Here is a 57671-nt window from a genome sequence, read left to right on the forward strand (position 1 = left end):
CCCTACCAACAGCACGGGGGTAGGCACGCCTTTCTTCGATATCAACCGAAATACCCAGCTTTCCACGCTAGATAACCTTATTCAGGACAATCGGCTGGAGAACTGCACACAGGCGTTGGTGGCCGTTAACCTGACCACGCCCGTAGCCGCGCCGCTGAACTGGCTTGGTAGCATCGAAGTCAGCCAGCTCTACGGCCCAGACAGTCAGAATGGCCTGGTAGCCACCATCAGCAAAAACGGGAGCACGTTTACGCGCGAAGCGCCAACCAGCGCGGCCGGACGCATTGCCTACTCGCCCTTTTTGCATAGCAACCAAGATGCTGCCGCCGACGCTGGCTTTCAGGGCGACCGAAACTACCTGCACGTAGATGGCGCTAGTCCGGCCATCGTTCCCGGCGCCAGCTTGCAGCAGGGCCTGGAGTTGCTGACGGCAAACGGAACGCTGAGCGCCGTTGCTGGCACCTACGACGAGGCCCTGACCGTGGGCAAAGCGTTTACCCTAACTGCCACAGGTGCCACTACACTGCGCGACCTTACACTGGCCGGCAGCACTCTAACGCTGGGGGCTCCCTTCGGCCTGTCGGGAAACCTAACGCTCACAAATGGCCGCGTTGAGACTACCAGTACCAATCTGCTGTCGTTGTTGGCTACGGCCACAGCTACGGCCGGCAATGCCGCTTCGTACATAGATGGCCCACTACGGAAGATTGGGAATCAAGCTTTTGTATTTCCGGTGGGTAAGAATGGTCAGTGGGCACGTGTGGGTATTTCGGCTCCTGGCGCTGTTGATGCAGGTTTCACGGCCGAGTACCAGTCGACTCAAGCAGCTAGCACCACCACTGATGTGACGCTTGCAGCCCCTCTCCACAACATCAGCGCCGTAGATACTTGGCAGCTGACGCACGATGGCGGCGCGTCGGAAAACGTGCGTGTGCAGTTGTTCTGGGAAAACGCATTCCGTAGCGGCATTGACGCCTTTACCAACGATTTGCAGGTAGCTCGCTATAATGGCAACACCTGGGTAAGCGCTGGCCACGGTGAGTTGAATGGTGAACTAATGACTGGCGCCGTGACTTCTGCCGATGCTGTAAGTCAGTTTGGCACCTTTACGCTGGGCTCACTTTCCGCCGATACAAACCCATTGATAACGGAGGTGGCTGCTCTGAAAGCCACCGAAGTGCAGCCCAACGTAGTGCAACTGGATTGGACTACCTCGGATGCAGTAGCCGTACGCGGCTTCGACATTGAACGCTCTTACGATCAGCAGAGCTGGCAGAAGATTGGGGCTGTGGCGAGCCGGCCTGCCACTCCGCAACGCGCCTACTCCTACCAAGACCGCCCCGACCGCACCAACGTTACGGCTTACTACCGACTGCAGCAAGTGTTGGCCAGCGGTAGTCGCGTGTCGACGCCGGCTGCCGTCAACCTTACCAGCGTGACGTTGCCTACCAAAGCAGCTGTTGCCTCCACGAACTTCAGCTTGTACCCCAATCCTGCTACGCGCCAAGTGCAAGTAGCCCTACCTACTACGGCCACGGGTGCCATCACAATCACACTCTTCGATCTGACTGGCCGTACGGTTCTCACCCAAACGCTGCCAGCTAAATCCGGCGTTGCCCTACCCCTACCCGCATCCCTACCGGCAGGCACCTATATGGTCCGTGTGCAAGGCCAGGGTTTTGCTGATAGCGTAGTACGACTGGTGAAACAGTAAGCCGCTTGTGCTTTATACAAAAAGGGCCTCAGTGAAATAACTGAGGCCCTTTTTGTATAAAGCATAAAGCTACTACCGTCTACCGCACCAGTTCTACACGTTCTATTGTGTCCCCAATTTCCAAACGCTGCACAACGTCCATGCCGGCCACCACCTGCGCGAAAATGGTGTAACGGCCATCGAGGTGGGGCGTAGGAGCGTGGGTGATAAACCATTGGCAGCTCTCGGTGTCTTTGCCAGCCGAGGCTAGGCCCACAGCACCCGCACCGTAGCGTAGGTTGGCCAACTCAGAGCGTATGTTGTAGTCGGTGCTGCCCCAACCGTCGCCGCGCGGACAACCGCCCTGGGCCACAAAGTTGGGCACTACCCGATGAAAGTTCTTGCCATCGTAAAACCCCTGCCGAATCAGTTCCACAAAGCTTGCCACGGAGCCGGGAGCCTCTTCTACCAGCAGCTGTAAGGTGATGACGCCCTTTCCCGTGCGTACTACCACGCGCTGAGTGGCTGGAATACTCGATACCACCGCCCAATCGATAGGGTGCGAAGCCGCCCGCGCCACGGGCGTAGGCGTAGCGGGTTGTTTCAAGAGGAAATCAAGCGTTTGTTGCACCGATTGCCACGCTTCCAGGTCACGGGGTAGGACGAGCTTGGCTTGAGCTTTTTGCAGAAAGCCCAGGTCGGGCAGCAGCGGGCGCAGGTTCAGCTTGGGGTTGCGTAGGGCTTCGGCCGCAATACCGAGTAGGGCTACATCGCCGGTTTCGGCGGCTTGTCGTAATGCCAACGCAAACGAAGCCCGCTGCGCTTCCGGAAAATCGGCCTGCTGGCGCATGGCTACTAGCGCCTCCAGCCCATAGGTGCGCACTACCAACTGCTGCGTTGGCGCAAAGGTAGCTTGGCGTACAAACTCATACGCTGCCGGATCTTCGCCCAGCGCTTTCAGCAAATACCCTTTCTCGTACGGACTTCCCGCAGCAGTGTAGCGTGCCTGCACTGCCTGCCGTATGGCAGCCTGCGCCTGCTCGACAGAGCGTTGCTTTAGGGCCGCAGCCAGCAGGGTAGCCCGCACGCGCCACTGTACCAGCTTATTGGCTTTTTCCAGAAACAGCGTACCCGACTCCTGACTGGCGTTAGCCAGAAAAAACTCAGCCGCCGTCACGGCCACTTGGTCGTTTGCGTCTGTTAAAGCAGCCCAGGCAGCCTCCTTCACCTGCACGTACATGGCGGCATTCATGGCACGCAAAGCACTTATTCGCACCCGGTAGTCCGCGTCGCGGCGGGCCAGGGTAGCTAACAGGGCGGGCACCGTGGCGGCGTGGCTGGCTTTGCCCAGCGCCAGCGCAGCAGCCCCTCGCACGGCATAGCTGGGGTCGGTTTGGGCAGACGTGACCAGCGAGGCCGCATACGGCGTTAGGTCGAGGCCGCGGGTGCGAGCCAAGGCGTTGGCCGCCGCCACACGAGCACTGCGGGGGTTCTCCTGCCCCAGCAATTGCACTAGCCGAGCCACAGCGGGCTCCGAGGTGATGCCACGCAGAGCAGCACGGTACAGTCCCCAGCTTTGCCCAACCAAGGTAGCAGTATCAGCGACTAGTGAGGTGGGTAGGCGCACCAACGCTGGCAAACCAGCGCGGGAAGTACATTTACCTAAGGCTTCCAACACCTCGGCTCGTACTGCCGCGTTGGGCTCAGCAGCTATTTGCTGACGCAACGTTGCTTCGGCGGTGCTATCGGCCATTTGTCCCAGGGCGTAGGCTACCGCACGCCGCACCGCAGCTTCCGAATCGTTGAGGTGAGTGTTGACCGCATCCGTGGCAGCTTTGTCCTGCACCGAGGCAAAGGCCAGCGCGGCTTGCTCGCGGTAGCGCGAATTTGGGCTTTCCAAGTACTTCAGCAGCGCGGGCGTCCGGCGCTCATCCTGGAGGGTAGCAATGCGGCGCAGCGTAGTGTCAGCAGCAAACTTGTTGGGAACCACCGCACCGGCCGGCGTAGTAACGGCGGGCTGTGTGGTGGTAGCGCAGGCGCTGCCGAGGACTAGCAAGGTGAATGCAGCGCCTACCTGCCAGCGCGTAAAGAAGGGAGTGTACAATGACATAGTTGCCCCTAAAATAGACAAAAGCCTATAGGTAGCAGCGGCCTGAAATAGGTTTATGCCCAGCTATTATTCCGCGGGTTCATCAGCGGCTACGGCCTCTAGCTGCTGCGTGAGCGTGGCAAACAGCACCTCGTTGCCTCGCTGTTGGTAGTGTCTCAACTTCTCCGCAAATGCATCTACGTCGTAGAGAAAAGCCCGCACATTATCGGCAGTGAGGGCGGTGAAGTGCCGACCATAGCCTAGCTTTTCTACCTCTGCCGCATTCAAAAACTGCTCGAACTGGGCCGGAATGGGCACCGCGCAGATGGGTTTGTGTAGGTATACTGCCTCGCTGATCAGCGAAAAACCACCGTTGGTAAGCACGGCACGGGCACTGGCAAGGTCCTCTATAAATTCTTGCTCGCTGAAAGCCCGCAGGTGCACGTTGCCGTGGCTTTCTTCCTTATTGAAGCCGTACACTCGAAACTCCTGACCCGGCAGTGCCTGCAGCAGCGGCACCAGGTTGGTTTGGGTGGTGGCTGACTGGTATACCAACACGTGCTGGCCACGGGTAGGCTGCGCGGTCAGAATCTCGGGGCGAATGATAGGCGGCACCAACGTAGTATTGGGCTTGCAGAGTGGCAGCGTGAAGAAAGTGGTAATGAGGTAGTGCCGGCTTCGGGGCAGCTTAGCACGCACAATCTGCCTTGCTAACTGCAGATGCTCCCGCTCGGTGGGCGGCACAGTGATATCCAACTCCGTCCTACTGATTATCTGCATGTTATCGATACTGATAACGGGTAGGCCCTTCCAGCGGGCAAAGAAATAGCTGAAGGACTCGAAATCCGAAATGACGATATTGGGCGCAAACGTACCCAGCAATTCACGGTACCGGGCAAAGTTGACGCGCAGACTTTCCGGGGCCGTGCGCAGTGTGAGCGCCACCGTCCGCACGCGCGACACCGTAACGTCTTTGTACGCCAGGTGAAAGCCTTTTATTTCGTGTACGCGTCCCGGAAAATTGCGGGCCAGCATCTGGTAGGCACGGCTGCTGCTCACTACCTGCACCTCGTGCCCCTGCTTCAACAGCCACGCAATTACCACTTTGCTACGAGTAGCATGCCCTAGTCCCTCGCCGGGCACGCCGTACAGAATCTTCATGCTAATAGGTGAGATGGTGAAATGGTGAGTCTGATGTTCTGCCGATGCTAATTGTGCAAGCTGCGTATGAGAACGACAAACTCACCACTTTACCATCTCACTATTTCGTCTACCGGGTAGGCACGCGGAACTGCAGGCCTATGCTTGGCACAATGGTGAGGCCTTTGAGCGAGGTAGAAGCGTTGTTGAGCAGCGCAAACGTGCCGTAGTTCTGATAGAAAATCGACAGCGACGGGATGACATACGCGTAGCGGTAACCGATTTTGACGTTGGCAAAGGCCCCGAATGACGAGAAATTTTGCTTGCTAAGCGGCAGGTCCGGAATACGTTGGTCGGTGCCGCGGTAGAAGATGTTGTTGGGCTGAAAGCGGTAGCTTAGGAATGTATGCGCATACACTACACCATAGGAGAAAGCGCCTTTCTCCTCTTCTGGCCCAAACGACTGACTGAACACCAGCGGCACCAGCAAATCGTGGCGGGAAGCCCGGAAGCCCACTGCATCGGTGATGTTGTCCAGAAACGCTAGGCCGGGCAGTTTGGCCCGTTGCGTGGCGTATTGCAGGCCAATGCTGGCGTAGGTGTCGCCGCCCCTACCCTGCGGGTGCTCTACGGAGCCCACAGGCCCCAAAAACTGGTACATGGCATCGAATACGTGCGAGCCAAACGCATACTTATAGCCCACATCGAGGCGGTCGAGCACGCCGTAACGCAGGTAGAGGTCGGCGGTGGGCTGCACGGGGTCCAGCACGTAGGCCAGCGCCGCAGCTTGCAGGTTGGTCACCGTCTGATTGTACTGTACCGTATCCTTACCGGCGGTTCTTTCAGCAGCCGACCGAAGGGCCGAGCCAGCCTTGCCAAGCGTGGCCGTTGGCACGTTGAACGCCGCATTGCCCCCTACTCGGAACTCACCTCGCGGAGTCACCTTTCCTGTGCTGACGATGGTGCGTGGCGCCACGCAGGAGGTAGCAGCTAGCAGCGACGCAGCGGCTGCCCAAGAAAAAACGCGATGAAGTGAAAGGCGCATACAGGAAAAAAGAAAACTATAGACCGACAAAGAAACGGGTTATCGGCCCTTCGCCAAAACCAAGCCGAATGCGGCGTTTCTTTTTTCTACCTGCAGACGCTCCTAAACGCAACCGGCCCAGCGCAAAACTGCACCGGGCCGGTTTGAGGCAATACTTCCAAGATCGTTATTAGTTGCCGCCGCCCACGTAGCCCTCGGTGAAAACTCGGTACTGATCGAAAATGGAACGCACGGAGCGACGCAGCACGATTTCGCCGCGGGGGCCGTTGGGTACAGTCACGCCGGAGGCGTAGCCGTTCCACACAGCGCGGTTGGTGTGGTTGTCGATTAGGGTTACGAGCAAGGTACCTTCGGAGAGGAGCATGCGCACGGGCTTGTAGCCGCGCTTGTATTCGTCAGGGGTTTCGTCGTCTTCCACCACACCCATCTTCACCCAGCGCTCCAGATCTTCCTGCATGTAGCCGCGGAAGCGCATGTCGCCCTCAAATACTTGAAAGTTGATGAGCAGATCAGGACGAGTGGTGGCGGGACGGTAACCCTGGGCGCGCAGGCGGTTGCGCACGGCATCGCGCAGGGCCTCGCCTAGCCGACTGGAATCGGAAGCCAGGCCCTGGCCCCGCATAAACTCATACGTACGGTATCTTTTGAACGTGCCGCTGTAGCTGTAATCTGATTCAATGCGGGCCTCACGAGTGGCAAAACAGCCGGTCAAACTCAACAGTAACAGCCCTACAAGCAGGGTAAAGGTAGGTTTCATACGGATGGATTGGGGTAGAAAGGTTATGCCTAAGATACGCAATAATCTTCCTTACAGCTCTCACACTCAACTACAAAACCGCAAAAAATTTTGCACCCCTACCCCCGCTTAACGGTAGCCGGCGGCTTGCAGCTGAAACAGTTCAGCATAGCGCCCACCTCGTGCCAGCAACTCCTGGTGCGAACCAATTTCAATGAATTTGCCCTGCTCAATCACCAGAATGCGGTCGGCCATGCGCACGGTGCTGAAGCGGTGCGAGATGAGCACGGCGGTTTTGCCCTGCGTGAGCTCGTTGAAACGCTGAAACACTTCGTACTCGGCGCGGGCATCGAGGGCGGCGGTGGGCTCGTCCAGAATCAGTAGCTGGGCATCGCGCATATAGGCGCGGCCCAAGGCAATCTTCTGCCACTCGCCCCCGCTCAGGTCTACCCCGCCGGCAAAGCGCCGACCAATGATCTGGTCGTAGCCCTGAGGCAGCTTCTTCACCACTGAGTCGGCTAGGCTTTGCGCGGCGGCCGACTGAATGCGGGCCGTATTTTCCTTTTCCTCAATGCGGCCCACAGCCAGGTTTTGACCCGCTGAAAGCTGGAAGCGCACAAAGTCCTGGAAAATCACCCCGATTTCCTGGCGCAACTCCTGGGGGTCGTACTCGCGCAGGTCGTAGCCATCGAGTAGGATGCGGCCTTCGGTGGGGTCGTAGAGGCGAGAAAGAAGCTTCACGAGAGTAGTTTTGCCAGAGCCGTTCTCGCCTACCAGCGCCAATTTCTCGCCGGCGTGCAGCGTGAAGCTGAGGTTGCGCAGGGCCCATTTCTCGGCGTTGCGATATTTGAAGCCGACATTCTCAAACTCAAACCCTACCCGGATAGGCCGCGGGAAGGGCCGCACCGGCCGCGACTCGTCCCGCACGATGCGGGGCTGTAGATGAAAAAAATCAAAGAAGTCCTGCAAGTACAGCGCCCCTTCAGCCACCGAGCTGAACCGGCTCAGAATGCCTTCCAATAAACCCCGCATTCGGGCAAAAGACCCCGCCAGAAACGTAAGCTGACCGATAGACACTGCCCCGCGTACGGCCTGGGTGATGATGTAGACGTAGGCCGCATAATAGCCCGCCGCCCCTACCGCCGCGAAGAACGTGCCCCAGCCGGCGCGGCGCACCACCAGGTTTTTGTTCTTCTCATAGAATTCGTCGGAAAGCTGACGGAAGCGGTCAGTGAGGAAGCCGGCTAGGCCGAAAATCTTGACCTCCTTGGCGGTTTCGTCAGAAGCACCGGTCACGCGCAGGTAGTCCAGCTCGCGGCGCTCGGGCGTCCAGCCGTGTACCAGCGAGTAGCTGCGCTCGTTGAAGTGCGACTCACCCAGAAACGCTGGCACCACAGCCACCAGCAGCAACAGCAGCAGCCACGGGTTGAACGCGGCCAAGCCCACCGCCAAAAAACCCATCGTGATAAAGTCCTGAGCCTGCGACAGCACCTGCGACATGAGCACTGTGCGCGAGAGTGTTTGGCGACGCGCGCGTTCCAGCTTGTCGTAAAAAGCACTGTCCTCAAACTGGTCGAGGTCGAGGCGGGCGGCGTGCTCCATCAGCCGGATAGACGACCGGTTGGCAAACAGGTCGCCCAGCAGCGAGTCGAGCAACGCCACGCCCCTACCCAGCGCATCCGACAAAATGGCCAAACCAAACTCCAGTGCCAGTAGCGTAAGCACCGGTGAGAGCGTACGCTCGGCGGCGGGTAGGCGGCTCAGCGTTACTACTTCATCGAGAATGAGTTGGCCTACATATAGAATAGCGACGGGTAGGGCTGCCCGCAGCAGACGCAACACCATGTTGGCCAGCGTGAGGGATGGACTGGTTTGCCAGACCAGCTTCAGAAACTCTGGTAAGTTGCCCAGCGCCGAGAATCGCTCCCGTACCGAGAGGACAGGTTTGCCGTCGGGCCGCGGGCGCTTGGCGGAAACCGCGTGTAGTGAATCGAAAATAGATGCCATTGGTAGCCATACGACACAATTCGCTCCAACTAGGTTCGCGGTAAGCAGGGTAGCCGTTTTGGCAGATGACCTGTGTGTTAGCTTGACAGCAAACGTGATAAATAGGTCAACCAATAGTAAAGCAAAGATCTACGACACTATAGTGCGCCTTCAGCTACTTACTTCTGACTTTTACTCCCGCTATTTTTAGGCTTCGGTTTATCTCGCATCAACACTATAAATGGAGATTTCTGATGTTCTCTCACCTCTTCCGCGTATCCTTTTTCGGTTGTTAAATCCATTTGATACAAATACCCTTCCGGCTGCCGGGCATTTTTGTGCACATAGCTTCCCGAAAACGCTACGATGTCGGTGCGCTTGTAAGCATTCAGCGCGTTGCCACGTAGGCGCTTGCCATCTACCCAAATTCCAAACTTATGTGGATTATGCCAGTCAGCCCATTGTGCTTCAGTAGGTGTGCGGCGGGATGAAATAGGAGCTACCCATACCCATTTTCTTTCCTCAGGTGTTAGGTCTGCGTACTTTTTCTGCTGGTTATTAGGCAGCATCACCAGCTTGTCGCCGTAGCGTTGCAGGAGTGTATCCGCTTTTGCTAAGGTAGCCGGGCGCTGGATTTTGGCTGGTGCGCTGCTAGTAGTTTCTGGTCGCGCCACTTGCGCCACCGTGGTGCTAAACAGGAACACAGAAGTTCCTACCAACAAACCGCTGAAAGAACCTGCCAGCCACACGGTGCGCCGGGACGTGTGTTTCGTCATCATAAGTAGTCGTTGTTTGGTGGTTTGAAATGTGAGTGTACTCGCTAAAAGAGGCAGTGGTGTGGGTGTGAGCTTGCTCAGCAGTAGCCGCTGGTACTGCGGCACGTTGCGGTGGCCTTCATTCACAGCCTCATCCGCCAGAAATTCGTGGTTGAGCTGCATGGCACGTCGATACCAATAGAGCAGCGGATTAAACCAGGCTAGGCACAGCAGTAGCCCGATCAATAGCACGTCGAGTGAGTGCCGCTGCCGAATGTGCGCTAACTCGTGGGTATATAGCTCTTCCTCTATCTCACCGCGGCTGTAGGCTACTGCTGGCACAAATAGATAGCTCCAAAAAGTATAGGGTAGGGTATCAGTTGCCAGCTGTACTAGGGTAGCACCGCGAAACGCTTGCTTCGGACTTTTGGTAATCTGATGAACTAATCGATACAAGTTGCGCCCGAAGCGCCCCAGCAACACAAGCGTAACGAAGCCGTAGAGCATCAGCCAATAAGGCGGGGTAGTAGCTTCCGGTGTGGGCGGTAGCACGGGCACAGGAGGTAGTCTCTGCACAAAAACCTGTTCTGGCAGAGTCGAAACTAGTTCGGTTACGCTGGGTGCTATTTCCACCGAAAACAGTGGTACTACGGCCGAAAACAGTAAGCTGCCCAACAGATAGAACCGCTTGAACGTATGCATCCGCTCGTTTTCGAGAGCTACTTTGTAGAAAACGAACAGCAGCAGCAAGCTCAGGCTGCTTTTGAGCAGGTAGACCGTCATGGCTTTTTCTTTTTGAGTTGCTCTTCGATAATCTTTTGCAAGGATTCCAGCTCCTCAGTTGATAAGCCGGCCTGCGTGGTGAAGAAGGAGGCAAACTGCGCGGCCGAGTTGTTGAAGAACTTCTTCACTAAGCCGTTGACATGGGTAGCAAAGTAGGCCTGACGCGTTATGAGCGGGTAGTATTCGCGCGAGTTACCGTATTCGCGGTAGGCTATGAGGCCTTTATCGGTCATGCGCTTGAGTAGGGTGGCCACAGTGGTAGCGGCTGGTTTGGGGTCGTCGTAGGCGTCGAGCAGGTCTTTCATGAAAGCCCGTTCCCGGCTCCATAAATGATGCATAAGGGTTTCCTCAGTAGCAGAGAGCTTCATTCTACATCTATAGATTTTGTTCTACAATTGTAGAAATAAAATCTAATAAAGTCAATTCTTTAATTCTATTATTTTCAGCTACTCAATAAGTTAACTGTACTCATACCGTACCGCGCAAGCAAGCCGCCGAAATCTCAACGAATCCGTGAGTTGGATTTCTCGACCTTTGCGCGCTATGTCTGTTGCTCCTCCCACCCGCGTGTACACAGCCGGTTTCTGGCTGATGTGCTTGTCGTCGTTTCTGTTTTTTGCCAGCTTCAACATGCTGCTGCCCGAGCTACCCGACTACCTCACCAGCCTGGGCGGCGCCGAGTATAAGGGCTATATCATTGCCATGTTCACCGTCACGGCGGGGTTGTCGCGGCCGTTTTCGGGCAAGCTAGCCGATACGGTAGGGCGCATTCCGGTGATGGTGTTTGGCTCGCTGGTGTGCTTTCTATGCGGCTTTTTCTACCCCTGGACGGCCACAGTGGGTGGGTTCTTGCTGCTACGCCTGTTGCACGGGTTTAGCACAGGCTTTAAGCCTACGGGTACGGCAGCGTTTATTGGTGACATTATTCCGTTTGAGCGCCGGGGCGAAGCCATGGGTTTGCTGGGCGTGGCCAGCTCGATGGGCATGGCCGCCGGGCCCGCACTAGGCGGCTTGCTGGCCGAGCATTTCTCGCTGAACGTACTGTTTTACTGCTCTTCCGGAACGGCCCTGCTCTCGCTCATCGTGCAGGGCACCATGACCGAAACCCTACCCCCGGCGCAGCGCCAGAAGTTCAGCCTGAAGCTGTTGCGCTTGCGCTGGGACGAGGTACTGGAGCCCCGTGTCTTTCAGCCGGCGCTGGCTACCCTGCTGTGCATGTTTCCCTACGGAGCCGTGCTTACCGTCATCCCTGATCAGAGCACGTATCTGAATATTGGCAACAAAGGCTTGTTTTTCACCTTCTACACCGTGGCCTCGCTGGCCGTACGGCTGGTAGCTGGCCGCACCTCCGACCGCTACGGTCGGGTGCCGGTGCTGCGCTGGTCTACTGCCTTGTTGCTGGTGGCGCTGGTAGCGCTGGCTCTGGCGCGCTCGGCCCCGTTTCTGCTGGCGGCGGCCGTGCTGTATGGTTTCGCTACGGGCCTCAACTCCCCTACCCTCTACGCCTGGACCATTGACCTGAGCCCCGCCGAACGGCGCGGCCGGGGCGTGGCTACCATGTACATTGCCCTGGAAGCTGGTATTGGTCTGGGCGCCTTGCTGGCCGGTTGGATTTTTGCCAACTCACCCGCCCGCCTACCCTACGTGCATGGTCTGAGCGCCGCCGTTACGCTGGCGGCTCTGGTGTACCTGTGGATAGGCGTGCGCAACCAATCTATTGCACAAGCCGAATAGTTTATACCATTGCTGGTTACTTGTGCGTCTTTGCCACTGCTCATGTTGGCTGCACGTCATTTTTTCTTCCAGTAGCGCTCCAGCCGGTCGGCTTCTTTGGCCGTGAGGTGGATAATCGTGCCGTGCTTCGGCGACGTGAAGTTGGTGGCCTTCATCACACCCGTGTTGAAGTGCCCTATGTCGTTGAACGTGGCGAAATCGGTGGTTTGGCAGAAGCCGAAATTGTGCGGCTGAATGCTGAACACGTCGTACATCAGCACCCATTTTTTCTCGCCGATGCGCTTCCATACATTGGGCGCTTCGCAGGCGCCTGGCTCGGCGTCTACCCACGCCGGGTTGTAGCGGTAGCCGCTGTGGATGCTGTCGGACAGCGCCATTTTGATGCCGCCGGGTTTCTCCTGGGCCACGTACATCAGGCAGAAGCGCCCGTCGGGCAATTGCGTGATATCGGCGTCCAATACCTGTATTTCGGGGTTTGGGTATTCAAACAGAATTTTGGGCGACGACGTGAGCCGGGTAAAGGCCGCATCAGTATAGGCGTAGTAGAGCTTGGTGCGGCCGTTGCCCAGGCGCATGGTGAAGTACAGCATCATTTTGCCAGCGGCAGCATCGTACACCGTTTCGGGTGCCCAGGCGCAGCCGACATCCTTCAGTTCCGGAAAAGCCTCGTCGAGGCGCACGACGTGGTGCGTCCAGTGGAGGAGGTCGGTGGAACGGAGCAGCACCAGCCCCCGATTGTTGCCCCATCCATACGCCTTTTCGTCCCGCTCCCAGGTGGTAGCGCGGTATCCCTTTTGCTTGGCAAACAGATGCAAGTCAGTCATGGCCATATAAAAGGCACCATCGGGGCCCCGGTAAATATGCGGGTCGCGGATGCCGCGCTGCTCGGCAATGGTGTCGCCGGCTATAACAGGCTGCCCGTTGTTGACGGCCGTGAACGTGTAGCCGTCGCGGCTGGTGGCCATAAACAGGCTGTGCGTGGGGTCGGTGAAGAACACGAACAGGTAGGCTCCCATCTTCTTCTCGTTGGGAAACGCGCCGTTGAGTTGTGCTGCCACCAGCCCAAGCAAACTCAGCAACGCCACAGTTCCTAGTAATACCCTATTCCAATTCATAGTTCCTGTAGTCTTTTATCAGAATGCCGCGCTAAACCGGCGCTACCAAAGCTACGGTACAGTGGTCCAAACTACTACAAACAGAGCTGCGCTGGCTCCCCCTTCGAAACGCAGCACAGGCATAGCCTTAGAAATAAAGTACAGAAGTTTGGCCAAATATCATCTATTATTCATCTTTGATGAAGAATAGAAAGCTGGCTTTATAAGATTGGCTTAGACTATCAATATCAATTTGTTGCTATTACGCGTCGTTTCTACTTTTCCTGATTATGCGTCATATTATACTCGGCAGTAGCTTACTGCTGGGGCTGCTGTATGGCTACTCGCCAGCAATGGCACAGAAGGCTACTGCCCCAAAGCCCCCAATATCTTTCGGCGACATATCGGCCGTTGATTTTGCTCCCAATCCTACCCCTCTAGCTGCCGATAGCGCCGCCGAAGCCGAGGTACTGTGCGATTATGGGCAGTCGCGTATTGTAGGCGCCACAGAGAAGTTTCAGGTGGTATTCGACCGCACCACGCGCATTCATATTCTGCGCAAGGCCGGCTACGACTGGGCCACAGTGCGTGTGCCCCTCTACGTGGATAACGAACAGCGCGAAAAGCTTTCCAACCTAAAAGGCTTCACCTACAACCTGGTAGGCGGCAAGGTAGAGAAAACCAAGCTGGACCCCAGCTCGGGCGTATTCAGTGAGAAAATCGACAAAAACCATGTCCTCTACTCTTTCACGCTGCCCAACGTGAAGGAAGGCTCGGTGGTGGAGTTTACCTACACCATTACGTCGGATTTCCTCTTCAACCTTCAGGATTGGCAGTTTCAACACCGCATACCTACCCGCTGGAGCGAGTACCGCGTAGCGCTGCCTTCCTTCTTCCGATACAAGGAAATCACGCACGGCTACCTACCCTTTGCCGCCCACGATCAGGCGTGGGTGCCCTACAGCACCGGCTACCACCAGAATCAGCAAACGGGTTATGGTTCCGTTAATACGGGCCCTACCCAAACAACCAGCATCAGCACGCAGGCGCTGGCCGAGCGTTGGGTGCTGCAAAATGCGCCGGCTTTCCGGGAAGAGCCGTTTATGGCCGCCGCCCAGGACTACATGCGTAGCGTGCACTTCGAGCTGGCCGGCTCCGATTTTACAGGCCATGATTTCCGCGACTTGTCGAACACGTGGGAGAAGATTGGGGCGGCGCTGCTGTCTGACGAGCGGTTTGGTGTGGTGCTCAACCAGAACTCGCCGCTGGCAACTGAGGCCAAGGCCCTGCGCGCCCGCTACCCCGATGCCCGCGCCCGCGCCGAAGCCGTGCTGCGGCTGGTGCAGCAACACGTGAAATACAACGGCCAAGAACGACTCTACACGTCGCAGCCTACCCGCAAAACCTACGAGCAGCACCAAGGCAACTCGGCTGATGTGAACTTGCTGCTGCTGCAAACGCTACGTGCGGCCGAGCTGACCGCCAGCCCCGTGCTGCTCAGCACCCGCAGCCACGGCCGCATCGTGACAGATATGCCCTTGCTTAGCCAGTTCAACTACACCATTGCCCACGTGCTGCTGCCCGATGGCGAGTTGCTACTGGACGCTACCGAGCCGCTGCTACCCATTGAGATGCTGCCAGAGCGTTGCCTCAACGAACAGGGTCGCCTGCTAACGGCCACCGGTGCCTGGGTGCCCCTTGCCAGCAAGCGCAACTACTTGGAATACACCAAGGCCGACTTCAAGCTAGACGATACGGGCACTTTGCGCGGCACGATGCGCCAGGGCTACAGCGGTTATGCCGGGTTGGCTGCCCGACAGCAAGTGCTCAGCCAGGGCGAATCGGCCTACAAAATTCAGCTGGGCCGCCGCTGGACCGACTGGCAGCTGACCAACCCGCCTACCCTACTGGAGCTGGAAGACCCCAGCAAGGCCTTTGCCGTGGAGCTGGCTATGACCCTACCCGGCCCCGAAACGCCGGCCAATCTGCTCTACCTGCCCCTAATGCAAACGGTAGGGCTGAGCACCAACCCCTTCCGCCACGCCGACCGGTTCTTCCCCGTTGATTTCAGCACCAGCCGCGAGCTGACGCAAGTAGTGAGCCTGGTTTTGCCGACCCGCTATACGGTGCAGGAGAAGCCCGCCGATTTGCAGCTGGCCCTACCCGGCAATGCCGGCAAATTTCTCTACCATGTGGCCCAGCCTACGCTTGACCGCCTAGAAATTACCTCGCGCCTGCAACTCACCAAGACCAGCTATAGCCCCGCCGAGTACGCAGCCCTACGCGAGTTCTACAGCCGCGCCATTGCCAAGCACGCCGAAATGCTGGTGCTGCAACGGAAATAAATTATTGCATTCATTATCAAACCAATAGCAATTGCCGTTGGTTGCCGCCGCTCTGCTTTCTGCGCTACACCTTATTGTAACTATACCCGTCGCTGCTATGCCCTACCCCGTCGCATAGCAACGGTTTCTGGTGTCTTCATCGATTATTATTTCCCTTTACTGCTTTATGCAAAAACTACTACCCCATGTGTTTCTACTGGCGCTAGCTGGTGGCCTCTCCTTTACTGCTAACGCTCAAACGGAACCTGTTAAGTTTGGCAAACTCGATCCGCAGGACATGGACGCGAAGAACTTTGTGGCCGACAGCGCCGCCGAGGCTGTCGTGCTCTGCGACTACGGGCAGTCGCGTTTCAACGTATCCAATGGCGAATTTAAAATCGTGTTTGAACGCGTGACGCGCATCAAGATTCTCAAGAAATCGGCCTACGATCGGGCCACGGTGGAGGTGCCGCTGTATCATAAAGGCACCAACGAAGAGAAACTGAGTGGTCTGCGCGGCTTTACTTACAACATGGTGAACGGGCAGCTAGTGAAAGAAAAGCTGGCCAGCGAAAACACTTTCCGCGAAGAAAAATCGGCCAACGTGACGGTGCGAAAGTTTACGTTACCTAACGTGCGCGTGGGCTCCGTGATTGAGTACGCCTACACCGTCAATTCTGACTTCCTGTTCAACTTCCAGGACTGGCAATTTCAGGAGAGCATTCCGGTGCGCTGGAGCGAGTACCGGGCCAGCATCCCGGAGTATTTCGACTACAAAATGCTGATGCAGGGCTACGAGCCGCTGGCTATTAGTGAGCACCCCACTGGCCAGACGCAGTATACGATCAACACCAGTGGCTCTTTTGACGACTACGGCAACCGCCAAAGCGCGAGCAGCCAGACGGTATCGGCCAACGTGACCAACCACCGCTGGGTGATGAAAAACGTGCCGGCGTTCCGCAACGAGCCGTACATGACCACCTCGCGCGACTTTGTGGCCCGCATCGACTTTGAACTGGCCGGCACCAAATGGCCCAACCAGGGCTACCACAGCGTGGCTAACTCCTGGAACAAGATCAACGAAGAACTGCTGACTGAGGAAAGTTTTGGTAACCAAGCGAAGCACGCCAGCTTTCTAAAAGAGGAAATTGCGGCTCTCAAAGCCAAGCATGCCGGCAACCCGGCGGCCCTGACAGCTGCTGTGCGCCACCTGGTGCACCACTCGGTGAAATACAACGACCAGGACCGCCTCTATGCTACCACCACTACCCGCCGGGCCTACGACCAGCACAATGGTAGTGCTGCTGACGTGAACCTGCTGCTGATTGGCGCCCTGCGCGACGCCGGCCTAACGGCCCATCCCGTCATTCTGAGCACCCGCGACCATGGCCGCGTAAATACCATGTTTCCGCTGCTGTCGAATTTCAACTACGTTATTGCCCACGTAGCACTACCCGACAACAAGGAGATGCTAGTAGACGCCACCGAGGAAGCCATGCCCTGCGGCAATCTGCCCGGCCGCTGCCTGAATGGGGTAGGGCGCCTACTACTACCCGATGCGACGCAGTCGCGCTGGGTGGACCTCACGCCCTCTACCCGCTTTGTAGACTACCGCAAGGTGCAGCTGCAATTGGATGAGAAAGGCGGCTATACCGGCCAAGTGCACCAGGAATATGGCGGCTACCTAGGCGCCCACCACCGCTCGCGCTTGGTGAAGCTGGGCGAGAAAAAATTTATGGAAGAGCTAGCTAAGGGCCACGAGGGCTGGGACATTCCGAAGTATGCGTTCAAGGAAAAAGAAACCTATACAGCACCGCTTGCCCTCGACTACGAGCTGACCAGCACCGGCAACGAGCAGGCCGCCGACATGCTGTATATCAACCCCATGCGGCATTTTGGCGACAGCAAAAATCCTTTCCTGCATGAAGACCGTCGCTTTCCGGTGGATTTTGGTGCGCTGATGGACGAAACCAACCTGGTAACGCTTACCCTACCTGCCGGCTACGCGGTAGAGGAAATGCCCAAGCCGCTGGTGGTAGACCTACCCGACAACGGCGGCCGGTTTATGTATTCCATCTCGCCCAGCGAAAATTCTTTGCAGATTATGACCCGCATGAACCTGCGCAAGACGGTGTACTCGGCCGAGGAGTACGCGGCGCTGCGCGACTTCTACTCGCGTCTGCTGGCCAAGCAGGCCGAGCAAATTGTGCTCAAGAAAAAATCGTAAGCTGATGCGTCACTTTTCCCTACCCTGCCGGGCTGTTGTACTGAGCGCCAGTCTGTTTGCTACTGACACTGCCTGGGCCGCACCGGCACCTAAGTACCCAGTGAGCGACCTACCCGCCAGCTTGCGCGAGAATGCCCACGGCGTGGTGCGCGCCTACGACGAAACGCTCGTAGTGAAATCGGTGAGCCGTACGGTGAGTACAGTGCACCGCGCAATTACCATCCTAGACGGCGCCGGGTCTGACTGGGCACAATTGATGGTGCCCTACGATCAGCTTAACAGTATCAACTACCTGCGCGGGGCCGTGTACGACGTCGACGGCCGCCTGATTCGCTCTCTACGCGCTAGCGACGTGAAGGACTACGGCCTCTCCGACGGCTTCAGCCTAGCTACCGACAACCGCGGCCGACTGGCCACGCTGCAACAATCGGCCTACCCCTACACGGTGGAGTTTGACTACGAAATCACTTCCGACAACTCCTTATTTTACAGCACCTGGGAGCCGCAAGATGAGCCGCAGCTAGCCGTAGAGCACGCTACCTTCCGGGTGCTCACGCCTGCGGCCCTACCCTTGCGCTACCAGGAGCGGCACTTGCCTAAGGGCGTACAGGCTGCGCACTCGCAGCAGAGCGGGCAGGAAGTATATCAGTGGGAAGTGAAAGCCCTGGCCGCCGTGGAGCGCGAGCCCGACGGGCCGCCGTTACGCGATTTGGTGCCGATGGTGGTGACGGCCCCCGCTGCTTTTGAGGTGCAGGGCCATGCCGGTAGCGCCGCTTCCTGGCAGCAACTGGGCCAGTGGAGCTACGAGCTGAACAAGGGCCGCGACGTGCTGCCCGACGACTTACGGACCCGCGTGGCGGCACTGGTGAAAGACGAAAAAGACGAGCGCGCTCGCATCCGAAAAGTGTACGAGTTTTTGCAGGCCAATACGCGCTACATTTCGGTGCAGCTAGGGTTAGGCGGCTGGCAGACGTTTCCGGCCTCGGCGGTGAGCACCAACGGCTACGGCGACTGCAAAGCCCTGTCGAACTACGGAATGGCATTGTTGCAGGCAGCCGGCATCACGGGCTACTGTGCCCTGGTGCGCGCCGATGCGCCCGACATTCACACGGAGTTTTCCAGTTCACAGTTCAACCACGTGATACTGTGCGTGCCGCTGGCTGCCACCAAAACCGCTAAGGCCGATACCGTGTGGCTGGAGTGCACCAGCCAAACGGCGCCGTTTGGCTACATGGGCAGCTTCACGGGCAACCGCCATGCGTTGTTGCTCACGCCACAGGGGGGCAAGCTGGTGCGCACGCCTACCTACGGCGTGCGCGAAAACCGCCGCGAGCGGCTGGCCGATGTATATCTGGATGCGCAAGGCAAAGCTACAGCCGCCGTGCGCACAGCCTATACCGGCCTGGAGCAGGACCGCCTCAGCGCCATGCTCGATGGCCTGGACCCAGCCCAACAAAAGAAGTATATCACGGAAAGCCTGACACTGAACAACTTCAGCATCACAAAATTCAACCTGACGGCCAACCGCCAGCAAGCCCTACCCATGGTAACAGAGAAGCTGGACCTCGCGCTGCCCACTTTTGCTTCGGTGAGCGGCAAGCGCTTGTTTCTAGCGCCTAACCTGCTCAGCCGCTTACCCGCCTTATCCGCCCCCGTGGGCGGCCGCCAATCCGATGTGTGGCTGAGCCATGCCTACACCTACGCCGACACAGTACGCATTCACGTGCCGGCCGGGCTACAACCCGAAAATCTGCCGGCGCCAGTGCAGCTTACTACGGCTTTCGGTACGTACTCGGCGCAGCTACATACCCTACCCGATGGCACGTTGCAGTACGTACGCCGGCTGCAAATGCCGCGCACGCGCTTCGCTAAAGAAGACTACCCGGCTTACGTGGAGTTCCGCCGCAAAATCAGCGCGGCCGATAAGGCGCAGATCGTGCTGCTGAAGACGGACGTCTAGCGAACCTTCTCACCCTTTAAAGGTCTGGCTATCAGAGATGGCCAGACCTTTTTTATTACCTGTGCATCAGGCGGCTGCGTAGTTCTTCTCATCAAGCAGTTTATTTTGTGAACACAATCTTTCTATCCTGCTAAAACAACCTAAACTCTAGCCGTATAGTCGTTGTCTAGCCCCTGTTTGTCGAATAGATAATAGGTGGCGTCTAAGGGATATTATTTTCGTTGTCTGCCTACTACTCCTACCCTACCTTTCCACTTTCTCACCTCCTACCTGATGCAAACTTCTACCCTGCGGCGAGGGCTGCTGAGCGGCTTGTTTTTATTGGCAGGCTTGCTGCCGGCCGCGGCGCAACGCGTGCTGTGGGCCGATGCCTCCCCGACCGTTGTACCCAAACAGCACACCCTGGCGCTGAACCGCTTTCGGGCCGTTGCCGTGCAGCTGGGCACGGTGCGCAGCACCTTACGCACTGCCCCATCCGAGCGTAGCGCGGCCGCCCGGCAGTCGGGCACTGTGGTGTCGTTGCCCCTACCCGATGGCTCCTCCCAGCGGTTTCGGGTGGTGGCCACGCAGGTGATGGCGCCGGCGCTGGCAGCACGCTACCCCCGCATTCGTACCTACGTGGCCCACGGCCTCGACGACCCCACGGCCACGGCCCGCCTCGACGTGTCGCCGGCGGGGTTTCATGCCCAGATCCTGGCAGCCAACCGCACCGTCTACATCGACCCGGCCGCGCCCGGCGATACAGTGCACCATCTGGTATTTGACCAAAGCAGCATGAGCCGCTCGGCGCTGGGTGCGGTGTGCTACACGCCTGATGGCCTGGATCAGCATACAATTACTAAACTGAACCGTCCGGCTGCTATGCAACGGCCCAACGGTAGCCAGCTGCGCACCTACCGGCTGGCGGTAGCTTGCACGGGTGAGTACGCTGCTACCAAAGGAGGCACCAAAGAAGGTGCCCTGGCTGGTATTGTTACCTCCGTAAACCGTGTGGATGGCATTTACGAGCGGGAACTAGCTATTCGCATGGTACTGATTCCCAACAACGACCGGCTGATTTTTCTTACCGACTCCACCGACCGTTATACCAATGACGACGGTGAAATCATGTTGCGGCAAAACCAAGCTGTTCTGACGGACAGCATCGGCTCGGCCAACTATGATATTGGGCACGTGTTCAGCACTGGCGGCGGAGGCATTGCAGCACTGGGCTCCGTATGCGTGGCGGGCGTAAAGGGGATGGGCGTAACAGGCCTACCTACCCCGGTGGGTGATGCCTTCGACGTGGATTTTGTAGCCCACGAAATGGGACACCAATTTGGGGCCGAGCACACCTTTAACAGCCAACTCGGCAGTTGCGGAGGTGGTACCCGATCTGCTTCCTCAGCCTATGAGCCCGGCAGCGGCGTCACGATTATGGCCTACGCCGGTATTTGCGACGCCGACAACCTGCAAGACAGTAGTATCCCCTACTTTCATTCGAGCAGCTATGACCAGATTCTCGACCACGTAACTGGTGCTGGCAACTGTGCTGTGGTAACTACTACCAGCAACCAGGCGCCTACCGCGAATGCGGGCGCCAACTACCGCATTCCCATCAGCACCCCCTTCACACTCACTGGCTCAGCCACCGACCCCAACGGCGACGCGCTGACGTATAGCTGGGAACAGTATAATCTGGGGCCAGCTGGCAACGCTACGACGCCGCGGGGCGATGCGCCTATCTTTCGGTCGTTTGCACCTACTTCTAGTACCAGCCGCACGTTTCCGCGCGTGTCTGACTTGGTGAATAACACCACAACCATTGGAGAGCTGCTACCCACCTATGCGCGGCGGCTGATTTTCCGGTTTGTGGCCCGCGACAACCGCGACGGCGGGGGGGCGTGGAATATGATTCAATGAACGTAGCCGTAATTGGCACGGCTGGGCCTTTCCTGGTGACTACGCCCAACACGGCTACCACTTGGCAGGCAGGTGTGCCTCAGCAAGTAACCTGGGATGTAGCCAACACTACGCAAGCGCCCATCAGCGCCGCCAACGTGGACATCTTGCTGTCTACCGACGGCGGCCTTACGTTCCCGACGGTTCTGCTGGCTGCTACCCCCAACGACGGCTGCGAATCCGTAACGGTGCCCGCCGCCACCAACACCACATTGGCACGCATCAAGGTGCAAGCCACCGGCAACGTGTTTTTCGATATTTCCAACCAGAACTTCACGATTCGCCCCCTAACAGCACCGACCTTCTACCTCAGCACAGCCTGTATTGCCAACAATCTGCTAACCGTGTGCCCTGGTACCAGCGTACCGGTAAGCGTGGGCATCGGGCAGGTGCAGGGTTTTGCGGGCTCTGTATCGCTAAGCACCACCGGCCTACCCAACGGCGTGAGTGTGAGCTACGCACCAACTACTGCAGTGGCGGGCGGCACGGCCGTTGCTACTATCACGGCCGCTACCACCACCACGCCTGGCACGTATACGCTCACGCTTACGGGCACCAGCAATGGGGTAGCACAGAATCAGCTGGTGCGTATTGTGGTGCCGCTGCTGGCTACGCAAACCGCTGTAGCTACCACACCAGCGGCCAATGCGCTGGTAACCACCCGGCCCGTCTTCACGTGGCAAGCCGTGCCCAATGCGACAGCCTATACGTTGCAAGTAGCCACGGATGCGGCTTTCAGCAACGTGGTGCTCAACCAAACCATTGCGTCAGACACCACTACTACCTTCACACCTACTACCCCGCTGGCTGGGGGCACTACCTACTACTGGCGCGTGCGCGGCACTACTGCGTGCAACGAAGCTCCCTACTCGGCGGCTATCCTCTTCCGAACGGGGGCAGTCACCTGCCAGCCGTACGCGGCTATGCAGGTACCCGTCACAATTCCGACGACGGCCAACGCCAAGGTTTCCTCTACTGTAGAGGTAAGCTCGACGGATATAGTAGCTGCTATTCGGATTAATAACCTAGCCATTACGCACCCCAACGCGGGTGAGCTGACGGTGACCCTGACCAACCCGGCGGGTCGCTCGGCGGTGCTGCTGGCCAATCTGTGCTCGGGTACCGCTAACCTCAACTTGTCGCTGGACGAGCAGGCGGCTACAGCGCTGACTTGCCCGCTGAACACAGGTGCCACCTACCGTCCGGCCAGTTCGTTGGCTGCCTTGCTTAATACACCCGCCAACGGCACTTGGACTCTGAATATCGTGGATAACACGACCGGTAACAGCGGTACGCTCACGGGCTGGACGTTGGAGCTATGCACGATACCGGCCCCGCCCGCTGCTCCTACTAGCCTGCTGGCCTACCTCAGCGGCACCACTGGCAGCACGGCTACCATCGACCTACAATGGCAGGACAACGCCAACAACGAAACCAGCTTTGAGCTGGAACGTTCCCTCACCACGAACACCAACTTTCAGCGAGTTGCCACCATCGCTGCCAACCAAACCACCTATTCCGATCAAGTATCAGCCACGGGTCGGTATGTATACCGCATCCGGGCAGTGAACAGCATCGGCAACTCAGCCTACTCCAACGAGGCCGTAGCCAGCGTAACACTAGCCAGTACCACTGCGCCAGCGCTAAAAGGCCTAGCCGTATACCCAAACCCTAGCAGCGGCCAGTTCCAGTTGGAGCTGAATAACGCGCATACCGGCGCGGTGCAGGTGCAAGTATTTGATGCGTTGGGACGCAGTGTGCTGACGCGCACTTTCACTAAAGCAGGCAATACGTTGCAGCAAACCCTAGATTTGCGTGTCCTCAGCGCAGGCATTTACCAACTTCGCGTCACGCAACCACAAGGCACATCTATTTTGAAGTTGGTGAAGGAGTGAGTGGTGAATTTGTGAACGAAAAAAGCGCGTGTCCTCCTGAGCATTCCGCGCATCAAGCGGCGACGAAGGACCTTATGCCCGCAGAACGACAGACGTAACCACGATTTGTTCTACCGTGATAAGGTCCTTCGCAAGCTCAGGATGACACGCGCTTTTTTCGTTCACAAATTCACCACTCCATCACTTACTTCTCTCAAAACCGATACCGCGCCTGGGCTTTCACCTCCGAGCGACGGTTGCCCTCAATCAGATCAAGGCCGGAGCCGATGGTAGTCTGGTTGCGGTAGTGCGTATCGGCGTAGCGAAGCCAGAGCGTGAGGTGACGGTTGCAACGCACTTCGGCCAGTAGGTAGGTGCGCGTGCCCTGCCCGTAGAGCGCAGGTACCGAGAAGGCATAAAGCACGTCTTGCTCAAATACATACTGGCGCGTGTCGTAGTCGTCGGTGTCGAACAGGGCGTAGCGGCCGCTCAGGCGCAGGTAGCGCCCAAAGGTGTAAGAGACATCTTGAGCCAACACGTAGCCCGTGCGGCGTGGCCCTTCGCCCTCCCGGTAGCGGGTGCCCTGCACGCGTGTGCGCAGGCTGAACATGGAGGTAGGGTTGGTATCGTAGAACAACAGCAGGCTGTGGCGTAGCGTGGGTTCCGGCAGCGGTAAGGGGCGCGGGTTGTTGGCGTTGTAGTCTTTGAGGCGGGTGCGGAGCTGAGCGTAGAGCAGGCTGGTTTTGGTGGGTGTGTAGGCCAACCGCAGTAGCCAGTCGTGGCCATGCGAGGGTGCGCCTACCCGGTAGCGCAGCCACGGAAACCAGAACTGGTCGTAGTACGCCGAAATTTCCCAGCCCGCCGCCGGTCGCACTTTCAAACCCAGGTAGAGGCCCCGCTCGTTGATGTTGCGGCTATTTTCGCCGAGCGCGTTGCCGTAGAAGGTATGGAAGTCGCGGGCGTAGGAGCGGTAGAGCACGGCAGCATCTACGTTCGGCGCCAGGCTAGCCAGCAAGCCATTCACCGTGCCTACCCCGCCGCTGCTGCTACGGGCCGTTTCGCCAAACAGCAACAGGTTGCGCAGCACGTAACTGTAGTGCACGCCCGCTGCCAGGTTGTTTTGTCCCCGAAACTCATAGGCATTATACAGCTCCGCTCGGCGCAGCAACGCCCTATTGTAATGCGTGCCCACGGCCGTAAGACCTACCGCCAAGTGGCCGCTACGACTGGTATACGTCAGGTTGCCGCCTCCAATGGCCTCGCCCAAACTTTTCCGATTAGCCAGTTCCGTAGCCGTACGGTGCAGCCCCGACACTAGCACGCCCGACGAATACTCCGTAAAGCCATCCAGCGAATCCAGACTTTGCTGATGGTTGGCATCTACGTGCTTGTAGGAGGCAAACGCCGTGGCTCGCACTGTGCTGCTCACGGCTACCGTAGCCGCCGCACCCCGGAAAAATGTACTCTCCAACACCGAGGAGTAGGGCCGCACGCCCAGCGAGCTGCGCCGGATAGTGGTAATGGTTTCGCCACCCTTGCCTACCTGTAACCCCGACGACAGCAATAGCCCCTGCCCAAATTGCAGTTGATAGTCGCCCAAAGCCAAGGTTTTCAAACGGCCACGCTCTTGCACTACCACGTGCGCCGACATAAAATCGGCACCGTAGCGGCGCTGACTGGGCTGCCACGCCAGCGGCTCGCCAGCGTCTTTTTCTGCCGTGAAGCCCACACTGAAATCCTTGGTGTGGCTGACGCGGTAACGCAGCAGCAGCTTATCGGGCGAGCCGAGGTAGCGGCTGGTGAGGCGGCCCATGCTGGTCGTGTCGGCGGCGGTATAGCCACGGCGAGGTTGTAGCACCCGCTCGTAGCGCAGAAACAGAGCGTTGTTGTCTTCGTGCAACACGCGTTGCCAAAGCGGGCCGCGGGCCGCGTTAGGGCCGGCATCCGTTACCGTTACGAAGGGCGCCACACGGTAAATCGTGCGCAGATCGAAGCCATCGATACTTTGCAGCTCGTAGAGGCTCAGCAAGGGTCCTACCTGCTGACGGTGCTCCAGCAACTGGCTGATCTGCACTTCCGACAGCAGTAGAAGGCCACGCAACTCCTCACGATTAGCTAGGTTCAGATTGAGTGGCGTCTGGTAGTAGAGTAGCAGCGTTTCGTAGAGGTCCTCGTAAGGCACGTCATCGCTCTGTTGATCCGCAAACAGCTCCTGCACAAGCCGGTCGAGGTCGGGGGTAGGGCGCGGAAACTGCTGCGCCTGAGTAGGCCTGACCCAGCACAGCAACCACACGAACCCCAGCCAGAACGTTACCCTAAAGCAGCCACGGACTCTTTGGCTCATGGCTGGGCTGGCTTGGTAAGCGGCAAGTGCAGGCTCAGATATTGGCTCAAGCCCAGTGCCGTTTGCCAGGCAGCGGCGTAGTCGATGCGCAGCTGACCCGCCCGGAAGCCTACCCCACCAGTGGTCTGTTCGCTGAGCGCCGCAAAACCCGCCCGCACCTGCAACACCTCGAGCACCTGGTACTCCAGCCCCGCCCGGAAATCAGCATCGTGGTCCACGTCCTTTTCAGTTTCCACGGTCAGCAGCACCTTTTCGGTGGGCTGGTAGCCCAAGCCGGCGCGCAGCACGGTGGGCACCCGTTCGTCCTGGTATCGAGCTAAGCGGGCTTGGTTGAGATTGTAGAGGTAGGCGCCGAACACCAGCTTTTTGGGGACAATCTCAGCCTGTCCGCCTAACGAGAGGGCCATTGCCCGACAGCTACCTAGCCCTTCTATGCTCACCTGCAACACATCGAGGCGGGCGCCCACGCTCACTTGGCCACCGCGGTAGCCATAGGCGGCGCCCAGGCGCTGCTCAGCATAAAGCTTGCCGCCGAAGCGCTGGGCCTCAAAACCAACGACGCCGTTTTTCGGGCGGTTCTCTACTACTTCGCCCAAGGGTAGAGCCACGGCCAGCGCGGCTGTATTGAAGCTGGGCAGCAGAAACCGGTTCTCCGCGTAAAAACCCACTTCTGGCCGGGTGAGTTGCCCTAGCCCAGCGGCATTGTTGCCAACGGCCCACACATCATGGAGCGTGGTGCTGGTGTAGCCTAGTGCCGCCGCCCGCGCCCCTCGGATGCCTGGCCCATTGCCCTGTGCTGAAGCACGTGCTCCTAGAAATAATAGGCAAAAAAATAGCGTGTAGCGTTTCTTCATAGAAAGCTAATCAATACCCTACGATAAATACACAAACGATTCATTAACAGACTATATAGAGAAGAGCCTTCCCGGTTTTATTCAAATACCCCGCCAAACGAAACACCTATCAGGCATCGGGCACTAGCTGCCGGCGTTTCGCGTTCTTTGTGCTACCATGAAGTCGTTGTTCCGCCGTCTGTTGCTGGCGCTGCTGTGGATGTATCGCCACTTGCTGTCGCCCCTTAAGCCCCCTACCTGCCGCTACCAGCCTACTTGCTCGGCCTACGCTGTGCAAGCGATAGAGCGGCACGGGCCGTGGCGGGGCGGCTGGCTGGCGTTGCGCCGCATCGGGCGCTGCCACCCCTGGGGGGCCACGGCTACGACCCTGTACCTTAATCAGCGCAGTGCGCGTATACACTGCTTCTGCTTGCTGCCTTGGTTGTTGTCGGGGCAGCTTTTTTGCACCCATTGTATATGAAGTACATGTCTTTTCTGCTCTCTGCCTTTCTAACCGGCGCCTTGCTGACAAGTAGCTGCTCGTCAAACCCTTCCGAAACCAGTACTACCCCTTCTACCGCTACCACTACTGCTGATACATCATCCGATGATCAGGGTAAAAAAGGTAAAAAGAGCAAAAAGCAAAAGCGCAAAGAGGCTGTGAAAGCCATTGATCAGCTTACCTCGATAGGGCACCTAGAAGAGGTGCGCGAAAGCTCGGGCCTGGCCATTGCCGATGAGCCCGACACCTTTTACACGTTCGGCGACGATGGCAACCCACCCATTGTATACAAGGTAAGCGATACCGGCAAGCTTCTGAAAACGATTCGCTTGAGCGCCACCAATCACGACTGGGAAAGCATTGCCCGCGACGACAAGGGCAACTACTTTATGGGCGACATGGGCAACAACAACAGCGACCGGCGCAATTTGGCGGTGCTGCGGTTTCGCCCCGAAAGTCCCGATGAGGTAGGCATGATCAAGTTTACCTACCCCGATCAGAAGGAATTCCCCCCCAGCAAGAAGGAGCGCAATTTCGATGTCGAGGCCTCGCTTTGGCACCAGGGGCAACTCTACCTGTTCACAAAGGACCGAGGCGCCAGCACTACCAGCAAAGTATACACCCTACCCGACAAGCCGGGCACCTACGAGGCAAAGCTGCTCACCAAGCTCTCTATTCCTGGGCAGGTAACGGATGCGAACCTTAGCCCCAATGGGCGCCGACTCGTGCTGATGGCCCGCCAGGAAATGTTTGTGTTGGAGGGCAATTCAATGACTGAAATTCTGAAAGCCACGCCAAAGCAGATTTCGCTGAAAAACACCGGTCAGACGGAGGGCGTTGTCTTTGTTGATGATGACACGATTTATATTAGCACTGAACAAGGCAACTTATATAAGTACGAGTTCTGAGTAGCGTTGCGACTTTTGGATAAAAACGGGTGTCATCCTGAGCGGAGCGAAGGGCCTTATCACGATACAACGACTCATTGTATCGTGATAAGGTTCTTCGCTCCGCTCAGGATGACACCCGTTCTTTTGCTTTTATAATTCTACTTTGCCTGCGCCAGCTTCGGGTTTTCGTTCTCCTTGCCCAAGTCGCGTGGGGCGTAGCCGTAGGGATTTTTGGGATCTTTGCCGGCACGCCACAGCACATACGCACCAATGGCTATCAGCGGGATGCTCAGAATCTGGCCCATATCCAAGGGTAGGCTGTTCTCAAATTCCACCTGACTCACTTTCAGGAACTCCACGAAAAAGCGGAACGTGAAGAGTAGCACCACAAACAGCCCGAATAGCTGGCCGCGTGGGGTGCGTTCCTTGGTGCGGTTCCACATAAAGTAGAGCAGCACAAACAGGAACACGCAGAACAGTGCCTCATAAATCTGGGTAGGGTGGCGCGGTACGGCCACGCCATTCACAAAATGCTCCTGGTCGCGCAGGAAGATGAAGGCCCACGGCACGTCGGTTTCGCGACCCACAATCTCGGAGTTCATCAGGTTACCCAAGCGGATGAGCGCCCCACCCGACGCCACCACAATAACGATGCGGTCGAGGGTCCAGAGCACATCGAACTTGTTGTTGCGGCTGAATAGGTATACGGCCAAGATAATCCCGATAGTAGCGCCGTGGCTGGCCAAACCACCGTGCCATATCTTGAATACCTCCAATGGGTCTTTCAGAATTTCGGGCTGGTAGAACAGCACGTGCCCCAGTCGGGCGCCTACAATGGTGCCAATCAGCATGTAGATGGTGATGACATCCACCCACATCGGTGATACTTTCTCCGACTTGTAGATGTGCGCCAGCACAAACGTGCCCACCACAAAGCCCGACATGAACAGCAGCCCGTACCATCGCAACGCCAGCGGCCCCAGCGTAAATAAACCTAAATCCCAGGGGCCAAACTCGGCAATGAGGGGCGACACATCCCAGGTGATGGCAGCAAGAAAAGAAAGCATAGGGTAGGCGAAAGATGATAGAAATTCAAAGGTACTTACTTCCTGTTTGGTAGCCGAACAGCTATGTGACCTTATCAAAGAGGTTATTCTCCACTGAAACTGGTCTCAAGCTGATTATTACTTTCCTGTTGTGCCCCGCTCACTGCGTGCAGTCCCGCATCATCGCCACTAAGCAGAAGCAAAATGCCGAGCATAACGGCGTAGGCAGGCCAATGCCGCCAAGTCCGTAGTGGCGGGTGCTTCGTTCCTGTGGCACCCACCAGCTTAGCATGCACCCGGCCGTAAAAATACGGGCGAGGTGGAACGGCTACTTCAGTTCTCCACTGGTGCAGTAGCTCTTCCCATTCTTCATCGGCCTTCGTGCGATTAGTTGAATCAGGCATGGCGTTGGGTGGGTTGAAGGTGATGACGAAGCGTTTTGCGGGCGCGAAACAATAACGATTCTACAGCCGACACGGTGGTGTTTAAAACCGCGGCTATTTCCTCGTAATTCAGTTCTTGTTCGTGGCGCAAGGTGAATGCTATTTGCTGTTGGTCGGGCAGCCGGGTGAGGCGCGCCCGCAAAAGCTCTACCTGTTGCTGGCCCTCCAGCTTTGCCTGGGGGTGTTCGTTATCGACTGGCTCGTATAGCACGCGGTTGTCGAAGCCCAGTAAACTGGTTAGGTAGGCGAAACGCTTGCGGGTGCGGGCTTGCCGCTGATGCTTTAGAGCCCGCGAGGTAGCCAGCCGATAGAGCCAGGTAGTAAGGGCCGCTTCGCCCCGAAACCGGCCGATCGTTTGGTAGACTTCCACGAATACTTCCTGTGCTACGTCTTCGGCTTCTTCCGGCGAACGAAGCAGTGCCAGCACCGTGCGGTAGATGCGGTCCTGATATTGCTCCACCAGCGTGCGAAACGCCGCTTCGCTACCCTGCTGCAATTGAGCTACCAACTCGGCCTCCGCGCAAGCCGTAACGGGCTGCGCGGCAGAAATTAACGGTTGAAGGCAAGGTAGCGGAAGAGTATACATCCGGAGTCAGAAAAGAGAGCATAGCGCCCTACTTACTCCGGCCGTAGCCGCACGTAGCAGGGTCACATCAACTTAGGTCCACTCATTGCAGAAAACTTGCTCAACTTCTTCAAATAAAATACAACTATCTGTAAAACAGTAGTATATTTTTTAATAAAATGAGTTAGGCCTTATGTACTCGCTCGGCGGGCCGAGTAAGTGCATAAGGCCTAAGTAAACTGAGTATATCGCCCCTATTGAAAATGAGCATTACTCACCAACTAGCTACAACGCGTTCAGTTCCTCGGTATATCCGCCACTCAAGATGGGGAAGCGCAGCCAAGAGCGAGGGTCCACATTGTAGTCGTCGAGGTGGAAGGCGGGGGCGTACCGCTCACGTTTCCACTGGTTGCGGCTCCACAGGGAGTAGAAACGCTTCACGTAGGTTTTCAACTGTTCGCGCTCAGTAGCCGGATTTTCTTCTAGTAGGGTAGCCAGCACCTGGGCCGGGCTGAGGCGGTTGTAAAACGCCAACCGCTCGATGCGGTTGAGCAGCACGTAGGGCATTAGGTCGCGCTCGTCGGTTTGCTTTTCTTCCAAGGGGCGCAGCTCGGCGGTAGGTTGCAGAGCATTCACGTGGCGAAGGGCCGCGTAATGACGCTCTACCTCGGCCCAGCGTAGCCACTGCTTCACAAAGTCCTTGTCGACGCCGGCAATGGGCGAGATACTACCCGCTGTGTCGCCATCCATGGTGCAGTAGCCTACTGATGCCTCAGAGCGGTTGGAGGTGGTGATGAGCAGGGCGTTGAGTACGTTGGCCAGCAGCCAGATACCAGGTGCCCGCACCCGCGCCTGAATGTTTTGCAGGGCTAGGTCGTCGGTTTGCCAGGTAAGGGGGCGCTCCAGGGCGCCGGCTATTTTGCCCACGTACCCCGATACTTCGTCGTCAATGTTCCAGTTATGAAACACTGCACCCAACTCCTCGGCCAGCTCCCGGGCCGAGTTCAGCGTGTCGTCGGAGGAGTTGACGGTGCCCTGGTAGGCACACGTCAGCAGACAGCCGGTGATGCGGCGGTTGGTTTCGCGCTGCTCGTCGGAAGTCACTGCTGTACTGGCTTTGGGTAGGTTGGCGGAGGGAGCTTCCTGCGGCGTGCCATCAGCGGCGGCTAGATGTTGCTGCTCGGTGGGCGATTCCGTCTGTCCGGTTATATTCTCAATGTCTTCGGCCGTGAAGCAACCGGTACGGCGCATAAACTCGGCCGTGCCCAGCTCAGCCGTGCCCAGCCGCACCATCTCTGCCACCGATACAGCACACATGCATGAGTCGGCTCCGCCTGACAAGCTCAGCACGAAGCCACGGGTGCGGGCCTTGCGCATGTAGTCAAACAAGGCTAAGCTCAGGGCCTGGTTCAGTTCTAGGTACTCGTCGGGGGTAGGGAGCTGCTGAATTTCGGCGGCCGGCTCCAGTGGCGTGGCAAAATCTACATCCACGCATTCCACATCCACTTCCTTGAAGCTCAACAGCTGATTACGCGTCAGCAAATGACCTTCGCGGGCCACCAGAATCTCGCCATCGTAGATGGTACGACCGGCCTCGTTGCCCAGCAGGTTGGTGTAGAGGTAGGTGCAGTGAAACGTGCGCGAGGCATTCAGAACCAAGTTATACCGCGTGTCGGTCTTGCTCATCGCAAAATGGCTGGCCGAGGGATTCACAATCAGGTCTACCCTACCCTGCAACCGAGCAGCGGGGCGCACGTCGTCGGGACGCCAGGCATCTTCACAAATCTCGAAGCCAAAACGCACACCCTTATGCTCGAAAGTTAGGTCGCCGAGGAGCCACTCCTGGCCTTGCCAACGTACGGTAGTGGTTTCGCCAGCTGGCCAGGGGTAGAAAAAGCGGGTTTCGTAGTGCACGCCGTCGTTGGCCAGAAACTGCTTGGCTGCAAAGCCCAAAATTTCACCATCACGCAGCACACAACTGGTGTTATAGGTGCGCCCTTCCAGCCGCACGGGTAGGCCTACGCACACCAGAATGCCTTCCGTCCAGGGACGGATTTGCTGCAAATACTCCAGCGCTTCCTCACACAACCAGTCGCTTAGAAATAGGTCTTCGCAGTTATAGCCGCTTAGGCACAACTCGGGCAAGCAAAGCAGCTCTACCCCCGACGTGCGGGCCTGCTCAATGGCCGTGCGAATGGTGCGCAGGTTGTGCTGCCACGCGAAAGGAATCTGATTAAGCGCTGCACCGGCGATACGCATACTAGTGAAGTTGTGAAAGGTGAAATTGAGAATAGAAACAACAGTAGAACGTCATGCTAAGCTTGCCGAAGCATGTCGTGTGCTGATAAAAGATAGTATCCCACATCAGCACGCGATATGCTTCGGCAAGCTTAGCATGACGTTCTACGAAGGAAAAAATTACTTCTGCGTCAGCTTGCTGGCAGCTGCTTCGTCCAGGTACCACGTCACGTTGCCGTTGGTGGGCTGGATCAGCTGGGCGGGGTAACGCTGAATGTCGCGCTCCTCCTCCAAAATCTGCCGCACAGCTTCGGCCTTGCCCTCGCCGTATACCAAAAAGATGGTAGAGCGGGCTTGGTTCAGTAGCGGGGCCGTCATGGTAATACGATTCGCCTGTATTTCGTCGATGTACAAAGCCTGCACGCTCACGCTTTCGTCGGTGAGCACGGAGGTGTGCGGAAACAGCGACGCCGTGTGGGCATTGTCGCCCAGGCCCAGCAGGTCCAGATCGAGGGGTAGGGAATCTTCGCTGCCAAAGTAGCGCTGCATGGTGTGGGTGTAGGCAGCAGCAGCTTCCGAAGGACTCAGACTGGTATCGACAGCAAAGATCTGCGCTGGCTTGATACCCAGCGGGTCGAGCAGCGCCCTTTTGGCCATCAGGTAGTTGCTGTTGGGGTCGGTGTGCGGCACGTACCGCTCATCGCCCCAAAAGAAGTCTACCTTGTCCCAAGCCAACTGGTCGCGGTAGTCGGCAGCCAGCAGTTCAAACAGCTTTTTGGGCGACGACCCACCCGATAGCGCCACCGCAAACCGGCCGCGCGCCGCAATGGCCTCGTTGCCTGTTGCCACAAAATACTCTGCCAGCGCCCGCGAGGCTTCCTCCGATGAGTTGAAAACACGAATAGCCATTAGCACTCTTTTTTATCGGTGAGGGGTAGCGTGAACCAATGGAAACCGTCGCGGGCAATAAGCGCCTCGGCAATTTCCGGCCCCCACGAGTCGGCAGAATAGTTGGGGAAGTTCATGCTCTTTTTGCTTTCCCAGGCATTGAGAATCGGCATGATCAAGTCCCAGGCGGCCTCTACCTGGTCGCCCCGCATAAACAGCGTCTGGTCGCCGAGCATGGTATCGAGCAGCAGGGTCTCGTAGGCCTCTGGTGTATCGTTGGTATAGGTGCCTTGGTAGTCGAATACCATGTCTACCCGGTTCAGCACCATATCCAGGCCAGGGCGCTTGGCTTGCACCTGTAAGCGGATGCTCATCTCGGGCTGAATGCTAATAACCAACCGGTTCTGGTGCCACGCTTCCGCCGACTCAGTCGGGAAGATCAGGTGCGGTACGTCTTTGAACTGAATGGTGATGATGGATGCCGAACGGTGCAACCGCTTGCCTGTACGCAGGTAGAAAGGCACGCCCTGCCAGCGCCAGTTGTCCACGAAGAACTTAATGGCAGCAAAGGTTTCGGTGTTCGAGTCAGGATCTACCTTGTTTTCTTCGCGGTAGCCAGGTACCTCTTTGCCCTCTACCCAGCCCTTGCCGTACTGCCCGCGCACGGCGGCAGAACGCACTTCTTCTGGCCCAAAGCGACGCATAGCGCGCAGCACGTCTACTTTGCGGTTGCGCACTTCATCGGCCTCAAAGCCCACAGGCGGCTCCATAGCTACCAGGCACAGCAACTGCAACAGGTGGTTTTGTATCATGTCGCGCAGAGCGCCTGAGCCGTCGTAGTAGTCGCCCCGCTCGCCCATGCCCAATTGTTCCGTCACCGAAATCTGCACGTGCTCAATGTAATTGCGGTTCCAAAGCGGCTCCAGAATGGCATTGGCAAAGCGGAAAGCCATGATGTTCTGCACCGTTTCCTTGCCCAAGTAGTGGTCGATGCGGTAGATCTGACGCTCCTGGAAAATACCGGCCAGCAGGTCGTTCAGTTCCTTGGCCGTTTCCAGATCATGCCCAAACGGCTTCTCAATGACAATGCGCACCCGGTCGGGGTCCTCAGCTAGCTTGGCCTCAGATAGGTTGCGGGCAATGATGGGGAAGAAGTTGGGCGATACGGCCAGGTAGTAAATCACCTGCGCTGCGGCGTTCCACTCGGCTTCGTGCTGGGCTACGTGCTCACCAAACTGCGTGTAGGTAGCCGCGTCGTTCAGGTCCGACACCTGGTAAGTCATGTGCTGGGAAAACTCCTCCCATTTCTCTGCCTTCACCTTCCCGCGGCGCGAAAACTTGTTGATGTCTTCTCTTACCCGGTCGCGGAAGGCCTCATCTGTCAGCTTGGTGCGGCCCGTGCTCAGGATGGCAAACTGCGCGGGCAACCACCCGTCCAAAAACAGATTGTATAGGGCTGGAGCCAGTTTGCGGGCATTCAGGTCGCCGGTACCCCCAAAGATGACAAAAATGGTGGGCCGGATTTTCTCTTTATTGCTCATGCGTACGTCGTAGCGAGTGATGGTGGAAGACACGAATTATTTGTTGGGGATAACAGGCGTTTCGTTCTCGGTGCCGGTGCCACGGTGTGTGTCCTCCTTATTTTCGGCGTCCTCATGCATGGGGGTCCATTGGGTATGGAACACGCCTTCGTGCCCAATCAGCTCGTAAGTATGCGCCCCGAAGTAGTCGCGCTGGGCCTGAATGAGGTTGGAAGGCATCCGGCCGGTGCGCAGCGTGTCGAAATAGCTGAGCGCCGCCGCCAGTGCGGGCGTGCCAATACCTACGGTAGCCATGCGAGCTACCACCGCACGCGCTCCGGCTACCGACTCCTGCACGTGCTGGCGCACGGTATCATCGAGCAGTAGGTGGGCTAGATCGGGCTTTTGCTGGTAGGCGTTGTAAATAGTATTCAGGAACTCGGAGCGGATGATGCAGCCCCCGCGCCAGATCTTGGCAATATTGGCCAGGTTCAAGTTGTACTCATATTCTTCCGAAGCACGGGCCAGCATGTGCATCCCTTGGGCATAGGCGATGATCATGCTGAAATACATAGCCTGCTCCAGCTCTTGCAGTTGCTGTTCCTGGTCGTCGTTTCCGGGGGTAGGACGTGCCTGATACACCTTTTCCATCTCCTCACGCAGCGACTTATACTTCGATAAATCGCGCATCGCCACGGCCTCATCAATCAGCGACAAGGGTACTTGCAGGTCCATAGCAATTTGCGACGTCCATTTGCCGGTACCTTTTGAGCGAGCTTCGTCCTTAATGTCATCCAACAACAAATGGTCGGTGTCGGGCGCGATGTAGGCGAAGATATCCTTGGTAATATCAACCAGAAACGACTGTAACCGGCCCTGGTTCCACTTAGCATACACCTGTTGCATGGATTCGTTCTCCATACCCAGGCCATTTTTCATCACGTCGTACGTTTCGGCCAGTAGCTGCATAATGCCGTACTCGATGCCGTTGTGCACCATCTTCACAAAGTGCCCAGCGGCGCCCGGCCCGATGTAGGTCACGCACGGCTCGCCGCCCACCTTGGCTGATACAGCTTCCAACACAGGCTTCATTTTCTGATAGGCTTCTTGGTCGCCGCCCGGCATCATGCTGGGCCCGCGGCGGGCACCTTCTTCGCCACCCGAAATGCCCATCCCGAAGAAATGCAGGCCTTTCGCTGCCAGCTCTTGCGCCCGGCGGGTAGTATCCAGAAAATAGGAGTTGCCACCATCAATCAGCATATCGCCCTCGTCCAGTAGGGGCGTAATCTCGGTAATCACGCTGTCTACAATCTTCCCGGCTGGCACCAGCATCATGACAACGCGGGGCTTAGCTAGGCTCTGCACAAAAGCGCTCAGGTCCGTAAAGCCCTCCACATTGTGCACACCGTCTTCATCGGCCTCCTTTTGCAGCAGCGGAATTTTGCTGGTGTCTTTGTCATAGCCAGCCACCGAAAAATCGTGGTCGGCCATGTTTAGCAGCAAGTTGCGGCCCATAGTACCCAGGCCAATCATGCCGAAGGCGTAGTTCTTTGGTTGTGGTGCGCTCATTGGGGAAGAAAGTTTCTAGCAGTGTTAGATGTGTGGTGAAATGCGGAAGCGGATGCCGCGAAGGTAGCAATTGGCAGCAGACGGCCTACCCTTTTCTAACCGGCAGGGTAGGGCATGGTTTCGGATAGCGCTGCCTGCGGTTGGGTAGGGTGTACGTAAACTCTGGCGTAGATGATAACGAAAAAGCCGACGGCCTACCCTATTCTTGGGCAAGCCGCCGGCTTATAACACAGCAATACAGTTGTTTTTTTTATAGTCCTAGTGCGGTGAGGGCACGCTCAGCGGCCAGCTGCTCCGCCTGCTTTTTGGAAAGCCCCATGCCAGTAGCTACTACTTCCTCGTCGATGAGCAGCGTAGCCGAAAACTCCATCACGCCGCCTCCGCGTGGTTCGCCGGCCAGCTCGTAGCGCACTACTTTGCCCTGGCGCTGTGCCCACTCAATCAGCTTGCTTTTAAAATTGGAAGTCGTTTCAGTCAGCGACTTCACATCCACAAAAGGCTTAATCAAGCGACTGAGTACAAACTTACGGGCCACTTTATAGCCCTGGTCGAGGTACACGGCGCCCACTAGCGCCTCCAGGGCGTTGCCGTTCACGGAGCGCGAGCGGGCTGCCCTACCCTGAGTGGCATCCAGCTGCACTAGCTTATCGAGGCCCAGCTTGAGGGCAAGTTGGTTGAGGCTTTCGCGGTTGACGATGCGGCTGCGCATTTCCGTCAGAAAACCCTCCTGCTCGTACGGAAACTTGCGGAACAGATATTCCGCCACGATAGTACCCAACACGGCATCGCCCAAAAACTCCAGGCGCTCGTTGCTTTGGTGTCTACCCTGCGTAGGCTGCTGCCGCACCACCGAGGAGTGCGTGAAAGCCAGCCGATACACACGCACGTTGTCGGGCGAAACGCCCGTCATCGTGGTAATAGCCTGCCGAAAGGCCCGGTCGTGGCCTAGCAACCGCCGAAAAAAACCAAATACGGGCAAGGGCTGACCGGGCCTCGGCATTAGTCGCGGAATTTGCGGAAGACCACCGACGTGTTGTGGCCACCAAACCCGAACGTATTGCTCACAGCAATATTAATTTCCCGCTGCTGCGCCTTATTGAAGGTGAAGTTCAGCCGGGCATCCAGCTCGGGGTCGTCCGTAAAGTGGTTGATGGTAGGCGGCACAATGCCATTCTGGATGGCCAGAATGCTGGCTACTGCCTCTATCCCGCCAGCGCCGCCCAGCAGGTGGCCGGTCATGCTCTTGGTAGACGAGATGTTGAGGTTGTACGCAGCGTCGCCAAATACCTTCTGAATGGCCGTAATCTCAGCACCATCACCCAGCGGAGTGCTGGTGCCGTGCGTGTTGATGTAATCTACATCTTCCGGCTTGATGCCTGCATCGCGCAAAGCGTTTTGCATCACCAGCACCACACCTTCGCCGGTAGGGTCGGGCGCCGTGATGTGGTAGGCATCCGAAGAAAGGCCACCGCCAATGATTTCGGCGTAGATTTTGGCACCGCGCGCCTTGGCGTGCTCATAATCTTCTACCACCAGCGCACCACCGCCTTCACCCAGCACAAATCCGTCGCGCTCCTTATCGTAAGGACGCGAGGCAGTTTGAGGGTCGTCGTTCCGCTCGCTCATGGCCTTCAGGGCATTAAAGCCCCCTACCCCGGCTTCGGTAATAGCGGCTTCGGAACCACCGGTTACCACTACATCGGCCATCCCCAAACGGATGTAGTTGTAGGCCGATACAATAGAGTCGGAAGAAGAAGCGCAGGCCGAAGTCGTGACGAAGTTGGGGCCACGGAATCCATTCTTGATAGAAATGTTGCCCGACGAGGAGTCGGCAATCATCTTCGGAATGAAGAACGGGTTGTAGCGCGGCGTGCCATCGCCGTTGGCGAAATTGAAGCACTCCTGCTGGAAGGTAGTGAGGCCACCAATGCCGGAGCCCCAAATTACACCCACCCGGTTTTTATCAATACCACCATCGTGCAGGCCGGCGTCTTTGATGGCCTCGTCGCTGGCGATAACGCCGAACTGCGTGAATAAGTCCATCTTCCGACCTTCCTTGCGGTCGAAGTAATCGTCGGGATTGTAGTTTTTAACTTCGCAGGCAAAGCGCGTTTTAAACTTACTGGCGTCGAAGCGGGTGATAGGGCCTGCGCCGCTCACGCCCTGCGCTAGGCCTTCCCAGTAAGCGGGGGCCGTACTGCCAAGTGGGGTAATGGCCCCGATGCCGGTCACAACAACTCTCCGAAGAGACATAGGCTAAGGAACAAACGAAAGAATAGGAAAGGGTAGGAAAAGCAAAACGGCCGGCGGCAAGCCGGCCGATGAGCTGTAAGCCGTAAAAACGTAAGAGCCGGAAAGACTACTTAGCGTGCTCCTCGAGGTAGCTGATAGCCTGCCCTACGGTAGCAATGTTTTCTGCTTGGTCGTCGGGGATGGACACGTTAAACTCTTTTTCAAATTCCATGATCAGCTCAACGGTATCGAGCGAGTCAGCGCCCAGGTCGTTGGTGAAGCTAGCCTCTGGGGTTACTTCCGAAGCTTCTACTCCTAGCTTATCGATGATAATGGCTTTTACTTTTTCTGCGATTTCAGACATTTCCGTGGGGGTTTGAGGAAAACTAGGCACAAATAACACCATCTTCGCTAACATTGTCAAACAAACCCGGTCTAATCTTACAGGTACAACATTATGGCCGGGCTGGTTCCGCGGCGTGCGGCGCGTGTTCTGTTTTGCTTGTTAGTTCTTGATAATCAGCCCATGAAAACCCTTACACTCGACTTTGAATACGACTGCGACTTCGAGTTATTTGGCTTGGTTTCCGCTACCCGGGAGCACAAGCTAGCCTGGCTGCTCAACTCGGATTTGCGCCTGCACCTGGTAAAACAGCAGGATATCATCTATGATTTGCTCAGCCGCGGCCGGCTGGTGATCAGCAACTATCTGCACACTACGCATACCTGCACGCTGCGCCTGCTGCGCAACCGCTCGGTGGCGCCCTCTACCCTCAAAAAGCCCTACCTCGCCCCCGACGTGCGCCAGTACGATTACCTGTTGCAGATCAGCAACGGCACGGGCACCTTGGCGCCCGAGCAGGTACTGACTCGCCTCACGGCGCTTGCTGACGTACAGCATGTGTGTCAACTAGATCCAAATCAGCTGGAATTCAAGGAGAATCTGTTCTTCTAATCCGCCCTTCCCCCCGCCCCGTGGGGCAGAAGCGCTGGGTTCCCCTACCTTTGTCATCCTACATCCCGCACTCAACCTCATTTTTTCGTACTACCAGACATACCATTCTTTTCTCTTGCATGGAACCACGTCCTCATTTTAATAAGACCAAGATTGTGGCCACTGTTGGCCCGGCTTCCGACACGTATGAGCGCCTAGGCGCCCTTATCCGCGAGGGGGTCAACGTATTCCGCCTCAATTTCTCGCACGGGGAGCACGAAACCCATCTGAACGTGATTAACACGGTGCGTCGTCTCAATAAAGACCTGCGTACTCATGTTGGGTTGTTGCAGGATTTGCAAGGGCCCAAGATTCGCTTGGGTGAAGTGGAAGGCGGCAGCGTGGAAATCAAGGCTGGCGACAAGATTAAGATGATATGCGGCGAGAAGGAAATCACCACGGCCGAACGCCTGAGCACTATCTATCTGGGCCTGGCCCGCGACGTAAAGCCCGGCGACATGATCCTGATTGACGACGGCAAGATTGAGCTGCGCGTGCTAGCTACCGACCGCGAAAAGGAAGTGGACGTGGAGGTTATCTATGGTGGCACGGTGAAGCCCCGCAAAGGCATCAACCTGCCCGACTCCGACGTGTCGGCCCCGTCGATGACGGAAAAGGACATTGCCGACCTGAAATTCGGCCTGGAAAATGACGTAGATTGGGTGGCCCTGTCCTTCGCGCGCCGTGCCGAAGACATCCGCTTTATCAAGTCATTGATTGCTGAGGCTGGCAAGCAAACCCGCGTAGTAGCGAAGATTGAAACGCCCGAGGGTCTGCGCAACATCGACGAAATCATTGCCCTCACGGATGCCGTGATGGTAGCCCGCGGCGACCTAGGTGTAGAAATTGCTGGCGGCGAAGTGCCCTTGGCGCAGAAAATGATTATTCAGAAGTGCAACAAGGCTGGTAAGCCCGTGATTGTAGCTACCCAAATGATGGAGAGCATGATTACGGCCCCCCGCCCTACCCGCGCTGAAACCAACGACGTGGCCAACGCTGTGCTCGATGGCACCGATGCCGTAATGCTTTCCGCCGAAACCGCTGTAGGCGCCTACCCCATTGAGGTTATCCGGCAAATGGGGGCCATCATTCGGAGCGTGGAAAGCAAGTCGGACACCATCTTCAACCACTGGGTGCCCATCGACTCGTCTTCCCCCGGCTTTATGATTGACAGCATTTTGTCGGCAGCGGGTCACTTGGCCAAGAATACGGGTGCCAAAGCCATTACTGGTATGACGCACCGTGGATATACGGCTTTCCAACTGTCGAAATACCGCCCCAAAGCCGACATTTTTATTTTCACAGACAACCGCGACCTACTCACGGTACTGAGCCTGGTATGGGGTGTGCGTGCGTTCTACTACGACCGCATGAACAGCACCGATAGCACCATTACGGACCTGAAAAACATCCTGACCACCACTGGCCACTTGCAGAAAGGCGACGTGTTCATCAACACTGCTTCTATGCCAATTACCGAAAAGGGTAAGACCAATATGGTGAAGGTGAGCGTGGCCTAGTCATCACCACGGATTCGCTCAGACTTTCGGAGCACACGAATTCTGTGAATGATTACAAACAAGAACAGCTGTCCAATTTGGACAGCTGTTCTTGTTTTAGACAATAGACGAAGGAGGAATAAATTGTCCACAAAATCCGTATAGCCCTCAACATTCGAGCGAATCCGTGGCGATGACAAAAAGGCCCTGCGTTTGCACACAGGGCCTTTTCTATGAAGAAAGAGCAGGAACGCTGAGAAAAGTCGCCTTAGGCGGCCAGCGAGCTTACGAACTTAGCCAGGCTCGACTTGTTGTTGGCGGCTTTGTTCTTGTGAATGATATTCTTTTTAGCCAGCCGGTCCAGCATCGACGATACTTTCTTCAGTTGCTCCTGCGCGTCGGCTTGCACCGTAGTAGCGCGGAGTTTTTTGATAGCGGTACGAGTCGATTTGGCCTGGTAACGGTTCAATACGCGCTTAGCTTCGTTGGAACGGATGCGCTTGAGGGCCGATTTGTGGTTTGCCATGGGGTTGAAATAGGTACGTTCTGCTCTGTTTCAGTTCAGTTGGGGTGGCAAAGGTACGGCTTTCGTTGAAATTAACAAACGGTAGGCAGCAGATTCACGATAGTATCGCGCATTCTGATGCGGATTAAACATTCTTGACGCACACAGGTAGTATGCATGACGAACTGTTTCTCATCATATTACATTGTAAACATCTCGTCGGCCTTTGCGCTTGCTTACCATCTTTTCTGTAGCTGCTGCCATGCCCGTTATTGCTGAATCTCGTTATCAGCCGCCATTCTACCTATTCAATGGCCACTTGCAAACCATTGTACCTAGCTTGCTACGATCGGTGCCGGAGGTACGCTACCAGCGTGAGCGGGTAGAAACGGAAGACAGCGACTTCTTGGACCTCGACTGGTCGCGGCCGACTGGCAATACCCGCGATACGCTAGGTATTGTGTCGCATGGGCTGGAGGGCGACGCCTCACGGCCCTATGTGCGCGGCATGGTGCGGGCGCTCAACAACGCGGGTTTCGACGCGCTGGCCTGGAACTACCGTAGCTGTAGCGGCGAGATGAACCGCCTGCTCCGCTCCTACCACCTCGGCGACACTGACGACCTAGACTTTGTGATTCAGTACGCACTAAGCACTGGCCGCTACCAGCGTATATTCCTGACGGGGTTTTCAGCTGGCGGCAACGTGACGCTGAAATACCTGGGCGAAAACCCTGAGCGTGTGCCGCCGCGAGTGGCACGGGCAGCTGTCTTTTCAGTTCCTACCGATTTAAAAGCTAGCTCCTATCAAATTGCCCGGCCCGAAAACCGCGTGTATATGGCGCGCTTCATGAAATCGTTGCGAGCCAAGATGCGGCAGAAAGCAGAGCTGCTACCCGGTCAGGTTGACCTAGAAGGTATTGATCTGCTGCGCGACTTTCCAGAGTTTGACGCGCGTTTCACAGCGCCCATGCACGGCTTCAACTCAGCTGATGAGTACTACGAAACGGCTAGTTCCGGCCGCTACCTCAGCCGCATCCGCATCCCTACCCTGCTGGTAAACGCCCAAAACGACCCTTTTCTGGCTCCTACCTGCTACCCCCGCGACGTGGCGGCGCGCAGCCCGTACGTGTTTCTCGAAACGCCGCCCGCCGGCGGCCACGTAGGCTTCGCGGAGGGTACTCCTGATGGAACTTACTACTCAGAACGCCGCGCTGTGGAGTTTCTGACAGCGGAGGTGCCGGGGTAGGACAAGTAGTATTTTTGTGAAGTAGTGAGTGAAAAAACGCGTGTCATCCTGAGCAGAGCGAAGGACCTTCTCACGTAGAAACGAGTCGTTGTTATGATGGTCGTTCTGCCGTGAGAAGGTCCTTCGCTCCGTTCAGGATGACACGCGTTTTTTACTTTTCTACTACGCCTTCTGATTCGGCACAAACACCACCTTTTTCGTCTCAAAGAATTCTTCGGCAAAAAAGTTGCTCAAGTCTGTTATATGCGCCTTCAGTCCGGACTCGGCAATTTCTTCGGTTAGGTCGCCGCCTTTGAGGTAGTAGAGGCCACTGTTAGCAGCAGCGTGGGGTTTGTAGCGGTGCGCAATCCAGGTGTGGAAGGTAGCAAGGCGAGCTACGGCGCGGCTCACCACGTAGTCATATTTGGTGTGCAGCTGCTCGGCACGGATTTGTTCGGCTGTCACATTGGTGAGGTGAAGCGCTTCGGCCATGCCTTCCACTGCCCTGATCTTCTTGCCGATGCTGTCCACTAAGTGAAACTTCACCTCCGGAAATAGGATAGCCAGTGGCAAGCCAGGCAGGCCGCCCCCCGTACCAACATCCAGCACCGACGAGCCGGCCGGAAACTCTATCACCTTGGCAATACCTAAAGAGTGCAGGAAATGGCGCTCGGCCAAGTTCTCCACGTCGGTGCGGGCGATGAGGTTCACGCGCTCATTCCAGCTGCGAAACTCGGTTTCGAGCTGGCGGAACTGGTTGCGCTGGTGGTCGGTGAGGGTAGGAAAGTAACGGAAGAGGATGTCCATGATGCGGGCAAAGATAGGGGGCAGCGCTTCTTATTCGGCACGCTTCCGCCCTACCCTTTTGTCATCCTGAGCGGAGCGAAGGACCTTCTCACGCCTGAACAGCCGGCGTCACAACGACTCGTTCTGCGGGCATAAGGTCCTTCGCTGTGCTCAGGATGACAGATAATTTTTCAACGCAAAAGAAAAAGCCCCGACCAAGGCCGAGGCTTTCAACTTCAATGATTAACACACTAGATAATGTGCTTTTTGTTCTTTACCATGTCATAGAGCAGCTCGCGGGCGCGGTGCAATTGAGCTTTTACGGTGCCAAGAGGGGCTTTTAGCTCTTGCGCAATTTCCTCGTAACTCAGCTCGTCGAAGTAGCGCAGCGTGACGAGGCGCTGGTACTTATCGGGCAGCCGTGATACCACGTGCTGCATGATTTCGATTTTCTGGTTTTTAATGGCGTTTTCGGCCGGGTTCAGGTTGCCGTCGCGGAAATCAATGGTGATTTCGTCGCCGTTGTCAATCTTGATGGCCGAGTCAATCGACATCGTTTTGATTTTATTCTTGCGAATAAAGTCAATGCAGTTGTTGGTGGCGATGCGGAACAACCACGTGCTGAACGCATACTCGGGGTTGAACTTGTGCAGGTTGCGGAAGGCCTTAGCAAATGCCTCAATCGTAAGGTCTTCGGCGTCGTCAGCGTTGCGCACCATCTTCAATACCACGTGATACACGGGCTTTTTGTAGATCTGCATCAGCTCGGCGTATGCCTTCTCATCGCCTTGCTCTACGGCAGCACGAATCAGCTTGAAATCGTGCTTGGCTTTGGCGGAGAACTGTTTTTGTATTTCCTGATTGTTTACTTCCATCGGAGCGTGCGGTGAAGGAATAGCGAGATTCCTAGGGCTAGATAGTAGAAAGAATAGATGGCGTCGAGCAGGGGCAGCAGCGCCGGAGGTAGGCGGTCGTCAAGGCGGCGGCCCAACTGGTGGTAAGTCAGCAGCATGGCACCGGTCCGTAACGACCATAAGACAGCCAAAGGTATCCAATCGGGGCGGGAAAATAACAGTCCAAATGCAGTGAAATAAAAAAGCAGATTAGTACCAATAAATTTTCCTACCCGCCATCTATCGGCGAAACGGTAGCGCTTACCAGCCGACAAATGCCGGCGTTTTTGCCGCCACCAGGTACCCCATTGTGCAGCTGGCTCGCTGAGCGTGTGGGCACTGGGCTCGGCCACTACGGCTACCCGGGCACCCTGGGCCACGGCATCCTGCACCAGCAGGTCGTCGTCGCCACTCAGGCTACGGATGTGGGAGGCAAACCCTTTGGTGGAGCGGAAGGTTTGCAGCGTATAGGCCAGATTACGGCCTACTCCCATGTAGGGCTTACCACGCCAGGCAAACGACAAATACTGCGCTCCGGTGACTAAGGTTTCAAAACGGATGAGCTTATTGAGCAGGCCAGGCGCGGGCGCATAGGCTGAGTAGCCTAATACCATATCGGCAGGTTGGGCAAAGCCGCGCTGCATCAGCCTGAGCCACTGATTGGTAGCCGGGATGCAGTCGGCATCGGTGAACAGCAGGCGCGGATAGCGGGCTGTTTTGATGCCTAGCGTCAGCGCATATTTTTTTGGCGACAATCCATCGGGCGTGCGGCGCACCTCTACCAGTCGCACGTGGGGGTAGTACTGCGTGAGCTGCTGCACATAGAGGTAGGTGTCGTCGCTGGAACGGTCGTCGACGAGGACGACTTCGAAGCCGGCGGGGTAGTCCTGCTGGAGCAGCAGCGGCATCAGTTGGCGCAGATGTTCCAACTCGTTGCGTGCGCAGATGAGGATGGAAACGGGCTCCTCGTCGGGGCCGGGCTCCTCGGCCGTGGGCTCGGGTGGCCGGTTGGCAAAGGGTAGGAAATAGTAGGCGAAGTAGAACAGCTGCACCAGCACACACGCCAGCAGCAGCCATACCAGCGGGGAAAACGGAAGTGGCAACACAGCAAACAGGATAAGCAGGCAAAAGTAGGCATTAGTTACCTTTGCAGTTGGATGGGTTGCCGGTTACTTGTAAAGAACTGGCAACGCACAACACACAACGCAGAATGACCTTCGATTTAGTTGCCCAGGACCCACAGTCCAAAGCCCGCGCCGGCGTAGTACACACCGCCCACGGCGCCATTCAAACCCCTATTTTCATGCCCGTGGGCACGGCTGGTACCGTGAAAGCCGTGCAGCAGCGCGACCTAAAGGACGACATCAAAGCCCAGATTATCCTCGGCAATACCTATCACCTGTACCTACGCCCTGGCCTGGATGTGCTGCGTCAGGCGGGGGGCCTGCACAAGTTCAACGGCTGGGACCGGCCCATCCTCACCGACTCGGGTGGATACCAAGTTTACTCGCTGAGCGGTACGCGCAAGATTAAGGAAGAAGGTGTGAAGTTTCGCTCCCACATCGATGGCTCGCAGCACCTGTTTTCGCCCGAGGGCGTGATGGATATTCAGCGTACCATTGGGGCCGATATCATGATGGCCTTCGACGAGTGTACGCCTTGGCCCTGCGAGTACGACTACGCCGCCCGCTCCCTCGATATGACACACCGTTGGCTGAAGCGCTGCATTGCGCGCTTCGACAGTACCGAGGGTCATTATGGCTACGATCAAACGCTATTCCCGATTGTGCAGGGTAGCACGTTCAAGGATTTGCGCATCAAATCGGCCGAGTTTGTGGCCGAGCAGCAGCGCGAAGGCAACGCCATTGGCGGCCTGAGCGTGGGCGAGCCTGCCGACATGATGTATGAAATGACCGAGCTGGTCTGCGACATCCTACCCCAAGATAAGCCGCGCTATCTGATGGGGGTAGGCACCCCAGCCAATATCTTGGAGAATATAGCGTTGGGCGTAGATATGTTTGACTGCGTGATGCCGACCCGTAATGCCCGCAACGGCATGCTGTTCACTACGCAGGGTATCCTCAACATCACCAATAAGAAATGGGCTACCGACTTTGAGCCGATTGACCGTGAACTAGGCGGCTACGTGAGTACGTTTTACTCGCGCAGCTACGTGCGTCACCTATTTCAGAGTCAGGAAATGCTCGGCCCGCAAATTGCCTCTATCCACAACCTCAGCTTCTACCTGTGGCTGGTCGGCCAGGCGAGGGAGCAAATCCTGGCCGGCACCTTCCGCGAGTGGAAGGACAAGATGGTGAAGCAGGTGATGACGCGGCTGTAATACAAGATGAGCATATCTTTTTTGATTAAGCGACTAGTGCATAGTGCTCTGTGGCTACTATTGATGGTCGTTCCTATTCTCTATTGTGTATTATTTATTATATCTGATCTAAGTGCCGCTTTCGATTGGTTTGTACCGGACACACAAGATATAGTAATCGATGGGCAGCCATTAGAAATTGATACTACCCAATCTAGTGAAGAAGCAGTATCGTGGCAGCAATATTTAGCAATTACACTTACAGTACTCGTTCGTCTTTGCCCACTATGGGTTGCTTTTCTATTGTGTGTAATCGTACTGCTCCTATTACGATTTACTATATCACATTCAACAAAGAAGCAATCATTTGTATTTGAATTCCTACTAAGGAAACACATAGCCAGTCAATTACTCATAGTACTTACACTAGCTTATCTACTTGGCAGTATTATTCACTTTATCGGCCAACCTGTATTCCAAGCACTTGATTTTACAAGTGTAAAAATTCCTTTTCCACCTGATTATTGGTGGCCTTACTATGGGTGGCCGGTACAGGACACAATAGCGCAAGGATGGACTATCTACCCTCCATTAGCCATAATTCCAATGTTTCCGTCTGCTCAAGCAGCTTGTGTAAAACTCGGAACATTATTGGCTATCCTAGCTTTCCGACACACTATGTTACGTCGCTACATCACGATGCAACAGCTTCATACGTTGCATCAATAAATAATAAATACTGCTTTGAGACTCCTCGATAAATACATCATCCAGAAATTCCTCACGGCGTTCGTGTTCACGGTGCTTTTGCTGGTGAGCGTGATTTGCGTGGTGGATTTCACGGAGAAAAACGACAAGTTCATTCAGCATAATCTGCCGGCCAAGAAGATTATTCTGGATTACTACGTCAACCTGTTTCCCTACTTCGCCAATCTGTTGTCACCCATCACGGTATTTATTGCCGTGGTGTTTGTGACGGCGCGGCTGGCCGAGCGCACTGAAATTGTGGCGATGCTGGCCAGCGGCATGAGCTTCAACCGGCTGCTGCTACCCTACCTGGTGGGCGGGGCCATTATTGGCGGGGCCACGTTTGGGCTTATTGGCTGGGTGATTCCGATAGCCAACAAAACCCGCGTCAACTTCGAGCGGCTGTACGTGAAGCGTCCGTATCACTTCGATGGGCGCAACGTGCACATGAAGCTGGGCGAGCGGAGCTATGCCTACATGGAGAGCTACGATAACACCGCCAACATTGGCTACCACTTCGCCCTCGAAACCATCGACGGCACCAAGCTGCGCCGCCGTCTTACGGCCGACGCCATCAGTTGGGACTCCACCAAGCACGCCTGGCACCTCTCGCCGCAACTGGTGCGCATCATCGATGGGCAGCAGGAGCGCCTGCTCACCATTCCTGCCCGCGATACCACGCTCAATCTCTACCCCAAGGACTTCGCCAGCAAGTACCGCCTAGCCGAAACCATGACGCTGCCTGAGCTGAACAACTTTATTCAGCAGAAGCTAGAACGCGGCGCCGACGACACCCAGCAGTATCTCAGCGAGAAATACGAGCGGTACTCCTACCCCTTCGCCATCGTCATTCTCACGGCTATCGGCGTGATTCTTAGCTCGCGCAAGTCGCGGGCCGGGGTAGGCGGGCAGATTGCACTAGGCTTCGTGCTGGCCTTCTTGTTCATCATTTTCGTGATTCTGGGCCGCAACTTGGCCAGTGTAGGCGACATGCATCCGCTTCTGGCTGCCTGGATGCCCAGTATTGTTTTCTCCGGCATCGGCATCGGCCTCTACCGTTTCGTACCGCGCTAAGTGGTGAAATTGTGAAAGGTGAAGTTGTGGAATTGCTGTTTGGTCACGCTGCATAGCAGGGCCCAAGCTTTACTCACCTACAAACTTCCTTTCACAACTTCACCTTTCACAACTTCACCTTATGTTAAAAGACTACTTGCGGCTGCATTTTATTGTGTTGCTCTGGGGCTTCACGGCCATTTTGGGCAAACTGATTTCATTGCCGCCGGTGGAGTTGGTATTCTGGCGCACGCTGTTGGCCAGCGTGGGCTTACTTGGACTGTTGCTGATGCGGCGGCAGTCGTGGCAGGTAGGCCTGGCCGATGCGGCGCGGCTGTTGGGGGTAGGCGCGCTGGTGGCAGCGCACTGGATTACGTTTTTCCTGGCGGCGCGGCTGTCGTCGGTGAGCGTGTGCCTAGCCGGTATGGCTACCCTGGCCTTGTGGACTTCGCTGTTGGAGCCGCTGGTACTTTGGCGGCCGGTGCGTTTCTACGAGGTAGGGCTAGGCTTGCTCACGATGGTAGGGCTCTACATTGTATCGCAGGCCGAGCTGAACCAGTTGCTGGGGCTGAGTGTGGCCATTGTGTCGGCGGGGCTGTCGGCACTGTTCAGCGTGCTCAATTCCAAGTTCGTGAAGCGGCATACGCCTACCCGACTCACGTTCTACGAAATGACTGGCGCCTGCCTAAGCATCATGCTGTTCCTACCCTTCTATGGTCGTTACTTCACCAACGGCACGGGGCTGCAACTGGCCCTCCACGGCAACGATTGGTGGCTGCTGCTGGTGCTGGCGGGCGTGTGCACCGTGTACGCCTTCTCGGCCTCAGTGGAGCTGATGAAGCGCATTTCAGCCTTCGTTGTCAACCTTACCATCAACCTGGAGCCGGTGTATGGCATTCTGCTAGCCGTTTATTTCTTTCAGGAAAAGATGTCGCCGGGCTTCTACGTGGGCACGGCCATTATCCTGTTCAGCGTCCTGATTCATCCAGTGTTGGACCAGTGGAACAAGCGCCGCCAGCGCCAACCCGCCGCGGCGGAGGTGCTGGTGTAGAGGTGCGTGTAAGACGCCTCTACAGCCGGCCGCGCCACACGGTATACTCCGCTGGCCACACCAGCGCAGGTCCTTCTTCCCTACCCTCAAACAACCCATATACCGCGGAGCCCGAGCCCGAGAGACTAGCGTAGGTAGCGCCTGCCCCGTACAGCTGCTGCTTGATGTCGGCCAACACTGGGTATACCGGCGTGAGGGCATCTTCAAAATCATTACTGACGGTATGGCGCCAAGTGCTCATGGGTTGCGCGAGTGCTCCGCGCAGGTCGTGACGAGGGGTAGCAGGTACGACGCGGGCGTAGGCTTCGGCCGTACTGATGTGCAGATTGGGGTAGACCACCACGCAAGGCGTGCCAGTCAGGTTTAACTCAATCGGCTGAAATACGTCGCCTTTTTCGTGGGCAAACACAGGCTTGTTTTCGACGAAAAAGGCACAGTCGGAGCCCAGGCGCCGGGCGTAGCCGATGAGAGTTTCGGTGGAGAGCTGAAGGTTGAACAGGTTGTTCAACGCCCGCAGCGCAAACGCCGCGTCGGCTGAGCCGCCACCCAGTCCGGCCCCAATAGGCACCACTTTGTGCAGGTGTAGTTGCGTGGGCGGCAAATTGAAATCGGCGCGCAGCAGCTCGTAGGCCCGTAGGCACAGGTTGGTGGCTGGGTCGCCAGGAATGGGTAGGCCGGTAAGTGTGAGCGTGGTTTCCGAAGCCGGTAGGGCTTCCAGGGCGTCGGTCCAGGGCAGAGGCAAAAATACCGATTCGAGGTTGCGGAAGCCGTCGGGTCGCTGGCTGGTGATGTACAGACCAAGGTTGAGCTTGGCATTGGGGAAAACAAGCATGTAAGGACATCTTGTAGGCGTCCGGTGCCGGGGCGCCCATTAGTAACACATTGGCCACACCAACCGCGCAGCCTGCGGCGAAGCTACGGCTTCTCCGACACAGAAACCGTATTTTTGCTGGGCTTATGCTTTCCCGCCCTACCCCTGTTACCTGGTATGCCCGCCGTGGCAAGCGCCTGCTCGACGTGGCGCTGGCCGCGCCGTTGGTGGTGCTCACGGCCCCACTGCTACTGGGCGCGGCGGTGTTGCTGGCCGTGCAAAACCGGGGGCGGGTACTTTTTCGGCAGCAGCGCCCTGGCCTCGACGGGAAACTGTTTACGCTCTATAAGCTGCAAACCATGACGGAGGCCCGCGACGCCCACGGCCACCTCCTTCCCGATGCCGACCGCCTACCCCGCCTGGGCCGCTGGGTGCGCGCCACCTCCCTCGACGAGCTGCCGCAGCTCTGGAATGTGCTGCGCGGCGACCTGAGCCTAGTAGGGCCGCGCCCCTTGCTGGTGCAGTACCTGGCACTGTACTCGCCTGAGCAGGCCAGGCGCCACCACGTGCGGCCGGGCATCACGGGGTGGGCGCAGGTAAATGGCCGCAATGCTATTAGCTGGGAAGAAAAATTCCGGTATGATGTGTGGTACGTAGACCACCTGAGTCTGCGGCTGGACCTACGGATTCTGCTGCGCACGGTGAGCCGGGTGCTGGGCGCGCAAGGCATCACGGCCGCCGGCCAAGCTACTACCACCGCCTTTACGGGCTCTCCTACCCACCCGCTACCCCATGAGTGATTCTACTACGCCGTTTCCGTCACAATTGCACCCTTTGGTTATTTTCGGTGCGGGCGGACTGGGCCGCGAGGTGCTCGTACTAGTGCGTCAGCTTAATGAAGTGCAACCAACGTGGGATTTGCGCGGCTTCTACGACGACCAGCCACCCACCACCCCTACCTTGCACGACCTGCCCTACCTCGGCACCGCCGCCGACCTCAACGCTACTTCTGAGCCTTTGTCGGTAGCGGTGGCGGTGGGTAGCAGCCGCAGCCGTGCTGCCATTGTAGCCCGCCTTGCCTCGCCGCTACTGTCATTTCCTACTCTCGTTCACCCTAGTGTAGCCTGCCAGCCCTACCAACGCCTGCGCTTCGAAGCGGGCTGCATCATCACGCAAGGCTGCATTCTAACAACGGATATTCAACTGGGCCACCATGTGCTTCTCAATCTGGGCTGCACCATTGGCCACGATGCCGTGCTGGAAGACTTCTGCTCCCTGATGCCACACGCCAACGTGGGTGGCGAAGCGCACCTGGGCAAGGGAGTATACCTGGGCACCAACGCCACAGTACTCAACCAGGTGAGCGTAGGTGCCGGCACTACCCTAGGCGCGGGCGCCGTGGCCGTGCGCGACCTGCCGGCCCACTGTACGGCGGTGGGCGTGCCGGCTGCCGTCATCAAACAACATAAGGCTGTATAGCCAGCAACAACACAGTCTTTTGGCTGTTCCTGTTTACCTTACCCGCCTTGCTATTACTTTCCGCTTTTCATGCGCAGCCAGGATTACGACCGAATTTATCTTTCGCCCCCGCACCTGGGCCGCCACGAGCTGAACTACTTGCATAAGGCTGTTGAAGACAATTGGGTGGCGCCAGCTGGCCCCAATCTGAAAGGATTTGAGCAGGATATTTGCCAGTATACCGGCGCCGCGCACGCAGTGGCGCTTACCTCGGGCACAGCCGCTATTCACCTGGGGCTACGGCTGCTGGGCGTTGGGCCGGGCGATGAGGTGCTGTGCCCGTCGTTCACTTTTGTGGCTACGGCCAACCCCATCCTCTACCTGGGCGCTACACCGGTGTTTGTGGATAGCGAGCCAACTACTTGGAACCTCGGCCCTACCCTACTGCGCACGGCTATTGAAGATCGGCTGCGGCTGGGTCGCAAACCCAAAGCGCTTATCCTGGTGCACCTCTATGGTATGCCGGCCCAGCTCACAGAGCTATTGGCTATAGCCGCTGAGTACGATATTCCGGTGCTGGAAGACGCCGCCGAAGCCCTCGGCTCGCGCTACCAGGGTAGGCTACTGGGCACGTTCGGCGACGTAGGTGTTTTCTCCTTCAATGGCAATAAGATTCTGACGACCAGCGGAGGCGGGGTGCTCATAACCAACAACGCCGACTATGCGCAGCGGGCGCTGCATTTGGCTACCCAAGCCAAAGACCCGGCGGCACATTACCAGCATTCTGAGGTTGGTTACAATTATCGCCTCAGCAATCTGCTAGCCGGTATTGGGCGGGGGCAGATGGAGCTGATTGAGGACCGCGTGAAGAAGCGCCGCGAGATTTTTTCCTGGTATCAGGAGAAATTGCGCGACATACCAGGCTTACGCTTCGCGCCCACCGAGCCAGCGGGCAGCCGCAGCAACCGCTGGCTCAGCACTGTGCTGCTTGATCCGGCGGCTACTCCCATCACGCCCGAGCAGCTGCGCCAGCACCTCGAAACGCGTAACATCGAGAGCCGTCCTCTTTGGAAACCGCTGCATCTGCAACCCCTTTTTGCCGAAGCACCCATGTACGGCGGGGCAGTTTGCGCTAATCTGTTTGCCCGCGGCTTGTGCCTACCCTCTGGCTCGTCTCTTACCGATGAGGATCTGATTCGCGTGGCAGAAGCGGTGTGCGAGGTTTTATCGACTGCGTCATAGCTCTGCCGGTACTAGGTAAAATAGTCGACATTCGCCGAGCGAATTGCCTAATTTTGCAGCTTCTGTCGATTTTACCTTTATTCTGCATGGCTGACGAAGCCCCCATCCCCCAGGCCTCCCCTGTACCGGCGCCACCTATAGCGCCCCCCGTGGCCCCTACCCTTACTCCCCAGGCCAAGCTACGCAACTTAGCCCTGGTAATCTTAGGTATCCTCTCGGCGGGGATGGGCCTCAAAGGCTTCCTGTTATCCAGTCATCTAATTGACGGAGGGGTAACCGGTATTTCTATGCTTCTTTCAGATGAGCGGGTTACAGGCCTCCCATTGGCCGGCTTACTACCGCTAATCAACTTGCCTTTCCTGATTTTAGGGTATCGGCAAATAGGACTGCAATTCGCCATAAAAAGCGCCTTTGCCATTGCTGGTTTGGCGCTGTGTTTAGCGATTGTACCGTTTCCAGACATCACGCACGATGTCATCCTTACCTCCGTATTTGGCGGCGTGTTCATCGGTGCGGGTATTGGGTTGGCCATGCGCGGCGGCGCCGTCCTCGATGGTACCGAAATAGCAGCCCTGCTCATCAGTAAGTATACGCCTATTCTCAAGGTCAGCGACGTTATCCTGATTCTGAACGTGTTTATCTTCGGCGTGGCAGCCTTTGTCCTGAGTGTCGATGTGGCTTTGTACTCTATCCTGACCTACGTGGCAGCCTCCAAATCGCTGGACTTCTTGCTGAACGGTATTGAACAGTATACGGGCGTGACCATCATTTCCACTGAATTCAGCGAGCAGATTCGCCAGGCCATTACGGAGAAGCTAGGCCGGGGCGTTACCATGTACCAAGGCAAGCGAGGCTTTGGCAAGCGCGGTGCCCAAAATGTTGATATGGACATTGTTTTCACTGTTGTTACTCGTTTGGAGCTGCCTCAGCTCCGCGCCGAAGTACGCAGCATTGACCCGAAAGCCTTTGTTATTCAGTACCGCATTGATGATACGGAAGGCGGTATGGTGAAAAAGAGACCTTTGCATTAATACCTAGATCATCAACGAAAAGCCCCCGCAACGACACTGTTGCGGGGGCTTTTCATTGTCAGACGGAGCGACGTACTTATCCATTGTACAGAATACCGCCTGAACACAGTACATAAAGTTCAATAGACAGTTTATAACGTATAAAACTCTAGTTGTGTAGTACAAAACCCTACCCTTCTGCTAGCGCTTGTTGCAAATCGGCCAGCAACTCAGCCACCGGCTCTATTCCCACGGACAAACGTACCAACCCGGTAGTAATGCCTAACTCCGTGCGTTGCGTCGGCGTAAGGGCCCGATGCGAGGTGCCAGCTGGGTAAGAAAGCGACGAATCGACTCCAGCCAACGATGGTGCAAAAGGGAAGCGTTGGCTACGCTGCATCACTCGGTTCACCACGTCGGCCTCATCGGCCAACAAAAACGACAGCATACCACCAAATAATCCGTGACCCTGCACCGCGGCCAGTTGGTGCTGCGGGTGGGTAGGCAAGCCAGGATAATACACAGCGCGCACACCTGGCTGCTGCACCAGCATGTCGGCAATCTGCGCGGCGTTGCGCGAGTGCGCTTCTACACGCAAGCGCAACGTCTTCAATCCGCGCACGGCCAACCAGCTTTCCATAGGGCTCAACGTGAGGCCAAATGTCACTCCAAGTTGCTTGAGGCGGGCCGCATCTTCTGCGGTGCGTGCTACCACAGCGCCGGCCGTCACGTCGGAATGCCCGGCCAAGTACTTCGTGACGCTATGCACGGCCAGATCGGCGCCGAGGGCCAATACCTGCGTAAGCACGGGGGTAGCAAATGTATTATCAACCACCAGCTTCAGGCCGTGCGCGTGACAAGCATTGGCTGCGGCCTGCACGTCTACCACGCGCAGCAATGGGTTGCTGATGGTCTCGCAGAGCAGCAGCTTGGTACGCGGTTGCAGGTAGGGCTGCAAGTCGCCCGTCAAGTCGGCAAACGGCACATACGTGGTACTGATGCCCAGACGGCTTAACTCTTGGTTCAGCAACGACGACGAGCCCCCGTAGATATCTTGCGCGCACAGCACATGGTCGCCGGCCTCACAATAGCACATTATGGCCGCAAAGATGGCAGCCATGCCCGAGCCAGTGGCAATGGCCCCCGCGCCGGCTTCCAGCTTGTTCACGGCCTCGGCCAGCTCATCAGAGTTGGGGTTTCCGTTGCGCGAGTACATATACCGGCTGCCCGGCTCCCCGAAATACAGTTCCAACTCATTCAGATCATCAAACTTAAAAACAGATGTCTGGTAGATCGGGGTGATTTTGGGATGAATTTCCATGAGGTAGGGCAAAGCGTGATTGGCGGTACAAGCTACAGCTTACGACACAAAAAAAGGTCTTTCTCCGCGGAGAAAGACCTTTTCAGAAAAATTAGAAGTGTAAAAGCTACGCCTTAATTGACTCGGCCAGCACAATTACGTTGTTGCGCAGCACTTCCACCACACCGCCGTCGATGTTGAACGACTCGCGGCCACTAGTGCCGTTAACGGTCACAGCGCCAGATTTCAGTGCTGAAATCAGCGGAGCGTGGTTGTTCAGCACCTCAAACAGCCCGTCGATGCCTGGGAATTGCGCCGAGGTTACTTCGCCTTCAAACACCTTCCGGTCCGGCGTGATGATTTCTAAATGCATTGTTTTAATGTACTAATGAGTTGATGTGCTAATGCGCCAATGCCTGATTGAAATCAGCACATCGGCACATTGTGAAATCAGCACATTATTTCGCTTCAGCAATCAGTCGCTCGCCTTTGGCTACAGCATCTTCGATATTTCCTACCAGGTTGAAAGCAGCTTCCGGCAGGTGGTCGTACTTGCCGTCAATGATTTCGTTGAAGCCTTTGATGGTGTCTTTGATGTCAACCAACACACCTTTTAGGCCAGTAAACTGCTCGGCTACGAAGAAGGGCTGCGACAGGAAGCGCTGCACGCGACGAGCGCGCGTTACTACTTGCTTGTCTTCCTCCGACAACTCGTCCATACCCAAGATGGCGATGATGTCTTGCAGTTCCTTGTAGCGCTGGAGCAGCTCTTTCACGCGCTGAGCGGTGTTGTAGTGCTCGTCGCCGAGGATGGTAGCGTCCAGAATGCGCGAGGTAGAGTCCAGAGGGTCTACAGCAGGGTAGATGCCCAGCTCGGCAATCTTACGCGACAGTACCGTAGTAGCGTCCAAGTGAGCGAACGTGTTGGCCGGAGCCGGGTCCGTCAAGTCATCGGCAGGTACGTATACAGCCTGTACCGAGGTGATGGAGCCACGCTTAGTAGAGGTGATACGTTCCTGCATGGCACCCATTTCGGTAGCCAGGGTAGGCTGGTAACCTACGGCGGAAGGCATACGACCCAACAGAGCCGATACTTCCGAACCCGCCTGCGTGAAGCGGAAGATGTTGTCGATGAAGAACAGGATGTCGCGGCCGGCACCGGTACCGTCGCCGTCACGGAAGCTCTCAGCAATGGTCAGACCCGACAGGGCCACGCGGGCACGGGCTCCGGGAGGCTCGTTCATCTGGCCAAACACGAGGGTAGCCTGCGACTTTTCCATCTCGGCCATATCTACCTTAGAGAGGTCCCAACCGCCTTCTTCCATCGAGTGCTTGAACTCCTCGCCGTAACGAATGATGTTGGCCTCAATGAATTCACGCAGCAAGTCATTGCCTTCGCGGGTACGCTCACCCACGCCAGCAAATACCGATAGACCCGAGTAGGCTTTCGCCACGTTGTTGATCAGTTCTTGAATCAGTACGGTTTTGCCTACCCCAGCGCCTCCGAACAACCCAATCTTACCGCCTTTTACATAAGGAGCAAGCAGGTCGATTACTTTGATACCGGTGAAGAATACTTCCGACGATGTGGCGAGGTCTTCGAACTGGGGCGCGTGACGGTGAATGGGCAAGCCGCCGGTGCTCTGCGGCTGCGGAATGCCGTCGATAGCCTGACCAATTACATTGAACAGACGGCCCTTCACGCCGTCGCCGGTGGGCATGGAGATAGGAGCGCCCAGGTCGCGCACTTGCGCGCCGCGGGTCAGGCCCTCCGTCGAGTCCATGGCAATGGTACGTACCCGGTCTTCCCCCAAGTGCTGCTGGCATTCCAGCACCACAACCTGGCCGTTGTCCTTCGTTACTTCGAGGGCATCCAAGATATTAGGCAGCTTAGCGCCTTCACCCGCGAAGCTCACGTCCACAACGGGACCAATGACCTGGGTGATTTTACCGATATTCGCCATGCGATTCTAGTATATGTAGGGGTGTTGCAACATTTTCAGGCCGCAAAACTACGGCGAAATCGTTGCTTTGCCAAGTATAGCTCCGTAGAAAGACTGAGAATTTTTCAGCTTTTTAGCGGAAACGTCACACTCTGAAAATCAGGAACTCAACACCCATTACTAATAGAAAAAGGGCATTTGAAACGAGTTGACTGAAAAAAATATTTGCTCGAAAGTTTGCCTTGAATTCTAACAGTAGTACATTTGCACACCCAAACGGCACACCCCGTTGGGAATCACAAATTGTCCGATGGTGTAACTGGCAACACGCTTGATTTTGATTCAAGAAAGTCCAGGTTCGAGCCCTGGTCGGACAACTGCTC

At 56.8% G+C, this 57671-nt stretch carries 47 protein-coding genes and 1 tRNA gene (1 of these 48 running past the window's edge); 21 read left to right on the forward strand and 27 right to left on the reverse strand.

Annotated features, from left to right (window positions below):
• Window positions 1-1714, forward strand: the 3' portion of a protein-coding gene (locus MUN82_RS13595) for a T9SS type A sorting domain-containing protein (protein ID WP_245091245.1). 1325 nt of this gene lie to the left of the window's left edge; 1714 of the gene's 3039 nt are visible here — the last part of the coding sequence; the start codon falls outside the window, past its left edge; the stop codon is at window positions 1712-1714.
• A gap of 79 nt (window positions 1715-1793) precedes the next feature.
• Here the strand turns inward: MUN82_RS13595 and MUN82_RS13600 are convergent, their stop codons facing one another.
• The 7 genes from MUN82_RS13600 to MUN82_RS13630 form a co-directional block, all read right to left on the reverse strand.
• Entirely contained in the window at window positions 1794-3803 is a 2010-nt protein-coding gene (locus MUN82_RS13600) for a peptidylprolyl isomerase (RefSeq protein WP_245091247.1), read from the reverse strand.
• A 66-nt stretch (window positions 3804-3869) separates the two neighbouring features.
• The gene (locus MUN82_RS13605) at window positions 3870-4943 is read right to left on the reverse strand and encodes an MJ1255/VC2487 family glycosyltransferase (RefSeq protein ID WP_245091249.1); all 1074 of its coding nucleotides are present in this window, start codon (window positions 4941-4943) and stop codon (window positions 3870-3872) included.
• A gap of 109 nt (window positions 4944-5052) precedes the next feature.
• Window positions 5053-5967, reverse strand: coding sequence for a hypothetical protein (locus tag MUN82_RS13610; protein WP_245091251.1), 915 nt, complete (start codon window positions 5965-5967; stop codon window positions 5053-5055).
• Window positions 5968-6136: 169 nt separating this feature from the next.
• Complete coding sequence (locus tag MUN82_RS13615; protein ID WP_245091253.1) at window positions 6137-6724, reverse strand: DUF4136 domain-containing protein; 588 nt, start codon at window positions 6722-6724, stop codon at window positions 6137-6139.
• Window positions 6725-6832: 108 nt separating this feature from the next.
• A complete protein-coding gene (locus MUN82_RS13620) occupies window positions 6833-8710 on the reverse strand; it encodes an ABC transporter ATP-binding protein (RefSeq protein WP_245091255.1) in 1878 nt (625 codons plus the stop codon).
• A gap of 158 nt (window positions 8711-8868) precedes the next feature.
• Window positions 8869-10227, reverse strand: a complete 1359-nt coding sequence (locus MUN82_RS13625) for a M56 family metallopeptidase (protein WP_245091257.1) — start codon at window positions 10225-10227, stop codon at window positions 8869-8871.
• Complete coding sequence (locus MUN82_RS13630) at window positions 10224-10595, reverse strand: BlaI/MecI/CopY family transcriptional regulator (protein WP_245091259.1); 372 nt, start codon at window positions 10593-10595, stop codon at window positions 10224-10226. The genes MUN82_RS13625 and MUN82_RS13630 overlap by 4 nt, the downstream gene beginning before the upstream one ends.
• A gap of 175 nt (window positions 10596-10770) precedes the next feature.
• Here MUN82_RS13630 and MUN82_RS13635 point away from each other — a divergent pair, with 175 nt between their 5' ends.
• Window positions 10771-11961, forward strand: a complete 1191-nt coding sequence (locus MUN82_RS13635) for an MFS transporter (RefSeq protein ID WP_245091261.1) — start codon at window positions 10771-10773, stop codon at window positions 11959-11961.
• Window positions 11962-12017: 56 nt separating this feature from the next.
• On the opposite strand, the gene MUN82_RS13640 is transcribed toward MUN82_RS13635, so the two are convergent.
• Window positions 12018-13076, reverse strand: coding sequence for a glycoside hydrolase family 43 protein (locus MUN82_RS13640; RefSeq protein WP_245091263.1), 1059 nt, complete (start codon window positions 13074-13076; stop codon window positions 12018-12020).
• 269 nt (window positions 13077-13345) lie between these two features.
• On the opposite strand from MUN82_RS13640, the gene MUN82_RS13645 reads away from it, so the two are divergent.
• The 5 genes from MUN82_RS13645 to MUN82_RS13665 all read left to right on the forward strand — a co-directional run bounded on the left by MUN82_RS13645 (window position 13346) and on the right by MUN82_RS13665 (window position 23402).
• Entirely contained in the window at window positions 13346-15400 is a 2055-nt protein-coding gene (locus MUN82_RS13645; protein ID WP_245091265.1) for a DUF3858 domain-containing protein, read from the forward strand.
• A gap of 166 nt (window positions 15401-15566) precedes the next feature.
• Window positions 15567-17606, forward strand: a complete 2040-nt coding sequence (locus tag MUN82_RS13650) for a DUF3858 domain-containing protein (protein ID WP_245091267.1) — start codon at window positions 15567-15569, stop codon at window positions 17604-17606.
• Between the two features lie 4 nt (window positions 17607-17610).
• Window positions 17611-19566, forward strand: coding sequence for a DUF3857 domain-containing protein (locus tag MUN82_RS13655; RefSeq protein ID WP_245091269.1), 1956 nt, complete (start codon window positions 17611-17613; stop codon window positions 19564-19566).
• 273 nt (window positions 19567-19839) lie between these two features.
• Window positions 19840-21468: a reprolysin-like metallopeptidase gene (locus MUN82_RS13660; RefSeq protein ID WP_245091271.1), complete on the forward strand. Its 1629-nt coding sequence runs from the start codon at window positions 19840-19842 to the stop codon at window positions 21466-21468.
• Window positions 21450-23402 (forward strand): T9SS type A sorting domain-containing protein, encoded by a 1953-nt coding sequence (locus tag MUN82_RS13665; protein WP_245091273.1) that lies wholly within the window; start codon window positions 21450-21452, stop codon window positions 23400-23402. Before MUN82_RS13660 ends, MUN82_RS13665 begins: the two co-directional genes overlap by 19 nt.
• Before the next feature lie 193 nt (window positions 23403-23595).
• Here the strand turns inward: MUN82_RS13665 and MUN82_RS13670 are convergent, their stop codons facing one another.
• Together MUN82_RS13670 and MUN82_RS13675 are read right to left on the reverse strand one after the other, a co-directional pair.
• Window positions 23596-25725 carry a ComEA family DNA-binding protein gene (locus tag MUN82_RS13670; RefSeq protein WP_245091275.1) on the reverse strand — a complete coding sequence of 710 codons (2130 nt, stop codon included), beginning with the start codon at window positions 25723-25725 and terminating at the stop codon, window positions 23596-23598.
• Window positions 25722-26579, reverse strand: a complete 858-nt coding sequence (locus MUN82_RS13675; protein WP_245091277.1) for a hypothetical protein — start codon at window positions 26577-26579, stop codon at window positions 25722-25724. Before MUN82_RS13675 ends, MUN82_RS13670 begins: the two co-directional genes overlap by 4 nt.
• A 157-nt stretch (window positions 26580-26736) precedes the next feature.
• Between MUN82_RS13675 and yidD the strand changes: the two genes are divergently transcribed.
• On the forward strand, window positions 26737-27039 hold the full coding sequence (gene yidD, locus MUN82_RS13680; protein ID WP_311136399.1) for a membrane protein insertion efficiency factor YidD: 303 nt from the start codon (window positions 26737-26739) through the stop codon (window positions 27037-27039).
• The gene (locus MUN82_RS13685; protein WP_245091279.1) at window positions 27036-27968 is read left to right on the forward strand and encodes a YjiK family protein; all 933 of its coding nucleotides are present in this window, start codon (window positions 27036-27038) and stop codon (window positions 27966-27968) included. Before yidD ends, MUN82_RS13685 begins: the two co-directional genes overlap by 4 nt.
• Before the next feature lie 140 nt (window positions 27969-28108).
• Here the strand turns inward: MUN82_RS13685 and lgt are convergent, their stop codons facing one another.
• The 9 genes from lgt to MUN82_RS13730 form a co-directional block, all read right to left on the reverse strand.
• Window positions 28109-29017: a prolipoprotein diacylglyceryl transferase gene (gene lgt / locus MUN82_RS13690; protein WP_245091281.1), complete on the reverse strand. Its 909-nt coding sequence runs from the start codon at window positions 29015-29017 to the stop codon at window positions 28109-28111.
• Between the two features lie 375 nt (window positions 29018-29392).
• Window positions 29393-30025: an RNA polymerase sigma factor gene (locus tag MUN82_RS13695; RefSeq protein ID WP_245091283.1), complete on the reverse strand. Its 633-nt coding sequence runs from the start codon at window positions 30023-30025 to the stop codon at window positions 29393-29395.
• 264 nt (window positions 30026-30289) lie between these two features.
• Window positions 30290-32263, reverse strand: coding sequence for an NAD(+) synthase (nadE, locus tag MUN82_RS13700; RefSeq protein ID WP_245091285.1), 1974 nt, complete (start codon window positions 32261-32263; stop codon window positions 30290-30292).
• Between the two features lie 159 nt (window positions 32264-32422).
• A complete protein-coding gene (gene pgl / locus MUN82_RS13705; RefSeq protein ID WP_245091286.1) occupies window positions 32423-33151 on the reverse strand; it encodes a 6-phosphogluconolactonase in 729 nt (242 codons plus the stop codon).
• A complete protein-coding gene (gene zwf / locus MUN82_RS13710; protein WP_245097569.1) occupies window positions 33151-34671 on the reverse strand; it encodes a glucose-6-phosphate dehydrogenase in 1521 nt (506 codons plus the stop codon). The genes pgl and zwf overlap by 1 nt, the downstream gene beginning before the upstream one ends.
• A 36-nt stretch (window positions 34672-34707) precedes the next feature.
• Entirely contained in the window at window positions 34708-36219 is a 1512-nt protein-coding gene (gene gnd, locus MUN82_RS13715; protein ID WP_245091288.1) for an NADP-dependent phosphogluconate dehydrogenase, read from the reverse strand.
• A 250-nt stretch (window positions 36220-36469) separates the two neighbouring features.
• Window positions 36470-37219, reverse strand: a complete 750-nt coding sequence (gene rnc, locus MUN82_RS13720) for a ribonuclease III (RefSeq protein WP_245091290.1) — start codon at window positions 37217-37219, stop codon at window positions 36470-36472.
• Window positions 37219-38472 carry a beta-ketoacyl-ACP synthase II gene (gene fabF / locus MUN82_RS13725; protein WP_245091292.1) on the reverse strand — a complete coding sequence of 418 codons (1254 nt, stop codon included), beginning with the start codon at window positions 38470-38472 and terminating at the stop codon, window positions 37219-37221. The genes rnc and fabF overlap by 1 nt, the downstream gene beginning before the upstream one ends.
• 106 nt (window positions 38473-38578) lie before the next feature.
• A complete protein-coding gene (locus MUN82_RS13730) occupies window positions 38579-38815 on the reverse strand; it encodes an acyl carrier protein (RefSeq protein ID WP_073109216.1) in 237 nt (78 codons plus the stop codon).
• A 162-nt stretch (window positions 38816-38977) separates the two neighbouring features.
• Here MUN82_RS13730 and MUN82_RS13735 point away from each other — a divergent pair, with 162 nt between their 5' ends.
• Together MUN82_RS13735 and pyk are read left to right on the forward strand one after the other, a co-directional pair.
• Window positions 38978-39406 (forward strand): IPExxxVDY family protein, encoded by a 429-nt coding sequence (locus tag MUN82_RS13735; protein WP_245091294.1) that lies wholly within the window; start codon window positions 38978-38980, stop codon window positions 39404-39406.
• A 119-nt stretch (window positions 39407-39525) separates the two neighbouring features.
• On the forward strand, window positions 39526-40965 hold the full coding sequence (pyk, locus tag MUN82_RS13740) for a pyruvate kinase (protein WP_245091296.1): 1440 nt from the start codon (window positions 39526-39528) through the stop codon (window positions 40963-40965).
• Window positions 40966-41212: 247 nt separating this feature from the next.
• On the opposite strand, the gene rpsT is transcribed toward pyk, so the two are convergent.
• Window positions 41213-41470, reverse strand: a complete 258-nt coding sequence (rpsT, locus tag MUN82_RS13745) for a 30S ribosomal protein S20 (RefSeq protein ID WP_245091298.1) — start codon at window positions 41468-41470, stop codon at window positions 41213-41215.
• A gap of 241 nt (window positions 41471-41711) precedes the next feature.
• On the opposite strand from rpsT, the gene MUN82_RS13750 reads away from it, so the two are divergent.
• Window positions 41712-42695: a YheT family hydrolase gene (locus MUN82_RS13750; protein ID WP_245091300.1), complete on the forward strand. Its 984-nt coding sequence runs from the start codon at window positions 41712-41714 to the stop codon at window positions 42693-42695.
• 162 nt (window positions 42696-42857) lie between these two features.
• Here MUN82_RS13750 and rsmG read toward each other — a convergent pair whose 3' ends face one another.
• The 3 genes from rsmG to MUN82_RS13765 all read right to left on the reverse strand — a co-directional run bounded on the left by rsmG (window position 42858) and on the right by MUN82_RS13765 (window position 45459).
• Window positions 42858-43481, reverse strand: a complete 624-nt coding sequence (gene rsmG / locus MUN82_RS13755) for a 16S rRNA (guanine(527)-N(7))-methyltransferase RsmG (RefSeq protein ID WP_245091302.1) — start codon at window positions 43479-43481, stop codon at window positions 42858-42860.
• Window positions 43482-43711: 230 nt separating this feature from the next.
• A complete protein-coding gene (locus tag MUN82_RS13760; protein ID WP_185282661.1) occupies window positions 43712-44335 on the reverse strand; it encodes an RNA polymerase sigma factor in 624 nt (207 codons plus the stop codon).
• A complete protein-coding gene (locus MUN82_RS13765; RefSeq protein ID WP_245091304.1) occupies window positions 44326-45459 on the reverse strand; it encodes a glycosyltransferase in 1134 nt (377 codons plus the stop codon). Before MUN82_RS13765 ends, MUN82_RS13760 begins: the two co-directional genes overlap by 10 nt.
• Before the next feature lie 104 nt (window positions 45460-45563).
• Between MUN82_RS13765 and tgt the strand changes: the two genes are divergently transcribed.
• The 4 genes from tgt to MUN82_RS13785 all read left to right on the forward strand — a co-directional run bounded on the left by tgt (window position 45564) and on the right by MUN82_RS13785 (window position 49524).
• Window positions 45564-46694: a tRNA guanosine(34) transglycosylase Tgt gene (tgt, locus tag MUN82_RS13770; RefSeq protein ID WP_245091306.1), complete on the forward strand. Its 1131-nt coding sequence runs from the start codon at window positions 45564-45566 to the stop codon at window positions 46692-46694.
• 63 nt (window positions 46695-46757) lie between these two features.
• Window positions 46758-47402 carry a hypothetical protein gene (locus MUN82_RS13775; RefSeq protein WP_245091308.1) on the forward strand — a complete coding sequence of 215 codons (645 nt, stop codon included), beginning with the start codon at window positions 46758-46760 and terminating at the stop codon, window positions 47400-47402.
• Window positions 47403-47417: 15 nt separating this feature from the next.
• Window positions 47418-48494 (forward strand): LptF/LptG family permease, encoded by a 1077-nt coding sequence (locus MUN82_RS13780; RefSeq protein WP_245091310.1) that lies wholly within the window; start codon window positions 47418-47420, stop codon window positions 48492-48494.
• 121 nt (window positions 48495-48615) lie between these two features.
• The gene (locus MUN82_RS13785) at window positions 48616-49524 is read left to right on the forward strand and encodes a DMT family transporter (protein ID WP_245091312.1); all 909 of its coding nucleotides are present in this window, start codon (window positions 48616-48618) and stop codon (window positions 49522-49524) included.
• 19 nt (window positions 49525-49543) lie between these two features.
• On the opposite strand, the gene ispE is transcribed toward MUN82_RS13785, so the two are convergent.
• Entirely contained in the window at window positions 49544-50356 is an 813-nt protein-coding gene (ispE, locus tag MUN82_RS13790) for a 4-(cytidine 5'-diphospho)-2-C-methyl-D-erythritol kinase (RefSeq protein WP_245091315.1), read from the reverse strand.
• Window positions 50357-50481: 125 nt separating this feature from the next.
• Between ispE and MUN82_RS13795 the strand changes: the two genes are divergently transcribed.
• From MUN82_RS13795 to MUN82_RS13810, 4 genes are all read left to right on the forward strand, one after another.
• Entirely contained in the window at window positions 50482-51135 is a 654-nt protein-coding gene (locus MUN82_RS13795) for a sugar transferase (protein WP_245091317.1), read from the forward strand.
• Entirely contained in the window at window positions 51128-51814 is a 687-nt protein-coding gene (locus MUN82_RS13800; RefSeq protein WP_245091319.1) for an acetyltransferase, read from the forward strand. Before MUN82_RS13795 ends, MUN82_RS13800 begins: the two co-directional genes overlap by 8 nt.
• A gap of 69 nt (window positions 51815-51883) precedes the next feature.
• Window positions 51884-53035: a DegT/DnrJ/EryC1/StrS family aminotransferase gene (locus MUN82_RS13805; RefSeq protein ID WP_245091321.1), complete on the forward strand. Its 1152-nt coding sequence runs from the start codon at window positions 51884-51886 to the stop codon at window positions 53033-53035.
• An 86-nt stretch (window positions 53036-53121) separates the two neighbouring features.
• Window positions 53122-54066 (forward strand): YitT family protein, encoded by a 945-nt coding sequence (locus MUN82_RS13810; RefSeq protein ID WP_245091323.1) that lies wholly within the window; start codon window positions 53122-53124, stop codon window positions 54064-54066.
• A gap of 169 nt (window positions 54067-54235) precedes the next feature.
• Here the strand turns inward: MUN82_RS13810 and MUN82_RS13815 are convergent, their stop codons facing one another.
• From MUN82_RS13815 to atpD, 3 genes are all read right to left on the reverse strand, one after another.
• Window positions 54236-55366, reverse strand: a complete 1131-nt coding sequence (locus MUN82_RS13815; RefSeq protein ID WP_245091324.1) for a trans-sulfuration enzyme family protein — start codon at window positions 55364-55366, stop codon at window positions 54236-54238.
• Window positions 55367-55472: 106 nt separating this feature from the next.
• A complete protein-coding gene (gene atpC / locus MUN82_RS13820; protein ID WP_245091325.1) occupies window positions 55473-55718 on the reverse strand; it encodes an ATP synthase F1 subunit epsilon in 246 nt (81 codons plus the stop codon).
• A gap of 85 nt (window positions 55719-55803) precedes the next feature.
• On the reverse strand, window positions 55804-57309 hold the full coding sequence (atpD, locus tag MUN82_RS13825) for a F0F1 ATP synthase subunit beta (RefSeq protein ID WP_245091326.1): 1506 nt from the start codon (window positions 57307-57309) through the stop codon (window positions 55804-55806).
• A 283-nt stretch (window positions 57310-57592) separates the two neighbouring features.
• Between atpD and MUN82_RS13830 the strand changes: the two genes are divergently transcribed.
• Window positions 57593-57665 (forward strand) — tRNA-Gln (locus tag MUN82_RS13830).
• Window positions 57666-57671 lie beyond the last annotated feature (6 nt).

It is taken from the genome of Hymenobacter aerilatus (assembly GCF_022921095.1).
GTDB lineage: Bacteria > Bacteroidota > Bacteroidia > Cytophagales > Hymenobacteraceae > Hymenobacter > Hymenobacter aerilatus.

Coding starts and splice junctions, on each gene's coding strand:
- MUN82_RS13610 (WP_245091251.1), bottom strand. CDS start 5,967: ATGCGCCTTTCACTTCATCGCGTTTTTTCTTGGGCAGCCGCTGCGTCG.
- MUN82_RS13800 (WP_245091319.1), top strand. CDS start 51,128: ATGAGTGATTCTACTACGCCGTTTCCGTCACAATTGCACCCTTTGGTT.
- yidD (WP_311136399.1), top strand. CDS start 26,737: ATGAAGTCGTTGTTCCGCCGTCTGTTGCTGGCGCTGCTGTGGATGTAT.
- rsmG (WP_245091302.1), bottom strand. CDS start 43,481: ATGGACATCCTCTTCCGTTACTTTCCTACCCTCACCGACCACCAGCGC.
- MUN82_RS13640 (WP_245091263.1), bottom strand. CDS start 13,076: ATGAATTGGAATAGGGTATTACTAGGAACTGTGGCGTTGCTGAGTTTG.
- MUN82_RS13805 (WP_245091321.1), top strand. CDS start 51,884: ATGCGCAGCCAGGATTACGACCGAATTTATCTTTCGCCCCCGCACCTG.
- MUN82_RS13620 (WP_245091255.1), bottom strand. CDS start 8,710: ATGGCATCTATTTTCGATTCACTACACGCGGTTTCCGCCAAGCGCCCG.
- atpD (WP_245091326.1), bottom strand. CDS start 57,309: ATGGCGAATATCGGTAAAATCACCCAGGTCATTGGTCCCGTTGTGGAC.
- MUN82_RS13810 (WP_245091323.1), top strand. CDS start 53,122: ATGGCTGACGAAGCCCCCATCCCCCAGGCCTCCCCTGTACCGGCGCCA.
- MUN82_RS13695 (WP_245091283.1), bottom strand. CDS start 30,025: ATGTATACTCTTCCGCTACCTTGCCTTCAACCGTTAATTTCTGCCGCG.
- MUN82_RS13675 (WP_245091277.1), bottom strand. CDS start 26,579: ATGAAGAAACGCTACACGCTATTTTTTTGCCTATTATTTCTAGGAGCA.
- MUN82_RS13785 (WP_245091312.1), top strand. CDS start 48,616: ATGTTAAAAGACTACTTGCGGCTGCATTTTATTGTGTTGCTCTGGGGC.
- pgl (WP_245091286.1), bottom strand. CDS start 33,151: ATGGCTATTCGTGTTTTCAACTCATCGGAGGAAGCCTCGCGGGCGCTG.
- MUN82_RS13730 (WP_073109216.1), bottom strand. CDS start 38,815: ATGTCTGAAATCGCAGAAAAAGTAAAAGCCATTATCATCGATAAGCTA.
- zwf (WP_245097569.1), bottom strand. CDS start 34,671: ATGAGCAATAAAGAGAAAATCCGGCCCACCATTTTTGTCATCTTTGGG.
- MUN82_RS13645 (WP_245091265.1), top strand. CDS start 13,346: ATGCGTCATATTATACTCGGCAGTAGCTTACTGCTGGGGCTGCTGTAT.
- MUN82_RS13815 (WP_245091324.1), bottom strand. CDS start 55,366: ATGGAAATTCATCCCAAAATCACCCCGATCTACCAGACATCTGTTTTT.
- MUN82_RS13650 (WP_245091267.1), top strand. CDS start 15,567: ATGCAAAAACTACTACCCCATGTGTTTCTACTGGCGCTAGCTGGTGGC.
- MUN82_RS13600 (WP_245091247.1), bottom strand. CDS start 3,803: ATGTCATTGTACACTCCCTTCTTTACGCGCTGGCAGGTAGGCGCTGCA.
- fabF (WP_245091292.1), bottom strand. CDS start 38,472: ATGTCTCTTCGGAGAGTTGTTGTGACCGGCATCGGGGCCATTACCCCA.
- MUN82_RS13625 (WP_245091257.1), bottom strand. CDS start 10,227: ATGACGGTCTACCTGCTCAAAAGCAGCCTGAGCTTGCTGCTGCTGTTC.
- MUN82_RS13685 (WP_245091279.1), top strand. CDS start 27,036: ATGAAGTACATGTCTTTTCTGCTCTCTGCCTTTCTAACCGGCGCCTTG.
- lgt (WP_245091281.1), bottom strand. CDS start 29,017: ATGCTTTCTTTTCTTGCTGCCATCACCTGGGATGTGTCGCCCCTCATT.
- MUN82_RS13775 (WP_245091308.1), top strand. CDS start 46,758: ATGGTCGTTCCTATTCTCTATTGTGTATTATTTATTATATCTGATCTA.
- MUN82_RS13660 (WP_245091271.1), top strand. CDS start 19,840: ATGCAAACTTCTACCCTGCGGCGAGGGCTGCTGAGCGGCTTGTTTTTA.
- MUN82_RS13635 (WP_245091261.1), top strand. CDS start 10,771: ATGTCTGTTGCTCCTCCCACCCGCGTGTACACAGCCGGTTTCTGGCTG.
- MUN82_RS13655 (WP_245091269.1), top strand. CDS start 17,611: ATGCGTCACTTTTCCCTACCCTGCCGGGCTGTTGTACTGAGCGCCAGT.
- MUN82_RS13630 (WP_245091259.1), bottom strand. CDS start 10,595: ATGAAGCTCTCTGCTACTGAGGAAACCCTTATGCATCATTTATGGAGC.
- MUN82_RS13615 (WP_245091253.1), bottom strand. CDS start 6,724: ATGAAACCTACCTTTACCCTGCTTGTAGGGCTGTTACTGTTGAGTTTG.
- ispE (WP_245091315.1), bottom strand. CDS start 50,356: ATGCTTGTTTTCCCCAATGCCAAGCTCAACCTTGGTCTGTACATCACC.
- MUN82_RS13750 (WP_245091300.1), top strand. CDS start 41,712: ATGCCCGTTATTGCTGAATCTCGTTATCAGCCGCCATTCTACCTATTC.
- atpC (WP_245091325.1), bottom strand. CDS start 55,718: ATGCATTTAGAAATCATCACGCCGGACCGGAAGGTGTTTGAAGGCGAA.
- gnd (WP_245091288.1), bottom strand. CDS start 36,219: ATGAGCGCACCACAACCAAAGAACTACGCCTTCGGCATGATTGGCCTG.
- MUN82_RS13795 (WP_245091317.1), top strand. CDS start 50,482: ATGCTTTCCCGCCCTACCCCTGTTACCTGGTATGCCCGCCGTGGCAAG.
- pyk (WP_245091296.1), top strand. CDS start 39,526: ATGGAACCACGTCCTCATTTTAATAAGACCAAGATTGTGGCCACTGTT.
- tgt (WP_245091306.1), top strand. CDS start 45,564: ATGACCTTCGATTTAGTTGCCCAGGACCCACAGTCCAAAGCCCGCGCC.
- MUN82_RS13670 (WP_245091275.1), bottom strand. CDS start 25,725: ATGAGCCAAAGAGTCCGTGGCTGCTTTAGGGTAACGTTCTGGCTGGGG.
- MUN82_RS13605 (WP_245091249.1), bottom strand. CDS start 4,943: ATGAAGATTCTGTACGGCGTGCCCGGCGAGGGACTAGGGCATGCTACT.
- MUN82_RS13760 (WP_185282661.1), bottom strand. CDS start 44,335: ATGGAAGTAAACAATCAGGAAATACAAAAACAGTTCTCCGCCAAAGCC.
- rnc (WP_245091290.1), bottom strand. CDS start 37,219: ATGCCGAGGCCCGGTCAGCCCTTGCCCGTATTTGGTTTTTTTCGGCGG.
- nadE (WP_245091285.1), bottom strand. CDS start 32,263: ATGCGTATCGCCGGTGCAGCGCTTAATCAGATTCCTTTCGCGTGGCAG.
- rpsT (WP_245091298.1), bottom strand. CDS start 41,470: ATGGCAAACCACAAATCGGCCCTCAAGCGCATCCGTTCCAACGAAGCT.
- MUN82_RS13735 (WP_245091294.1), top strand. CDS start 38,978: ATGAAAACCCTTACACTCGACTTTGAATACGACTGCGACTTCGAGTTA.